At 39.7% G+C, this 57671-nt stretch carries 40 protein-coding genes (1 of these 40 running past the window's edge); 26 read left to right on the plus strand and 14 right to left on the minus strand.

The window, feature by feature from the left end:
* Window positions 1-125: 125 nt before the first annotated feature.
* The 11 genes from FNW02_RS17910 to FNW02_RS17960 all read left to right on the plus strand — a co-directional run bounded on the left by FNW02_RS17910 (window position 126) and on the right by FNW02_RS17960 (window position 20445).
* Window positions 126-332 (plus strand): hypothetical protein, encoded by a 207-nt coding sequence (locus FNW02_RS17910; protein ID WP_191758868.1) that lies wholly within the window; start codon window positions 126-128, stop codon window positions 330-332.
* Window positions 333-3014: 2682 nt separating this feature from the next.
* Complete coding sequence (locus FNW02_RS17915) at window positions 3015-3188, plus strand: hypothetical protein (protein ID WP_191758869.1); 174 nt, start codon at window positions 3015-3017, stop codon at window positions 3186-3188.
* Between the two features lie 315 nt (window positions 3189-3503).
* Window positions 3504-5363: an albusnodin/ikarugamycin family macrolactam cyclase gene (locus tag FNW02_RS17920; RefSeq protein ID WP_191758870.1), complete on the plus strand. Its 1860-nt coding sequence runs from the start codon at window positions 3504-3506 to the stop codon at window positions 5361-5363.
* 139 nt (window positions 5364-5502) lie between these two features.
* Window positions 5503-5778 carry a PqqD family protein gene (locus FNW02_RS17925; RefSeq protein ID WP_191758871.1) on the plus strand — a complete coding sequence of 92 codons (276 nt, stop codon included), beginning with the start codon at window positions 5503-5505 and terminating at the stop codon, window positions 5776-5778.
* A 107-nt stretch (window positions 5779-5885) separates the two neighbouring features.
* Window positions 5886-6305: a lasso peptide biosynthesis B2 protein gene (locus FNW02_RS17930; protein ID WP_191758872.1), complete on the plus strand. Its 420-nt coding sequence runs from the start codon at window positions 5886-5888 to the stop codon at window positions 6303-6305.
* A gap of 405 nt (window positions 6306-6710) precedes the next feature.
* Window positions 6711-8423: an ABC transporter ATP-binding protein gene (locus tag FNW02_RS17935; protein ID WP_225225734.1), complete on the plus strand. Its 1713-nt coding sequence runs from the start codon at window positions 6711-6713 to the stop codon at window positions 8421-8423.
* 368 nt (window positions 8424-8791) lie between these two features.
* A complete protein-coding gene (locus FNW02_RS17940; protein ID WP_191758874.1) occupies window positions 8792-10300 on the plus strand; it encodes an efflux RND transporter periplasmic adaptor subunit in 1509 nt (502 codons plus the stop codon).
* Between the two features lie 151 nt (window positions 10301-10451).
* Entirely contained in the window at window positions 10452-11624 is a 1173-nt protein-coding gene (locus FNW02_RS17945; RefSeq protein ID WP_191758875.1) for an ABC transporter permease, read from the plus strand.
* 54 nt (window positions 11625-11678) lie between these two features.
* Complete coding sequence (locus tag FNW02_RS17950) at window positions 11679-13721, plus strand: TolC family protein (protein WP_191758876.1); 2043 nt, start codon at window positions 11679-11681, stop codon at window positions 13719-13721.
* Between the two features lie 607 nt (window positions 13722-14328).
* Entirely contained in the window at window positions 14329-19647 is a 5319-nt protein-coding gene (locus FNW02_RS17955) for a translocation/assembly module TamB domain-containing protein (protein WP_191758877.1), read from the plus strand.
* Window positions 19648-20109: 462 nt separating this feature from the next.
* On the plus strand, window positions 20110-20445 hold the full coding sequence (locus FNW02_RS17960; RefSeq protein WP_191758878.1) for an EamA family transporter: 336 nt from the start codon (window positions 20110-20112) through the stop codon (window positions 20443-20445).
* 152 nt (window positions 20446-20597) lie between these two features.
* Here FNW02_RS17960 and FNW02_RS17965 read toward each other — a convergent pair whose 3' ends face one another.
* The 4 genes from FNW02_RS17965 to FNW02_RS17980 all read right to left on the minus strand — a co-directional run bounded on the left by FNW02_RS17965 (window position 20598) and on the right by FNW02_RS17980 (window position 26396).
* Entirely contained in the window at window positions 20598-21383 is a 786-nt protein-coding gene (locus FNW02_RS17965) for a glycosyltransferase (protein ID WP_191758879.1), read from the minus strand.
* Window positions 21384-21608: 225 nt separating this feature from the next.
* Entirely contained in the window at window positions 21609-22616 is a 1008-nt protein-coding gene (locus tag FNW02_RS17970; protein WP_225225735.1) for a polysaccharide deacetylase family protein, read from the minus strand.
* A 1496-nt stretch (window positions 22617-24112) separates the two neighbouring features.
* Window positions 24113-24415 carry an RNA recognition motif domain-containing protein gene (locus tag FNW02_RS17975; RefSeq protein ID WP_162399082.1) on the minus strand — a complete coding sequence of 101 codons (303 nt, stop codon included), beginning with the start codon at window positions 24413-24415 and terminating at the stop codon, window positions 24113-24115.
* 892 nt (window positions 24416-25307) lie between these two features.
* Window positions 25308-26396, minus strand: a complete 1089-nt coding sequence (locus FNW02_RS17980; RefSeq protein ID WP_191758880.1) for an aromatic ring-hydroxylating dioxygenase subunit alpha — start codon at window positions 26394-26396, stop codon at window positions 25308-25310.
* A gap of 350 nt (window positions 26397-26746) precedes the next feature.
* Between FNW02_RS17980 and FNW02_RS17985 the strand changes: the two genes are divergently transcribed.
* Entirely contained in the window at window positions 26747-27175 is a 429-nt protein-coding gene (locus FNW02_RS17985) for a MerR family DNA-binding protein (protein WP_191758881.1), read from the plus strand.
* A gap of 156 nt (window positions 27176-27331) precedes the next feature.
* Here FNW02_RS17985 and FNW02_RS17990 read toward each other — a convergent pair whose 3' ends face one another.
* Genes FNW02_RS17990 through FNW02_RS18000 form a run of 3 tightly spaced genes read right to left on the minus strand, consistent with a single transcriptional unit; the run spans window position 27332 to window position 32042 of the window.
* Window positions 27332-29053: a CHAT domain-containing protein gene (locus FNW02_RS17990; protein WP_191758882.1), complete on the minus strand. Its 1722-nt coding sequence runs from the start codon at window positions 29051-29053 to the stop codon at window positions 27332-27334.
* Window positions 29054-29078: 25 nt separating this feature from the next.
* Entirely contained in the window at window positions 29079-30548 is a 1470-nt protein-coding gene (locus FNW02_RS17995; protein ID WP_191758883.1) for a DUF1822 family protein, read from the minus strand.
* A gap of 15 nt (window positions 30549-30563) precedes the next feature.
* Window positions 30564-32042 carry an RNA polymerase sigma factor gene (locus tag FNW02_RS18000; RefSeq protein WP_191758884.1) on the minus strand — a complete coding sequence of 493 codons (1479 nt, stop codon included), beginning with the start codon at window positions 32040-32042 and terminating at the stop codon, window positions 30564-30566.
* A 326-nt stretch (window positions 32043-32368) separates the two neighbouring features.
* On the opposite strand from FNW02_RS18000, the gene FNW02_RS18005 reads away from it, so the two are divergent.
* From FNW02_RS18005 to FNW02_RS18020, 3 genes are all read left to right on the plus strand, one after another.
* The gene (locus tag FNW02_RS18005; RefSeq protein ID WP_191758885.1) at window positions 32369-32764 is read left to right on the plus strand and encodes a hypothetical protein; all 396 of its coding nucleotides are present in this window, start codon (window positions 32369-32371) and stop codon (window positions 32762-32764) included.
* A 255-nt stretch (window positions 32765-33019) separates the two neighbouring features.
* Window positions 33020-33676: a hypothetical protein gene (locus FNW02_RS18010; protein ID WP_191758886.1), complete on the plus strand. Its 657-nt coding sequence runs from the start codon at window positions 33020-33022 to the stop codon at window positions 33674-33676.
* Between the two features lie 1263 nt (window positions 33677-34939).
* Complete coding sequence (locus FNW02_RS18020) at window positions 34940-35389, plus strand: hypothetical protein (RefSeq protein WP_191758888.1); 450 nt, start codon at window positions 34940-34942, stop codon at window positions 35387-35389.
* Between the two features lie 170 nt (window positions 35390-35559).
* Here FNW02_RS18020 and FNW02_RS18025 read toward each other — a convergent pair whose 3' ends face one another.
* The 3 genes from FNW02_RS18025 to FNW02_RS18035 all read right to left on the minus strand — a co-directional run bounded on the left by FNW02_RS18025 (window position 35560) and on the right by FNW02_RS18035 (window position 38625).
* Window positions 35560-35787 carry a hypothetical protein gene (locus FNW02_RS18025; protein WP_191758889.1) on the minus strand — a complete coding sequence of 76 codons (228 nt, stop codon included), beginning with the start codon at window positions 35785-35787 and terminating at the stop codon, window positions 35560-35562.
* Window positions 35788-35803: 16 nt separating this feature from the next.
* Window positions 35804-38176, minus strand: coding sequence for a heavy metal translocating P-type ATPase (locus tag FNW02_RS18030; RefSeq protein WP_191758890.1), 2373 nt, complete (start codon window positions 38174-38176; stop codon window positions 35804-35806).
* 254 nt (window positions 38177-38430) lie between these two features.
* Window positions 38431-38625, minus strand: coding sequence for a heavy-metal-associated domain-containing protein (locus FNW02_RS18035; protein ID WP_191758891.1), 195 nt, complete (start codon window positions 38623-38625; stop codon window positions 38431-38433).
* Between the two features lie 469 nt (window positions 38626-39094).
* Here FNW02_RS18035 and FNW02_RS18040 point away from each other — a divergent pair, with 469 nt between their 5' ends.
* Together FNW02_RS18040 and FNW02_RS18045 are read left to right on the plus strand one after the other, a co-directional pair.
* The gene (locus FNW02_RS18040) at window positions 39095-40837 is read left to right on the plus strand and encodes an ABC transporter ATP-binding protein (RefSeq protein ID WP_191758892.1); all 1743 of its coding nucleotides are present in this window, start codon (window positions 39095-39097) and stop codon (window positions 40835-40837) included.
* Window positions 40838-40912: 75 nt separating this feature from the next.
* Entirely contained in the window at window positions 40913-42700 is a 1788-nt protein-coding gene (locus tag FNW02_RS18045) for an ABC transporter ATP-binding protein (protein ID WP_191758893.1), read from the plus strand.
* 301 nt (window positions 42701-43001) lie between these two features.
* Here FNW02_RS18045 and FNW02_RS18050 read toward each other — a convergent pair whose 3' ends face one another.
* Entirely contained in the window at window positions 43002-43205 is a 204-nt protein-coding gene (locus FNW02_RS18050; RefSeq protein ID WP_191758894.1) for a plasmid partition protein ParG, read from the minus strand.
* A gap of 380 nt (window positions 43206-43585) precedes the next feature.
* Between FNW02_RS18050 and FNW02_RS39940 the strand changes: the two genes are divergently transcribed.
* The 8 genes from FNW02_RS39940 (at window position 43586) to FNW02_RS18090 (ending at window position 53136) form a co-directional block, all read left to right on the plus strand.
* Complete coding sequence (locus tag FNW02_RS39940; RefSeq protein WP_191758895.1) at window positions 43586-44650, plus strand: Rieske 2Fe-2S domain-containing protein; 1065 nt, start codon at window positions 43586-43588, stop codon at window positions 44648-44650.
* Window positions 44651-44886: 236 nt separating this feature from the next.
* A complete protein-coding gene (locus FNW02_RS18060) occupies window positions 44887-45951 on the plus strand; it encodes an aromatic ring-hydroxylating dioxygenase subunit alpha (RefSeq protein ID WP_225225738.1) in 1065 nt (354 codons plus the stop codon).
* A gap of 175 nt (window positions 45952-46126) precedes the next feature.
* Entirely contained in the window at window positions 46127-47131 is a 1005-nt protein-coding gene (gene hemF / locus FNW02_RS18065; protein ID WP_191758896.1) for an oxygen-dependent coproporphyrinogen oxidase, read from the plus strand.
* Between the two features lie 371 nt (window positions 47132-47502).
* The gene (locus FNW02_RS18070; protein WP_191758897.1) at window positions 47503-48126 is read left to right on the plus strand and encodes an L-2-amino-thiazoline-4-carboxylic acid hydrolase; all 624 of its coding nucleotides are present in this window, start codon (window positions 47503-47505) and stop codon (window positions 48124-48126) included.
* A 136-nt stretch (window positions 48127-48262) separates the two neighbouring features.
* Window positions 48263-49681, plus strand: a complete 1419-nt coding sequence (locus FNW02_RS18075) for an FAD-binding protein (protein ID WP_191758898.1) — start codon at window positions 48263-48265, stop codon at window positions 49679-49681.
* A gap of 243 nt (window positions 49682-49924) precedes the next feature.
* On the plus strand, window positions 49925-51139 hold the full coding sequence (locus FNW02_RS18080; RefSeq protein ID WP_191758899.1) for an ABC exporter membrane fusion protein: 1215 nt from the start codon (window positions 49925-49927) through the stop codon (window positions 51137-51139).
* Window positions 51140-51210: 71 nt separating this feature from the next.
* Complete coding sequence (gene devC / locus FNW02_RS18085) at window positions 51211-52368, plus strand: ABC transporter permease DevC (protein WP_191758900.1); 1158 nt, start codon at window positions 51211-51213, stop codon at window positions 52366-52368.
* A 36-nt stretch (window positions 52369-52404) separates the two neighbouring features.
* Window positions 52405-53136 carry a DevA family ABC transporter ATP-binding protein gene (locus FNW02_RS18090; protein ID WP_191758901.1) on the plus strand — a complete coding sequence of 244 codons (732 nt, stop codon included), beginning with the start codon at window positions 52405-52407 and terminating at the stop codon, window positions 53134-53136.
* 43 nt (window positions 53137-53179) lie between these two features.
* On the opposite strand, the gene FNW02_RS38755 is transcribed toward FNW02_RS18090, so the two are convergent.
* Complete coding sequence (locus tag FNW02_RS38755) at window positions 53180-54367, minus strand: TonB family protein (RefSeq protein ID WP_225225739.1); 1188 nt, start codon at window positions 54365-54367, stop codon at window positions 53180-53182.
* 176 nt (window positions 54368-54543) lie between these two features.
* On the opposite strand from FNW02_RS38755, the gene FNW02_RS18105 reads away from it, so the two are divergent.
* Complete coding sequence (locus FNW02_RS18105) at window positions 54544-56103, plus strand: GMC family oxidoreductase (protein WP_191758904.1); 1560 nt, start codon at window positions 54544-54546, stop codon at window positions 56101-56103.
* Between the two features lie 210 nt (window positions 56104-56313).
* Here FNW02_RS18105 and FNW02_RS18110 read toward each other — a convergent pair whose 3' ends face one another.
* Both FNW02_RS18110 and FNW02_RS18115 read right to left on the minus strand, forming a co-directional pair.
* Window positions 56314-57219 (minus strand): DUF4349 domain-containing protein, encoded by a 906-nt coding sequence (locus tag FNW02_RS18110; RefSeq protein ID WP_191758905.1) that lies wholly within the window; start codon window positions 57217-57219, stop codon window positions 56314-56316.
* A gap of 153 nt (window positions 57220-57372) precedes the next feature.
* A protein-coding gene (locus FNW02_RS18115; protein WP_191758906.1) for a heavy metal translocating P-type ATPase crosses the window boundary here: on the minus strand, window positions 57373-57671 show its 3' portion. 1684 nt of this gene lie beyond the right edge of the window; 299 of the gene's 1983 nt are visible here — the last part of the coding sequence; the start codon falls outside the window, past its right edge; it ends in the stop codon at window positions 57373-57375.

A 57671-nucleotide genomic window follows, 5' to 3' on the forward strand; every position in this document is an offset into this window, starting at 1 on the left:
GATAAAATAGCCGTTTATAGTCTCAAAAGCCTACTTTTTTCGTGGCTTTGATGACGCGATCGCAGTTTCTCTCTAATCCGTCAAAACCTTTCCTCATAAGCATTTAGGATTCGCGGACAAGTCTAATGTACAACAGAATTAATCGCCACCCTATCTGCTTGATAGGAGTACTTAAATCTGGCTCATCATCGACCAACAGAATCATAACTACTTTAATTTGGGTCTGGGCTATAGCCAAAGGAGATATCCGTTGCTATACCCAGACTTTTACCATCAAAAGAATCGCATTTAAAGAAAACAAATCTTATATGGTAGTGGCGATCGCCTTCTGAATCCCCCCTTGCTCCTTATATTTTTCTTAAAACTTTCTCTTAGGAGGTATTCAAAATTCAGATGTTGAAATTTTCAACCCTGTTAAATAAAAAGCCCCCAGTTAGTACCGGGGGTATGTATGGTCTATTACCATCAACATCTATTCCCATAAACAAGAATGGCATCTCTAAGGCTTTGGTGCATCTATTAAATGCAATTATTGCATAAATATAATTCTTTTTTTGCAATTGTACCAAATTGTCATTCTGAGCAAAGAGTTCGCGCAGCGTTCTATAGGAAAGAATCTCACCAGATACTTTCCTACGGAACGCTACACATAGCTTGCTTGTCTAGTAAGGCTGCACTGCGTTTCGTACCCTGCAAGAACCAAGGCGAACAGTATGACAAAATAGTAAATTTGAGAACTTGCTATGTATTAAACAGAATCCTGGCGGCGAATTACGCCTGCTCATTTCTCCCATGAATGCAGAAGCTTACAGAGCGAGAAGCTTTGGTAAGTAAACTGTTGGACAGTTATAGTAATTTGATCAGCTTTCCAGCTAGTAAGATATACATGCTGATAATAACAACGCTCAAGCTAGAACTGATGAAAAATAGCTAGTAAATAAACAAACGGCAATAGATTAAAGAAAAGGTCGAGCTAAGCGCTTAGGCTCCAGAGATTCTAGTTATTAATGCAGACATCACAGCTTAATTTAGACATAATCTGACAATTCACCTATATATAGGCTGTTTCTAAAAATCCTGAAGACTGAGACAAAATTAATTGATAAATAATAAAAAAAGGCTTGACTTAGTCAAGCCTCTATATATACCAAGCATTTACTACACCATGATTAATTTAGACTTAGTCTTACTTTAGTTCATCTTCCTATAGGCTGTGTCCAAATATTTTAAAAACTGATATGTAATCACTTGGTTACATATTAAAAAAAAGGTTTGGCTGTGGGCCAAACCTCGATAATTGCTGTGCTTAACAACATACTAAATTAATTTAATTTCACTCTGCTTATAGTTCATCTTCCTATAGGCTGTGTCTAAATATGCTAACAAATGGTAGAAAATTATAGCAATTATGTCGGATTTGTTAAAATCAAAAAGCTCAGATTTCCAACTTCTTTAAAAAGTCGGAAATTTTGTTGTTGACGAGATAGATGTACCTAATAAAAAAGACCCTGGGTATTATTCCAGGGTGCACACACGTTTTTCAGGCATTAACAGGCTGAATCTTAACTTGACAAAATAGTTATTTCCACTACCTATAGAATGATACAAATATCTACATATATATGGTATGAAAGCGTCTGGGTTAGGCGGTATATCCATGAAAAAGCTCATGTAAATCATAAACTTTTACCTATAGTGTGTTTTGATACCAACTTATCCATTTTTCTGAAAGTTTATCTACCTCTGGTAGGTGTTTTAATATTCTACAAATTAATAAATAACTACCTGATTATCAAGAGTTGCAGTCAGAGATTGTAGAACTAGCATTTTAATTATATATTTTGCTTATTATTGCTCATAAAAAAGGCGTGGCTAAAAGCCACACCCCCATATATACCAAGTGTTTACCATATATATAATTTAGATTTTCTCCTACTTTAGTTCATCTACCTATAGAGTGGTTCCAAATATATTATCAGCTGTTAAAGACATATTGAGGAGTCAAACTAATTACGAATTGACTAACAATATTCTAAAATCACTACGATGCTAAAGTTGAGCTACGCCGAGCTTGAGGTGGCGTAGCTTTTTTAGCCACCGTAGGCTTAGTTTGTATAATTTATTTGCTTAAAAAAGAAAAGCGTGGTTTACCACCAAGCTCCAGACAATAGTAGAATAAATTAGCACAATTAGTTATTTTAGTTTTTTAATATATCTGCCATTAGATAGTATGCAAATATTTTCAAAGCTAGGAATTCATAAGTCAGTCATATCAGTCATAAAAAAGGCTTAGCTGAGAGCTAAACCTCCATAGAAAGCAGTTATTCGACACACCAGGATTAATTTATATCTACTCTTACTTTTGGTCATCTTCCTCTAGGATGTGTCTAAGATTTATCAAATTTGATAGCAGATCAACCATTCAAAAGGACAAGTAATTAAACTACCTTTAGAGAGATTAATAGTCAAAAATATGAAATAAAAGATAAAATTTTTACTAAGTGAAATTTCACCTGAGTTTTGAGCCTTAGAATACTTGTACGTGTAAGAGCGATCATATTATTACACCCAATTCAGTAATCTCATACTACTTGTCTTAGATAATAAAATGATACAGGTAGATATTCCTCAAATTTTTTTGCTATTTTTGGAATATTTTGCATAGAGTCTTCGTTATAAGAAATAGAAACTGCTCATCGAGTTCACAAGCAGACGAGAATATCTGACTATGAGCAACCGTTTGATCTTGGCTCTAACCCCTACACTTAACCTTTCACTTATTTTTTTACAGTTTTCAAATCTGAGTAATGGTACGTGTGAAAAAGGTTTGAGGCACTATGCGGTTGCACTCTGTCTCTAGTATGAAGCGAAAGATCCCAACGTCCGGTGTTGAAGTAAGAATTAAACTTCGATGTCCAAATACGTCTGATTTTGTATTAGTTTTATGGAGCAGTTCAGATAAGGTTTGATTAGACTGACTTACTTATCAACTGAATCATTTGGAGGTTTTTCAAATGACAACTCTAAATTCAACAAAAAAAGAGTACTCTCAGCCTGAAATTATCGAGATAGGCGATGCAGTTAAAGCAACGTTAGGTTGGCGTGGATGGAGACGCGATCATCGGCATCATCGCCGCCGTCGTCGTCATGGTGGTGGTCATGGCGGTCATGGTGGTCATGGCGGTTAGCATTAAAATAGAATAACCTTTCCCAAGCCAATTTGTTAATCTTTCCTTCGATTTAGCTACTTAATTAGCTGACCATAACTTGTCAAATAATAGGGTGAAGTTAACAACTGTTAATTATAGCTTTGCTTCACCCTTTTTTTAAATAATTTGAATTCTGTAAACTTTGATATTACCAACTAAAGACTATCCTAGTATGGTAATAACTTATATGTTTTTATTTAACTGAAACTTTATCAGCTTTTGAACAAATGTTGTCTATTTGCTATTTCCATCAGTGTGATTTTATCAAATTACTATCTAATTAAAATAAAAGAAATGAAACACTGGTTTTGTGGTTTTGTAACCCAAGATAATAATTCTCTAACAAAGCTTCCCAAACCACTTAGTGGAAAGTTACTTTGGAGAGGGAAAAATTACTTATGGATCTGTGGAAATTGGAAAAAAGAACAGGTAATAACAGTTTCCGAATACTTAACTCAGATGGCTATAGTTGGTAGTTGCCTTGCATCTCATGAAACTGTGATTAAGTTATTTCAAAAAGCTGTCAAAGAAGGCGAGTATAGCCAACTCATGAAATTGCCAGGTAACTATAACTTAATTATTCAAGATAACATTGATACATATATATTTGTTGATGCTGCTGGTATAAAATCTGCATTTTATGCAGTCTATAATTCTGTTATCGTTTACTCTTCATTGGGAATAGCTATACAAGAACTGCTAAAAAGTGAATTAGATCAGTCTTGGCTTGCGACTTTCTTAACAGGTATGGGGACATTAAGCCTAGTACAAAAACGTACTCCTTTCTGTGATGTGCAGCCTATCCCTGCTGGCCACTATTTACATATTTCATCTGGAAAACTGAGATGTAATCGCTATTGGTATAAGCCTCAAGAATATAAAGCTTTTCCTGATGCAGCTCAAGATTTGCGCGAACAGTTACTAACTGCTGTTGAAGGTAGAGTTTACTTATACGGTAATATATCTAGCGATTTGAGCGGTGGCTTTGACTCAACAACTTTGGCTTTAATAGCTGCAAGATACCTAGCAAGTCAGGATAAACAATTAATGACAATAACTGAGAAAACTTTTAGTGCTACTCAATCTTCAGATGTCAAATATGCTCAGCAAGCAGCTAGTCTGTATCCTAATATTAACGCTGTGATGATAGAGGAACATGAACTTCCTAGCGAATATAGTGGCTTAGAATCAGTTCCTTTAATAGATGCACCAGATCCATTAGTTCTGGATATGACAAGAACCAATTATGTTATGAAAATTATCAAGTCAACAGGCTCTCAGCTTCATCTGAACGGAGAAGGTGGAGATGTTGTACTTTCATCAACTTATTGTTATTGTGTAAATTTGTTAAAACGAGTACAAGTAGTTACTTTTTTACAACACATTTATGGATGGTCTAGGTTGGAAAATTGTTCAACATTTTCTTTAATTAGAGATTTTATAAATTTGAGTTTTGGTTCTTATCGTAGTTGGTTATTTCAAGAAATAAAAAAAATTCAAGTCAATAATTATTTACATAAAACAACTAATAATTTGCTTACGACTGAGCAATTTATAGGCTGGGATTCTATTCCTGAGTTTATGAGTTGGCATACAAATAAAGTAGTAGATATAGTTTTGGAAGAACTATACAAATGGGTAATAATAGCAGCACCTTTTGCTAATACTCCTGGTGAACATCAGACTATAGCTGATATTCAATCAATGGGGTTTACTATTAAAGCCGAACAGCAAATAGCTGATATTTATGACATCATTTTAGAATCTCCTTACCTTGATTCTTTGGTGATTAATGCTTGTCTGTATGCAAAACCGGAGGAGAGGACAAGTCCCTTTGCTTATAAACCACTTTTAATTAAAGCATTTCAGAAAGATTTTCCACAGAATATTTTTATACGTAATACCAAAGGAGACTATACAGCAGATGAGTTTGCCGATCTCCGAAAAAATAGAACTATTATCAAAGAAGTATTAAACACGTCTATTTTAGCTGACATGGGGCTAATAGATATAAACAAAATACAGACTGCTACACAATCTTTTAGTATGGGCTTCTTAGCTGGTTTGCCACTTTTTAATCACACACTAGCACTTGAGATATGGTTACGCAGTTTTGTGCAAAAAAAGAATAGCTTCTGGTTGCAAGAAGATTAGTTTAAGCATAATAAATTACAGTCATTTTTTCAATGCGATGGAACTTTGGAGATTTTGTAGATGATGTAATTGTTGTTTATTTAACACTTTATTAAAACTAGGCATATTTTAAGATTTAAATTGCTCAGAGGTAAAGTCAATGAAAGAAATTATTATTCCCAATCATATTTATGCAACTTTTTTTGAAGAAAGTGCAGTATTGTTAGATTCTAAAAAAAATATTTATTACATGTTTAATGATAGTGCAGCTGACTTTTGGAAATTGCTGATAAAATCAGGTTCTCTAGAAGAGACTTTAAAAGAGCTTACAGGTTTATATGAATGTTCTCCAGATATGATTATAAAAGACATGGAGTTTTTAGTAGAACGCCTTATAAAATCTGGACTAATAGAAACACAAATGAATAAAATTTGAAATAAGAGATATCTCTATGTGATTCAAGATTCACTGGTGACTAGTCAACCTGTATATTTCAAAGTTAAAGTAACTTACCTGATAATTTTCACATTGAGGGGGATGTTATGGATGATAGAATGTCGTTAAATACTCTTGACATAAGTTTGAGCTGGCATGAACGTTTAATAGGTTCATTCATTGTTGTTGTTGCATATATAGCTGTACGTTGGTTGAGTATTTATAGAATTTCTAAAATTCTTAGTATTCTAAAGAAAAACTGCTCTCGCGAAGTCACAAATGATGAAGCTGATATTATATGGTTAGCAGTACGTGAATCGAGTTTTTTGCTATTAGGAAGAGTAGCATGTCTAGAATTTTCTTTGGCATTTGTGCTCTTAGCTCTAACTAAAGGTTTATCATCAACCTGGTGTGTAGGCGTAACTACTGAACCTGTCCAAGCTCACGCATGGGTAGAAATTAATGGTCTACCATTCCGAGAGGTGGACAATTTTGAATACCGTTTTAGAAAATTGCTTGCTGTATAAAAAGCAATTATAAAAGGATGCTTTGGTCAAAATTAGGAGGTATTTATATCATCAGAATGTATAATTTGTTGTAGTTAAGAGATGAAGAGAGTGCTTACATCGCAATTCTCATAAATTATCTTGTTATAAATAAATATAAAGTAATCGTAATAGCATTCTTATTTTGATGTATTTCTCAACAAATTTAGTTAAAAGTATTAAAGAATATTTATCTGTCTTGAGAGTTATATAAATTGAAAATTTTTTTCTATGCTTAGAGAATGAATGTCTTGCGAAGACATCCAAGAAAGGATTTAATTAATGACGAGTTTTAGAAGTTGGCTTGAGCCTGTACGCGAGTACACTAAAGCTTTATTTCGTGCTTTAAGATTATTATGGACAGCGGCTCCAAGGGAGACTGTCTTTATGGCTATTGCTATTTTGTTGCAGGGTCTTGTTCCAGCATTAAGTATCTGGATTAGCAAGTTAGTGGTAGATACAGTAGCAGCAGCTTTAACTCAAAACGAAAACTTAGAGCAAGTATCAGTTGTTATTTTGGTGGCTGGATGGATTGGAGCTTTACTTTTGGAGTTACTTTTAAATCCTTGGGTAGAAGCGGCTCAGGGAAATATTAATGATAAGCTAACGGCTCATATTAGCTTACTGTTAATGCGTAAAGCTGATACTTTTGCTGATTTGAGTCGTTTTGAAGACTCTGAGTTTTATGATGAGCTACAACTTCTGCAAAAAGAAGTTAGCTATCAACCACTGAACTTACTTCAGAATTTGTCTGGGGGAACTCAGTCTTTGATCACTTTGGTAGCTATGATAGTTCTACTGATTCCTTTAGGGTTATGGATTCCGCTTGTAATTGCGATCGCAGCCATACCTCAAGTAGTTGTTTCCTTTCAGTATGAAAAGCAAATTTGGCTAACTTTGTTTGAAAATAGTCCACAAGCTCGGCGGATGCAGTACTGTACATCAGTGATGCTTACAGATACTCACGCTAAAGAAGTACGGCTGTTTAAACTAGGTTCATTCTTTATTAGTATGTACCTGCGAGCATTCCAATCTTTATATCAATCTATGCGTCATCTGCGAGTTAAACAAGCTCTTTGGACGAGTAGTTTAGCTGTTATGAGTACTCTAGGGAATGGTTTTGCTTTTTACTGGGTAGTGCAGCAAGCTTTCAAAAGACAGATAAGTCCAGGAAGTGTACTTTTGTTCATCGAATCGTTGGCTCAACTGCAACGTAATCTGGAAGAATTTGTCAAGGCTTTCCTTGAACTCTACGAAACTATGCTGTATATGCAACAGTTCTTCAATTTTCTTGATAGCACGCTACCAATGAAACCGTGTGTACCAGGAAAGCTAGTACCAAATCCGATTCGCTCTGGTATTACTTTTGAGAAAGTTCATTTTAGATACCCAGATAATCGCTTAGCTTTGAGAGATATTTCCTTTACACTTTACCCTAATCAAACTGTAGCCATAGTTGGAGAAAATGGAGCTGGCAAAAGCACTTTAGTGAAACTACTTGCTAGGCTATACGATCCCACAGAAGGCGTTATTTTAGTCGATGGGATAGATTTGAGAGAATTAAATTTAGATGAGTGGCGACAGCAGATTGCGGCAGTATTTCAAGACTTTGGTCGCTACGCTATTACACTGGGGGAAAATATTGCTTTAGGAAATCTCAAAGCTTTAGAGCAACCAGAACTTCTCAAACATGCAATTGCAAAAGCCGGTATAGTTGAGTTAGTTGAAAAGTTTTCGACAAAAGAAAATACTCCTTTAGGTAAACAATTCGGCGGTACAGAACTATCTGGTGGTGAGTGGCAAAAGTTAGCTTTGTGCCGAGCTTTTGTCAGGAAAGCTCAAATACTAATACTTGATGAGCCTACTGCTGCACTTGATCCTCGCAGCGAGTATGAGATCTATCATCACTTTGTTGAGTTAGCTGAAGGTAAGACTACTCTTTTGATCACCCATCGACTAGCCTCTATACGTATGGCTGACCGAATTTTAGTTTTAAAAGCTGGTCGTTTAATCGAAGAAGGTACTCACCAAGAACTTTTACAGCGCCAAGGCGAGTATGCCACGCTTTGGAGTATGCAAGCAAAACAGTACAGTGCTTAATCTTTTTTAAGATTTATCAATCTGATGAGAATAATTTAATACTTTATAGACCTATTGTTAGCTCTCTTTTATGACTTTGGGGTGAGAAAAAATAAGTTTTCTAGACTAAAAATTAAAGGCGAGCATCTCAATGCAAGGAAGAAATACCAGGCGATTAAAAATCGCGCACCAGTTACTCATGGGAAGCCAGTGTTGACTTATTCACTCCTAGCGTTCCTCTAGGGTAGCAATGGTGTGAAAACACCCAAAACCGCATTAGCTTGGCTATACAAACTAAACTCGTTTTTGCGGGTTTAAAGCAGCCAATATATTTTATTATAAGAGGATTAAGTTATTACAAAAGTTTGCAACTTAAACGGATTGAAGTTTTGACTATAGAGCAGCAAATTAAAAGTAAAAACCGATTCAAAATCGGCACTCGATGGTTAACTTTGTTAGGAATTTTTGCCTTGTCCAGTGTTGGCGGTTTACTATTTTACCTTTCAAGTTTAGATCAGAATTCTGCCGAAGTTACAGCACCGATAATTACTGCAAATAGAGCTAATGTTGAAATTAAAATTAATGAAACTGGTATTGTGGAGCTGGGGAGTCAACAAAGCTTAAAATCTCCCGGAGAAGTTGCAGTAGAACGGGTACTAGTAAAAGTAGGCGATCGCGTCGTATCTGGTCAGCAATTACTAATTCTTCGTAACACACAAGAACAAACTAGCCTTGCCGAACAAGAGTCGTTAATTCGTCAACAAGAATTTACATTATTACGCAATCACCAAAGAGTTAAAGAAGCAGAAAAAAGGCTTGCAACTGCTTATAAACAAGTTCAGGAACGTGTTAAACAACAAAAATTGGAGATTCAAAAACAGCAACTTAGCTTAGCACGCAGCCGCCAGAAAATTGAGGAAGCAAAACAAAGGCTCGCCGCCGATCAAAAGGAACTCCAAAATCTCGAAGTTTTAGCAGCAAAAGGTTTTATTCCTGGTAATGAACTCCAACAGCAGCAAGCGAAATTTCGTGAGGCTCAAGCTAATCTCAGAGATGCAGAGTTAGAAGCCCGTACCCAAATGAACGAACTTCAGCGCCTCACTCTGGAACAACAACGCCCCTCAGAACAGCAAAATAACGTTTTAACAGCTTTGTCAGAACTGCGAGAAGCTCAGTCACAAGTCAATACCTCAAGCCAAGAACTCCAACGTCTGCAAGTAGAACGACAAAGAATCAAAAAACAACTGCAAAATAACATTATAAATGCACCTATTTCAGGTAAAGTTCTTGATATTAAAGTCAAAAATGGCGATGGAATTAAGTTTGGTGATGTTTTACTCACACTAGGCAATCCCACACAAGAAGAGGTGAAACTCCAGCTAGGAACCCTTGATGCTGCTAAAGTTCGAGTTAATCAATTAGCTCGTGTTAAAGTTATCGGCCCCAACCCGCAAACATTTTCTGGACGAGTGCGGAGTGTGCATCCTGTAGCAATTTCCACTGCTGAGGGATTAGTACCTGGCCAATCACCTCAAGCTAAAGTGCCTGTAACTGTGCAGTTAGACAAACCAAGTCAGACTTTAATTCCTGGTAGTCAAGTTAGTGTGGAAATCGTTGTACAGCAGCAGCAAAATGTAATAGCTTTGCAACTAGAAGCAATTCAACGTTCTGAAGCCCAGCCTTATGTTTGGGTACGTGACAATCAAGGCAAAGCTCAGAAGCAGAATGTGACTTTAGGAATAGAGGGAGCAACTACTGTAGAGGTAAAATCTGGCTTAAAACCAGGCGATAAAGTCATACTACCCCCACCTGAAACGGAACTAGAACCAGGAACGCCAATTATAGAAGGTTCATTAATTGATCAATCTACCGATTCTGCTCCAAAGGATTCTAAATAATTCGTAATTGGCGTATGTCGCCCTTACTTATACTTATTCAATTAATGATTGCAACAAATCCTTTAGTAGAAACGTTGCATTGCAATGTCTCTACATGGTCTATCTGTCACATTCGTTTTTTAAGTTGGTATTAACTTTATTGCTCGCTAATATGAGCCTTGCTTTTCAAGACCTCGTAACTCTCACTTTTAAATCATTACTCAGTAATCGGTTGCGTTCTGCCTTAACTACTCTTGGTGTGTTTATGGGTGTGGCGGCGGTAAATGCAACTCTTCAAGTGAGTAGTATTAGTCGTGCTGTAATTGCTAGACAATTAGCAGAGCGAGAAGCGCCCCAAGTTTCTGTTTTTATCTTAGAAACAAAAGGTAGAGAACCACAGTTGGAGGATATGGAATTTCTCCGCAAGCGAGTAAAAAATGTTCAAGTAATTAGTGCTTACAATTATGTAGTTTCTGAGCAAGTCGTCTTTCAAAATCGTATAGGCAAGGCGTTGATACTGGCTGTCTCTCAAAACTACTTGCTCACTTCTGGGAGGAAATTGTTAAAAGGGCGTTTTTTTAATAGCGCTGATTTTGTTAACTATCGACCAGTCGCAGTAATTGATAAATTTCTAGAAGATAAAATATTTATTGGTAAAAATCCTATTGGACAACTTGTATTTACTTCAGGAAGGTTATTTTTAGTCGTTGGGGTTATGGAAAGCAAATTAAGTTTTGGGGAACAACCTCAAGGTACTTTATTAATCCCAATTTCAACTTATAGCGCTATGACAGGTAGCCAAGGTATTGATGCAATCTCAATGCGTCCTCGCAAACTGAAAGATCTAAAAAGTATGGAAAAGCAAGCAACGCAATTATTAAAACAACGTCTTGCAGGCTCAGATATTTATGCATCAAATAATGTAGAGGATATTATTCAGCAACAAGAGACTTTGGAACTCGCTACGCGGGGACTAATTGTTGTAGGAATAATTTCGCTACTGATTGCTGGTGTTGGTATTGCCAATATCACAATAGCTGCTGTGATTGAGCGTACCGCAGAGATCGGTTTAAGACGAGCTATTGGCGCAACTAAACTGGAGATATTACAGCAATTTATTTTGGAAGCGGTAATTTTAAGTTTAGTGGGTGGAATAACCGCGATCGCATTCGTACATGGTTTGACATTGGTAATCGCTGATACATTTAGTTTGCCATATCAATTTGAGAGCCGAACAGCCGCCTTGTCTTTGGGTTCAGCTTTGCTGGTAGGGATGGGTGCTTGTTTTTTTCCCGCTATACGTGCTAGCCAACTCGATCCAGTCAAAGCTCTACGTGAATCATAATTCTCATATTACGTAAAACTTAAAAATCACCAGGAAATAATGCATTTTAAAAATATGCAAAAGCAGCCTGAGAAAAACACTCAATCCCCAAAAGGTCGGTCTTTTATTTCGGTTTTATACTGGAATCTTAACTGTATTGGGGTGTTCACTACAATTTTAAGTATAGTTGTTATACCTATCTTTATTTCTCAACCACAATTAACTTTAAGAAAGCCGCAGAAGGTTAAGTTAACAGTTAAACGAGAAATTGATCATCTCAATAATAAAAGTACTAAAAGCCAAAACGACAAACTACAGCCCATTTCTCTCAATACAAGTATACCACTTATAAATGTTTTTGATATTAAGGAAAAACTTTTACTCACTTATTCTAAATTTCCATTAATATTAGAAGAAGAATTAAAATTATCTTTAAATTCTGGTTTGAATAATCAACTAGAACAGGATTTAAATTTTTTTTTAAAACAACAACCTACTTTACAAAATTTTGTAGAAGTTAAAAGTACAAACATCATACCTTTTCTATTAAAAGATAAAGAATTATTTAATTGGTATTATGTTGAAAATATTTTTACAGAAAAGTTTTTCTTACTTGATAAAATAAGTAAACAAAGCTTTTTCACATCAAACAATACTAAGCAATTCTTATCACCCTTATTACAACTAACTCCAAAATATCAAGAACAACCAAATGTTACAGCTATTGAAGTAAAAGATTCAACTCAAATTGAGAGAAAAAAACAAGTTAGCCAAGTGCCAGATATCCAAAAAATTCAACTATCACTTTCTGATGTTGTCTTCTTAGTTTTGGAAAATAATATCCAAATTAAAAACGCTTATTTAGAAAGAATCGCTCAAAAACAAGATTTAGTAGTAGAAGAAGGTAAATTTGTTCCGAATCTGACCCCAAATTTAGTATTATCAACAAATCAACAAGGTTCACTTTCAACAAATGTTGGTGCTAATGTAGTAGTAAAAATCCCCACTGGAGGAGAATTAGGTTTTGGATTGTCAAGTGACGCTCAAACTCTTGGCTTGAATAGCTCAAATAGGGATAGAGATGATAATATATCTCAACAAAATTTACAGCTAACTTTTCGCCAACCTTTATTAAGAGGTGGAGGAATTGAAGTTAATAGAGCTTCAATTGAAATTGCTCGGCTCAATGAAAAAAGTAATATTCAAGGTTTAAAATCTACACTTGTTAATACCATTACAGAATCTATTTTAGCGTACCGTGAATTACTGCGAGCACAAGAAAGATTAAAAAATGAGCAGATATCTCTACAAAATGCTCAAGAATCATTAAAAGTTACGCAAGTTTTAATCGAAGCTGGAAGAATAGCACCTGTTGATATTATCCAAAACCAAACAGATATAGCTAATCGGCGAGTGAGTTTATTAGCTGCTGAGAATGAGCTAGATTCAAGAAAACTAGCTCTTTTATCGATTCTTGGTATTGATAAAAATTTGAATATAGAAGCCGGCGTAATTCCCAAGGTAGTTTCTATTTCTCTAGACTTTAATCAACTTAGACAAATTGCATTGTCTAATCAACCTAATTATTTACAAACACAGCTAGCTTTGGAAAGAAATAAATACGAACTGTTGCTAGCAGAAGACAATAGCCGTTGGAATTTGAGTTTGGATGCTAGTTTAATCAAACAAACAAATGAATCAGCAGATGGCAGAGTTGGGTTAAGTTTAAGCCGCACATTAGGGGATTTAACTATCCAACAAAGAATTGAGCGATCGCGTGTTAATTTAAAACAAGCAGAAAATAATTTAAAAGATGCAAATTCCCGTTTAGATATTCAATTACAAGACAGAATCAGAGATGTTAATTTAAGCTTTTCACGAGTCCAACTTGCTCAACAAGCTAGACAATTATCTGAAAGACAACTGAATATTGAACAACAAAAACAGAAATTGGGTAGAGGAGCAGGACTTTTTGAGATAATTAGGCTCCAAAATGAATTGGCAGAGGTAAGAAATACTGAACTAGATGCAATTATTAATTATCTCAACGCTTTAACCAACCTCGATCAACTTCTTGGTACTACATTACAAACTTGGCAAATTAGGATTCAAAATTAGGTGTCACTGAGTATAAGTATGGATTAAGATCACGCAAAGGCGCAGCGAAAAGTTCTGTAGGCGGGTTTCCCGCCGTAGGAAACTTTTAAAGACAGAGGCACAGAGAATAAGAGTGTGAGATATTAAATTTTTGGCGTTGCACAAACAAAGTATGAAATTGACGTAGAGATCTAAAACTCCTCATCCTCTCTGCGCCTCTGCGCCTCTGCGTGAGATAAAAATATGCAACGCTAGATTTGTTGAATATTTTCACATGAAATCTATCTAAAGATACAATTTTTGTAAACAAAAGATAGTTGCTGGTAATACACCTGGTGTGAGAAAAGACATATAAACATACTTAGCTCGACACTAAAGAAAGCAAAATTTATCAAACCAATATTTGGATGACTAGAAACTTTAAAATAGATAGATGCAATTAATACTCTAAATCAGAGAGTCTTCATTAAGTACAATACTCTAGGCGAAATTTTTAAATACAAAAATACTGAGTAAAGTTTATTACTTAATAAAAGCTAAATTTTGAAGCTATAGCTTGTGGCTTGCTGATGCAACTGCAATTAGCCTGTCTCCCGCCTAACTCCAAAAAACGATACTGGTAATAATAATGACGCGTCCCAATTCAGAAAACGATCAGCAACCATCTAATCATCGTCTCAAGCTCCTTCTTTTAGGACGTATCGGTCTTGTTGGAGGTGTCGTTTTACTCACAGGAATTGCAGTCGCTACTTGGTGGGCGAGAAATTATATATACAAAGATTTAGCACCATTAGTAGAGCAAAATCTTGAGCAATTGCTTGGACGTCCTATAAAAGTTGGGCAAGTTGAACGTTTTTCGCTCTCTAGTTTAAGATTTGGCTCTTTATCTATACCAGCAACTCCCACAGACCCAGACCAGGTGACAGTCAAAGCCGTAGATGTGCAGTTTTCACCTTTACAACTTCTCTTCACTCGAACACTAGCATTAGATGTCACATTAGTTCAGCCCGATGTATATATCCAACAGGATAAAGATGGTCGCTGGGTTACAGCCGAAATTAAGACTGGAGAGGGTACAGGTGTTATTCAAACTGAGTTGCAGACACTCCGACTGCAAAATGGAAATGTGGAGTTAGTACCAGCCCCAGCACCAACCAAACCGAAAGGCTCAGTAGTATTAAATCAAGTTGGCGGTGCTGCTCGATTTTTACCTCAGAATAAGGGAATTGATTACAACATAAATGCTCAACTCACCAGGGGAGGAGCAGTTAAAATCTCTGGCGACACACAACCAACAACACAAGAAACGAACCTCAAGCTTTTAGCACAAAATCTACAAGCATCTGATGTCAGTCGATTAATTGAGTTGCCAATTGTCTTGCAAGCAGGGCGCGTAGATGCTGACTTAGGGGTGCAAATTCCACCCAAGCAGTCAGAAATAGCGATTACGGGAACGGCTACAGCTAATCAGGTCACTGCCCAAATTCAAAATATTCCTCAACAGTTTTCTAATGCCAATGGAAGATTGAATTTTCAGGGTCAGACAATTGCTTTAGAGAATCTGAGTACGAACTTTGGCAAAGTTCCACTGTTAGCGAATGGAGCAATTAATACTCAAACAGGTTTTAACCTCTCTGCTCAAATAAAATCAGTTAGCGCTAAAAATCTTTTAGATACGTTCAAGGTAAATTCGCCAGTCCCAGCTAGTGGAGAAGTGCGAGCAGATATAAAAGTGCAGGGGCCGCTTCAACAGCCAGTTCTCAGTGGCACGGCAAGTAATATAAAACCGATTCAAGTTGACCGTGTGCAATTCAACGCTGTAAATACTGATTTCCGCTTGAGTACATCTAAAACTGCATCACAAATTACCGTTGATAATCTTAAATTAGTCCCAGCCGCAGGCGGTCAAATCACAGGAGAAGGTCAAGCGACATTGGGATCTAACGGTGAGGTAACATTTAATGTTCAAGCTGAAGATATATCAGGGGATATACTTGCACGTAACTACGGCTTGACGCCACCGATCGCAGTTGGAAATATCTCGGCAAAAGCAGAGGTTTCTGGCTCGCTTGGCAAACAACCATTGGAATTAGAGATTTCGAGTATTCAAGCGAACCCACCAGCTGGGGGGCAAATTGTCGGGAGTGGTCAAATTCAATTAGCACCCCAAGGTAGAGTATCATTTGATGCTCAAGCTAAAAATTTACCAGGGGATGCCATCGCAAAAACGAACAACAATTCATCCTCTATCACTATTGGCACTGTATCAGCAAATGCCAAAGTTTCTGGCTTTCTAGGCAACCTACGAGCAGTTGCACAGGTACAAGCACCTGACGCCACATATCCCACAACAGGACAAATTGTTGCGACTCAACAAGGGCAAAATATCCGATTTCCCAGTGCTGTGTTGAATGTAGCAGGTAATACAATCAGGGCTAGGGGTCAGGTTGCCCAACAACGCTGGCAGGCTTTTGTCAGTGCCCAACAGATTCAGTTAAGTCGCTTTCAGCAGATACCAGCTCAGTTTCAAGGTGTCTTAAATAATGTGGCATTGAATTTATCAGGAAGTACCGCTTCATTTCAACCCTCAACGATTCAAGCCACAGGACAAGCAAATCTGAGTGTGGCAGGAGGTAGGGTAAATCTCAGAAATCTTAACCTTGATGATGGTCGCTGGCGAGGGCTTGTCAATGTTTCCCAAGTTCAACTCAATCGTTTTTCACCACAACTACAAGGACGGCTCAATAGCAATATCCAGTTAGCAGGCACAATAGAATCTTTTCAGCTTGCAGATATTCGAGCCGACGCACAAATCCGTGTTTCCGAAGGGTTAGCACTGTTGTCACAACCGCTTACAGCTCAAGTTCAGTGGGATGGTAGACAAATTATTGTCCAACGCGCGACTACATCAGGATTGAGCGCTAATGGTGCGATCGCAGTTCAGTTAGATGATACACCTCAAATCTCTAGTTTTAATCTGAATGTGTTAGCGCAGAATTTCAACCTGCAAAATACTGGCTTTCAAGTTCCTGGAGATTTAGCAATAGCGGGGCTACTTGATTTTAATGGGAAAATTACAGGCACTCCTGATGTTCCGAAAGCTACTGGCGATATTCGATTGCGGAATTTTAATGTTAGTAATTTAGCATTTGACCCACTTTTAACTGGAAACGTGAATTTTCAAGGGGGACAAGGAGCAAGTCTGCAACTTGCGGGTAATCAAGACAGAATAGCGCTTAACCTTGGTGCAGATTATCGTCCAACCTCATTTTTACTCCGACGCGACGGGGGAGTTACCACAGGCAGAACTGAGGGCGATAACTTGCTCATCAACGCGCAACAGTTTCCCATAGCTCTTGTTTCGGGCTTCATACCCAACAATACTTTGAAACCTCTTGGTGGGCAACTATCGGGAAATTTAGTCGTTAATCTTAACAACTATGCGGTTGACGGAGATATTGCGATCGCTGCGCCTCGCGTTGCTAGAGTCATAGCAGATGAATTTCGAGGTAACATCAATTATGCCAATGGTGCTGCTAACTTGACTAATGGTCAATTGCGGATAGGAGACAGCAGCATCGCCCTGAATGGCAGTCTACAAACAGGGAATGATCCTCAATTTCAAGTCCAAGCAAATTTTGACCAAATCAGAATTCAGAGACTCCTGCAAGCATTTAATATTTTCGACTTTCAAGATTTGGGTGGAGGGTTACAACCTCCAGATTTAGCTGGAGCAGAGGTACTCAACACCACCGCTATCAATTTGCCTGATGCCGATTTGGAAACACAGTTAGAATATTTCTCAAAAGTTCAAGCATTAATAGCAAAACAACAGCGGGTAGAAGCAAAACAAACACCATCTTTACCAACCCTTGCAGAATTAACGGGTGCTTTGAGTGGAGCAATTCAAGCCACAGGCTCGTTAAAAACTGGGTTAAATGTTGGCTTTAATTTTCAAGGTGCTAACTGGCAATGGGGTGACTACTCGGTTGATGAAGTTGTTGCTAGAGGCACTTTTGCGGATGGTATCGTCACACTGTCGCCGTTGCGTGTGGGATTAAATCAAGGACTGGTGGCTTTTTCAGGACAGTTAGGAACTGAGCAACTATCTGGACAGTTGAGCGTAGCCAGTTTACCTCTATCACTTTTAGACCCATTTATCGAAAGATACCCTGTAGATATTACTGGACAGGTGAATGCGATCGCCAACTTAGGAGGTAGTTTAGAAGATCCCAGAGTCAATGGGGAAGTAGCGCTGGCGAATGCAACTTTGAATAAGCAACCTGTGCAAACAGGACAGGTGAACTTTGACTACAACAATGCTCGCTTGAATTTTGACAGTACTTTGTTGGTGACAGGGACACAGCCAGTAACAATTACAGGTAGTGTCCCTGCTGCGTTGCCTTTTGCCACAGTGCAGCCAGATAGCAATCAAATTAGTATCAACGCCAGTGTGAACAATGAAGGATTAGCACTGTTAAACTTGTTTACTAACAATCAAGTCTCTTGGGTAGACGGTCAAGGACAAGTAGATTTAAATGTTCAAGGTACATTAAACCAGCCCATTATTACTGGGAATGCCACAGTTAATAATGCTACTTTTCGCGCTCAAGCTGTATCCGAGCCTTTAACAAATGTGACAGGAAAACTGCAATTTAATGGCAGTACGCTGAACGCCGAAGGTATTCAAGGCATTTATAATCAAGGGCAAGTGACTGCATCAGGTGTTCTCCCGATTTTTGCAGCTCAGCCAGCCATATCGAATCCACTTACAGTATCAATAGAAAAAGAACTAGATTTTCAGGTTCCAGGATTGTATGAAGGCGGTGTCACTGGTGGTGTCGTAATCCGGGGAACTGCACTAAAACCTCAAATTGGTGGAGAGATTCAACTAAGTGATGGTCAAGTTATCATTGGCAACTCTACTACTGGCTCACAACCAACTACAACAGAGACTAGCAGTAATGCCGCAATTACAGGAGATGATAACGCTAATACAACAACTACAAAAGCCAGTAACGCTAATCCAACAGCTACAGCTCGACCCAACTTACCTATAGAGTTTACAGATTTACGGCTGATTCTAGGCGACGATGTTCGCGTTACTAGTCAGCCTTTACTGGGCTTTGTACCTGGAGGAGCGACGTTTAGCCAGCCCATACTCAACTTTCAAGCAAAAGGCGACCTAACTGTTAATGGTACTTTAGCGAAGCCCCTTCCTGAAGGAGTCATTCGTCTGACAGGAGGACGACTCAGCTTATTTACAACTGAGTTCACCTTAGCGCGGGGCTACGAACAAACTGCACGGTTTACTCCTAGTCAAGGACTTGATCCTATTCTGGATGTCCGGCTTGTCTCAATTGTCCCTGAAGCTTCGGCGACAAGCAGTCGAATTTTGGAATCACCTCTTTCTGCTGAAATCAGCGATGTTTCTGCTACTAATTTTGGTACTTTACGTACTGTGCGCGTTGAAGCAAGCGTTAACGGCCCAGCCAGTGAATTGAGCGAAAATCTAGAACTGACGAGTGAACCTAGTCGTAGTAGAGGAGAAATCGTTGCTTTATTGGGTGGCTCTATCCTTGGTTCTTTCAGTCAAACAGGAGATGCAACACAAGGGCTGACTAATTTAGCTGGCTCTACTATTTTAGGTGGTCTGCAAGGAAGTATCACTGCGATCGGGCAAGCTATTGGTTTTAGCGAATTTCGGATATTTCCTACTCCTGTAACTAATCAAGCATCAAGGAGATCTTCGGTTCTCGATTTGTCAGCAGAGGGTGTGTTTAATATTAATAGGAATTTCTCTGTATCTTTATCACGACCTCTTTCTACTAATGAGTCTTTTCGTTACAATCTGCTTTATCGACTCAATGATGAAATTCTGATGCGAGGTTCAACTGATTTAGGAGATGTAAATCAATTTTTATTTGAGTATGAAACCCGATTTTAATATAAACGTTGTATTGCAGTTTTTAGAGACATTGCAATGCAACGTCTCTAACTTTTGTGGACAATACTCACACGGCGATATGTAATCTAATCATTTAAATCAAAGTTCGTAGTAAGCGGCTTTGACCCTTTAAATCCTTGCACAGAGCGCTGAATCGCTCAATAAAAGCAAAATTTTTATCTGACATTTACTAATCATGTTTCTTGAAGTAGATCATGATGTTGTTAGTTTTCCAAAGCACTTGCATCTTCTGTTTATGATGCTGTAAAATGCAACAAGTTAAAAACGCATTTAGTAAGTCTACTGTTTTGACAACATAGATATTTCTAAAGATAATAAATCTTATAGGGTTTCCTAGTCGGCTGAGGTACAAATTTATCGGTGTTTATCTTTGGTTAATTACTTCTTCTGTATACCTCACTCAAGCGAAAACCGTTATAAACTAAATAAAGGAATAATAAAGTGAATTCTTATTTTGCATTACTAACCTCAATTATCATTGGTATTGGAGGACAACTTAGTCTTAAAGCAGGGGCTTTGCAAAGTTTTGGCAGCAAAGTAAACTTATTTTTACAGCCCTATGTTCTAGTTGGACTAGTTTCTTATTTTGTTGCTGCTTTGTTTTATATATATGCTCTGAAAAAAATTCCAATTTCGGTAGCTTATCCCACTGTTGCTATCAGCTATGCTGTTGTGTCTTTTTTAGCTCACTTACTCTGGGGAGAACCTTTTGGAGTTAAACAGGTTATTGCCCTATTGTTAATTGGTCTTGGTATATTCACATTAAACCATAGTTAATTATCATCAATTATTACTAACCTTGGTACGTTAATAGTAATTAAAACAAAAAACCCATTTTCCCGGTATGGGGGAATTTGGGTTTATTATTCTGCTATAACTTGCAGGTATTTATAAGAAGCGATCGCATTTCATTCCCTGTGTAATTTGAATTATCTCAATGGACGAACCGACCGTAAATTGTAGGTTTTCCATGTAAACAGGAGATTTTTTGACAACAGCCTCAGTGTTTGAGCGATGGTTTTAAGTACTTTCATTTTGCTAGCAGTCGGCTTTTGGTCATATCTCAAAACCATTGGAATCTCAGCAACTTTGGGCTTAAGTACTTTTGCTTTCAGTAGCAAATCTACCATACAGGCAAACCCTTTCTCTGTGAATAAATTGTTGCCATAATAGTCAAACAGACCAATGAGTAAAGAACGATTGTACATCCGATAACCACAAGTATAATCCTTTACACCAGGTATAGGAGCCGCAATTCTAAACAGCCAACTAGCTCCATAACTTGTCAAAATTCTCAATGGCGATAAGCCTATGACTTTAGCACCTTTTTGATATCTGGATGCTATTGCAATATCATAGCCACCACCCACCATGATGTCATACATTTTCATTAATAGTTCTGGTGGTTGGGTGTTGTCACAGTCCATAGCGGCTAGAAAATCGCCTTCTTCAGATACTTCTAAAAAGGTTGTGAAACCTGTTTTTATAGCTTGACCTAAACCAGCATTTTTTACATGCTGTACTAATTTAAGTGATATACCAAGTGATTGCGATTCATCCAAAGCAGTTTTAGCAGTTGCATCAGTACTACCATCATCAACAAGAATCAATTTTATGTCTATGTTGGAGATGCTCTGCAATAACTGAAACCTTTTGAATAAAGGAGCAATTGATTCTTGCTCATTGTAAGCAGGTAAGAGAATAAAAAGTCCCATAAGTTCCTCGTTTAAATTTTGAAACCTGTTACTCAAATATTGAAATTTGAGTAATGACGTTAGCTATTTTTAGAACTAAGCTTGAATGACTTAAGACCTATAGCGGTTGCACTATATATTGGTCTAATTAATATCATCTGCTTGAGTTATCAGAAGATTATTCAATACTTAATAGGGATATCCACACTTTATATCTACGCGTCTATTCGACTCGTTTTCAGATATTTACACAGATTGACGAACTCTAGTTAGGGATGCCGCATGTTGTCCAACAGTCAAAACATTGAACTGATTGGATAGAAGCTTTAGTGCTTTGCGTAACATTGCTAGCTTCTTGTAAGTAGGGAGGTTCATACTAGGGAAAAATGATAGTTCTGGCACATCCTCTTGAGTCAAAAAGTCTGTAGGATGCAGTAGTAAAGATGGCTGAGTGCCTGTAACTTTGCATAGCCAGAGGGCGATTCGGAAGTAAAGCAACGCCAAACCTGGAGAAAATACACCCAGATACATTAAGTAGCTGAAGTGAATTGGCATCTTAAAAATCGGCATTGTGGTGACAGGAATCTCAGTCAGCTTATATTTACCCATGCACCATTGGTAAGGTTTGAGGGTTTGTAAACCGTCTTTGAAGCTGCCAAATAAAGCTTTGCGTTTGGCGCGTTCTTCCTTGCTCAGCTTACAGGTCATCATGAAGTAAGCCCGTGCTATCGGCCCCAAAAATGTCGGAAAAATAGAAGCATCATATTGGTATTCCTGTCGTGCTAGGACTTGCAATACCGTGGGAGACAGACTGTATCCAGGGCTTCGGAAGCCAATGGGGCGTTGACCAGTGGCTTGCTGGATGTGCTTTTCGGCCAGTGCTAGCTCTTGTTCAACTTCATCTTCTGAGTACCGATTTAGCCAGATATTATGGTGAAAGGAGTGGTTAGCAATTTCATGACCATCAGCAGCGATCGCTTGTAATGCCTGATGGTTCTTTTTAAGAGCTGCATCCTGCCCCACAACGAATACTGTGATTGTCAAATTCAATTGCTTGAAAATATCCAAGAACCGGGGTACTACGATGTCCAGGTAAGAGGGCAAAGTTTCCCAACCAAGATCACCATGATCTTTCATATAAGACCAGAGATTATCCAAATCCATAGAAAGACTGGCTATCGGTTTGTTCCCAAGTGAATTGGTTTTCACCATTTGCTTAGAAATTTGGTCGTGCAAATATACACTGTTTGCCATTGTAATTAAGTACAGGTTAGTACTAATTGTTATTGAATAATTTGATAGATATTGGAGATTAGATTGACAAAGCGAATTCTATCTTTGGGTTAAATACCCAAATGTCATTCACAAAGTCAGCCCCATTCAAGAGTCTACATAAAGACACACATCTATTCCTTATAGATGTGCGTTGGATCAGTTGAAAGGCAACTATACAGCTACCTACCTCCTTACCAATCAGATAGATGATGTAGCATTTTTGGTGCAACAAAATAAATTTTAAGGCGCTTAATCTAAAGCACTCTTTAACTAAGGAAGGTACGTTCGGTTAGATGCTAACTTAATTTTTACTTCCTTAGCTGTACTTAGTTTAGATGCAAACTTTGCATCCTTGTATTTTTTATAAAAGTCAATTTTAACAATACATAAATTTCGCTGATAAAGCAATACCTTTTACAGTAATTATACGCTATTTTTTTAACACTTATGATGCAGATATCACATGCAAGCAACAAAATATATGATGTTTCTGTTGGATTGTGTAAAATTTTCTTGTTGAATTGTGTAAAATTTTCTTGTTGGAATGTATACAATTTTATTGGAAACTTTAATTTTACTCCTATCTTTACACTTTCCTAAAATTTGCTATCAATAAGACCAATTATTTCAGATGAACGTTGATAGCTATTGGTATAAGTTTTTCCTTACCAACCCTTTACAATGCAGTTATTTACTTGACAAGGTTAGACCTTTTTCAACAATCTTGCGGCGACAAAGAAGCTTGGAGTAATCCACAAGATGATTGCTCCTGTTACTTTGGAAAGAGAATCAGCTTTTAGCGCAATCCAAGCAGCTTTACCAAAAATATTACTTACCATCAGAGGTGAGCAAACTAATAACCCAAGCTCCGAGCTATTGACTAACGCGTACTTGTCACCTGGCCATTCGTGCGATGCCTGCGGCGGGCTACGCCTACGCTCAGGACGAGTAAGTGTTTGTGCGTGACTTTGGCCTAATCGAAATTGTCAGTGTTGAAATCCGGTCTAAAGTATGACAATTGACTTAATTGATAAATACTTCATAAAAAGCAAATGCAAAAATACATACTTCGCTTTTCAGTAAAAACACTTTATAAGTTACCGGATGAATCGACTCAAGCAAACACGAGGGACACCAATAAACCTAGATAAAATGTAATTTAGATCACAATGTTTAATGTACAGGTTCCAAGGTACATCTTGGCGCTGAGAATTCTTTTTTCACCAATGACAATTGAAACTGTCATAATCAGCGATATCCTGCCCAGAACCAAAGTTCAGGGTTAATAGCTCAAGTCCACTCGCGCACTGGATTTTTAATTGAGTCCTGTTTAGATGACTCCAATTATCTTGACTGATGACTGATGACTGGTAAAAAGCTACCTTATAGAAAAATGGCACTAAGATAACCCGTAAGTTACTCACTTCAACGGGCTTGCTTTTATCTTAGTGCCATTCAGATTTAGTCTATTTAGTTTAGTAGCGGTTACGGAAGTTGCTACCACCACCTCGATTACCACCAAAGGAACCTCTGTCTTCCTTGGGTTTAGCTTTATTCACTTTGAGGTCACGACCCATCCACTCTGCACCATCAAGAGCTTCAATGGCAGCTGTTTCTTCAGCTTCCGTACCCATTTCTACAAAAGCAAACCCACGGGGACGCCCTGTCTCGCGATCAGTAGGTAGCTGAACTCGCTTTACAGAACCGTGTTCTGCAAAAACAGAGGTGAGGTCTTCTTGTGTGACCTCGTAGGATAGATTACCTACATAAATTGACATACATTGTCTCCAAAGTCAGAAGTGTGTAGAGATTTAGATTTCGGAGAAAAGTCTGTAAATACCAAAAGGTAAAAGCCTGTCAATACTAAAAACAAACGCTGCCACCGAATTTCATTCTCATCTACTACGTTAGCACAGCATTCAGTTTATTACGCACTGCAATATAAAAGCACTATACGAAAAAGTGCTACCAAAATTTTACCAGGCATTAATAATTTTATACCAAAATTGATAGCGTGTTGGATGAATCGGCCAGATGTAGCAGAGAAATGATTATTATTAGCTTGCTTGGTGTTGGTTTTGGGGTTTATCAGTGGTCAACCCCCTGATCACTGAGAAAACAAAAATTATTCAGTGTTTTCTGTATAAGATATCCTAGCATTAGTTAAGTATTAATCGTAGCGATCGCAGTAGAAACCGACGTTGCTAATTGATGGGATGAATTTTGTTTCGCGCAAAGGCGCAAAGGCGCAAAGGCACGAAAAATTAATGAGAAGTATAGTATAGGTATACTTTGTCATTCTGACGCTTTGCAAAGCATCATCAGAGAGTATCTTCATTTACGTTAATTTAGAGCTAAAAATGACGTCTTTTAGCAATGAACTGGATAAAATTGAGTCAAAATTGCAATCATAATATTTAGTAAATGTACGGTTATTTGCAGGATAATAGTTAAGATTTACTAATCTAGAAGACTAGGAAAACTGAGATATCAAAATAATTCGTGTCAATTTATACTATTTTCAATTTGTATAGTAGTTATACTCTTTATTAGGTTCTACCTGGGAATTAAGAAGTGGCTTTGCCACTTCTTTTTATAGGAATGGTAGTTCGGCAACAAATAAGTTAAAAGTTAAAGTAGTTTTGTTTGACTTTTAACTTTTATTAATTATTAGTCATTAGTCCTTTCATCTCGCCATCTGTCGCGGTTTTGCATACTCTCCACATCTTGCGATCGCGCTAACTGCCAACTTTTCCACATTAGAGGTTTCTGTCTTTCAAGATGGTTGATAAACTGGATTATTGACCGATCTGCCTTAATAGGGGTTTTCAAATCAAACTGAATTGTTTGGAAAAGCTTGGTATCACCCTTGATAAATTTTTTACCTAAAATTTTAGCTAACCACAGTACAAAGTGATTGTATAAACGACCGAGAATTCCCCGACGTTTCTTAATCATTAACAGTGTCATAATTTCAGCTTTACCCTCTTCTATAAGGCGTAGTGAGATCATAAAATGTAAATGCAGAAAATCAGGGCCAAACGTTACCATACCAGTGCTACCATACCAATAACAAATACTGTAGGTAATAGCATTTTTGTAAAATCGACTGATCAGCTTGATAAAAAATGAATCTCCGCTGATGGGTGTAATGTTGTTGAAGATAATAGCATTCTGATTTAGTTCATATTTTTCAAAATCAATTTTTAAGGGTAGCTTGTGAACTGAATTGAAGTGTTGAGCATCGATTACATTAATCATTACTACATTGGGATGACAGTTCGTCACTAAGCGAGAAGCAAAAGTGACATCACACTCCTTTTGTTCCAACTCTGGAATATAGGGTAAGGGTAGTTGTGGAATTTCTCCAGTCCAAATCCAAATTGTCTCGTACTTCTCTGCGGTAGGCCAAACTTTTAACTTCGTAGAAAGCGGCTCATCCAAACAAGGAATATCAACGCATATCCCTTCAGCGTCAAACTTCCAGTGATGGAAAAAACAGCGTAGTTCATTACCCTCGACTTTGCCTTCTGCAAGGTGTGCGCCCATGTGCGGACAGTAAGCATCAAAAATAATTACTCTTCTATCCTCACCACGGTAAATCACCAATTCTCTACCTAAAATTGTGATAGGTTTTACCTCACCTTCCCGCAGATTTTTAGATGGTATTACCCAATACCATCCTTCAACAAAACGCTCTAGATTATTAAAAGTTTTAGGTTTACGATTTGAGCTAACATTCTGCGAGTTTACATTCATTTTTTAGGATTTTGCATAAACTGAAGCGGTTGATCTAGAAGTAACATATCAATTTCAAATAAACAGTTAGTTTCATTACTGTGAAGGGCGATCGCTCAACTGATTGAGAATCTTTAAAATATGAAATATTTAATACATACTGAAACCAGCGTCAAAATATTGCTAGCTTAAGAAAAGCAAATAGAAGCTGATATGTCCTAATAAATGGAGATTTGAACAATCAACACTTAGTAAAATCGCTAATTAGATAAAGATTGCGATTACTGATATTAATATTTGGCTAATACCTATGAAAAGTAATGATTTGATGAAATATGTAATAATCATTACAAGAGTTGGAGTGATCTGCTGTGTTAACTCAAGATAAAAAACTACTTTTAATCGGTCAGGTAACAGATTTGAGCGGAGTCCCCATTAGGACAATTCGCTATTACGAGAGTTTAGGTTTACTCAAGTCATCAGGACGAACAGAGGGAGGCTTTCGGCAATTTTCATTTGATGTACTTACTCGTCTAGCCTTCATTAAAAGAGCGCAAAACCTTGGTCTTAGCTTAGAAGAGATTAAAGCGATTCTTCAGGTCTATGACCAAGGACAGCCTCCCTGTGGTGACATCAAAGAAAAACTAGAAGATAAGGTTTTGCAGATTGATCATCAAATTGATCAGTTGTTAACCTTACGGTCTGAAATAAAAGGGTTACTTTCAGGCTGGCAAAATACGGGTAGCCAGCAGCATGAAGGTACAATTTGTCCCATTATCCAAAATAGGGCTGAGTTGTGAGTGCTGAGTGCTGAGTACTGAAAAATAGAAAACAAGAAAGAACAGGACTTATGCAAAATTATAAAAAGCGTAGTCCTGACTACCAAGTTTAATTTGTTCTTACTATATGTACTATGGAAACCGACAAAATACAAGAGCATTCAATACTTAATAATTTTACCATTTAATAACTTTCCATTTTGTGCCTGTATTCGGCCAGTCTCTGTGAGAAGCTACATTAACATCTAGCTTGTGTGTAAAACAATTCAACCATCCTGAACTCTGTTTTGGTTCAAAATTTTCCAGGCCGATAGTTCCTTGCTCATTGACATCAATTCTCCATGCTGTCCCAGAATGCTGGTGTGGAAGGCTAGCAACTAATTCAACATTTTTGTCTCCTATACGAGCTAAGTATCTTCCTTTATTGACCCCTTGATTTTCTAATTTAATAACTCCTTTACTCCAATCAATTACATCCAATTTCCATTTTGTACCCCTATGATTTGGTATGGAATCGACTAATGTAACATCTCCGTCTGTTGTTACACCATCTAGGAAACTAGGGCCTCCCTCGTGTCCTAGACATAGAAGTGAAATGACATCACCATCTTGCAAATCAACATCCCTTAGCGGTGAGGGTAGTATTTGCGGCAGCAGAGTGATCGCTAATACAGCTGCTACGATCGCTACCAGAAGCCATGTTCGCCAACGAGACCTCGTGTGTTGGGTAGAGTTAATTGGTGAAAATTGCGATACGGGACGGTTAATCTTGTCACGCATTTCTTCCCAAGTCGGCGGTACTGCATAAGGATTTTGAAAAATTACTGGCAACCAAGTCGCGCCTGGTATCTCCTGAAATTCTTCCAGCCGTATTCGCGCTTGCCGAACCGAGGTATACAAAGATTGCCCATTGGCAAAATTCTGGAGAAACACTCGTAAAAATAATTGTGCAACTTGGTCTGGTACGGACTCTCGCATGACAATAACGACTGGAATATGGGAACTGGTCAGCAGCAGCTGCGCTAGTCCCAAACCGTCGCAAGAATTGAAAATTGCTAGTTTTAAGCCGCGACGCACAGCTTCCTGCAAAGCATGTCTAAAATTTCTAATCTCTAGGTACTGGCTTTCATTAATATAAATCCGTCCTCTTTCACCTTGTGTCTCGCTGTGACCTGCAAAAAAGAAGATGTCCCAGCCTTCTTCTCTATGCAGTTTTTGGATAATTTCTTGTGGACTGGGTTGCAACAAAAATTTCGGGTCAGTATCTCTTAAACGTTTGATTTCGTACTCGTCCTGCTCGATATCAATATCGTCACTGTCTCCTAAAACCGCCAGGATTCTGACTTGGTTGTTGTAATTTGTTTGCGTCACTTCTGGGGTTTCGGTTCCTAGGGGACTAAAGGCGATTTCGACATTGGGATTTCTCTCTATCAAATCCCATACATGCCAAGGCAGCTTCCACAATGTGCGGTTGTCTGTTTTGATAATTACTCGAACTTCATCGGGAGTATTAGCTAACAGCACCACCAATGTCTCTCTAATTTCTCTCCATCCTCGTGATGAATTTTGCAGCCAATCTCTCATCCTCTCTTCCAATCTTTCAAAGAATAAGCGGCAGGCACTAGCACCCTCGTCAGTAGAGCGGTGGGTTGGTAGGGATTCAAACTGCCAGATATTATCCGTATCGCTCTGTCGTTGCCGAGGATTTTGGTAACGCCCTCTCAAATCGCGAAATACCTCATACCAACTTCTATACAAATCTTCAATTTCTGGGTTAGCAGGTAGCCTGGCATCTTTGTCAGCTAATAGATGTCTGTTATCCTCAAAGGTCTGTAGGTTTATATCAAACCCTTGCTCGAAGCTACCGTTGATAATCTTCAAAACAGCTAACCAGCCCATAACTACTTACAAGTTATTGTTAAATTTAGGTGACAAAATTCTCGGTCACACTAGCATTATCCCCTGTAACTCTGATGCAAAAACGGGTTCCGGGTGGGAGACTAAAACATAGTTGAAGCAATTTATCCTTACCTCGGCTTTGGGCGTTACTTCTGGCTGTGACTTCTTGGAGCGTTTCGCCGAATTCTGTGAGAACAGTGAGTTTCAAGCCAGGAGGTAGTTTGCCACCGCTACATGGCTGCACTTGCAGAAAAACACCGATTCTCTCGTCAGCTTTTGGCATGATGGCAACAACTAAGGCGACGGTGTTACCTCCCAATTGCATCCCTAAGTCAATTAGTCTAGCTTTTTTAATACCAGCTTGGGGATTTCCTGGGTCTACCTTTCCCAAGCTCAAGGCGGCTTGCCAACGAGTTTCTTCATCCCGCGCTGCTTGCAGCAACTCGGTCAAAGCTTTGATAGCATCTGGATTCCCAGCACCAATTTCCCCTAAGACACCGGCTGCTTGGTAACGAATTTCCTCGGGTTGATTGGGTTGCAGCAGACGAATTACAGAAGCGATCACGTTTGGGGAAGTACGCTCAACTTCTTTCTGACCACGAATTGGTATTGGTTCTGGTGAGGCGAAGATGTCTTCAAATGTCTGCCAACCGTCTTCAACTAGATTTCGTCCCGATTCAACTATATGCCGCAACCACTGCCTTAACTCCACTGGCTTCTTGCTAGGTGCTGCTGCGTGTGATACGACCTGAACATACGGATTCGCCACCCGCCGGTTGTATAGTGTTTGCCTCCATTCATCCGATGCCAACAGCGATCCCCATATTGCAAAAGGAACTTCCAGTCGGGGAGAATAGGGAGTTTTCTGGCTCAGTTGCTCTAATAACCTGTGTGCTTGTGTTGGTGATAAAGTAGGCAAGGGTTTAATTGCTGCCTTGTGATCGCTGCCTAGTTCCCGTGCCACCCACATCACATTTAACTCTTCAATCAACTCTCCTCGCTTCAGCGAATAGGTGCGGCTAATGCTGTTATATTGTCCTGCCTGCTTCAACTTCTTGTGAGTAGCGTATCCCCAAACGCGCAACCAGCAGTCATCAGGATTCACTTGTACTGCTAGGTAATAATCTGCTGCCCATTGGGGAATATCTACCCATTCAGCTGGCACTTCATACTCGTTGATGTCCATCCCCTCGTTTGGAATCAGTATAATTCGGGTTTCACCTAGCTGAATCGCTGTGCCATTCACCACCTCCCAAAAACTGGATAAATCATCTCGGCTTGGCCATACCTCTGGCTGGTCTTCTACACCCGATTCTGCTTTGAGCCAAGCTAAAAAGGCATCCAGAGTCAAGCGGTTCTTGAATGCAGTCCAGCGAGCTACGTCATAAGAATATTCCTGCTGTGATGATCCTGTTTGCTCAAGCTCTTGAGGTGAAAGTTCTAGCCATACTTGGTTTGGATAAAGGGTTGTGAGTGCTGATAAAATATTTGACATTTTTGTTTCTCCACGCTAAACGAAATCAGGATCGGGAAAATTAGCAATCAGTCTTTGTACAAGGGTTACAATTTTGTCAGTTCGTGGATTTAGTAAATCTGGGAGAATATTTAAGCGGTTTTGAATCCATTCCTTGATAGCTGTTGCTAATTCTTCCCTGCCTGTTACCACTTTGTTACTTACTTCCAATTCACAAAGTTGTAACTGACGGGCGATCGCTGCTTCATCCATTTGCCTAAAATAGCGTAAGTGCAGTATATTTCGGCGTTGGTCATCAAGCTGCTCCCATGCAGTCCGAAACACCGATTGAAAAATCAAACTTTTGTAATACTTTTTCAGGCACTCCTTCAGTGGGGACTGCATTTCATTAAGACTTTCTGAGTCAGGGGTAACACCTAGCTTTTCTTGCGCCCATTGAGCCACTTGCTTGAGCAGTTGCTGCATCGCTTGATTGTAGCGGTTACGAACCGTTGTATAATAAATTTCAAAAATGGGGGCAATCGAGCGATAGTCTAGAGCAAAACCGTAGATCAATAGCAGGCAGTTATCAGTGTCTGAGTCTATCCGTGTCAATAATTCTGTCAAAATAGCCGTTAGTGCAAAGGCGGGTTCCTGAATTTCAATTTGCTCCCACTGAGATTCAGATGCACCATTGAGAATCATCTCAGATAAGACAGCAGAATCTTCATTCCCTCCTGTAGGGGAATCGAGGGAGATAAGGTGTTTGGTTTGATACGTTCTTAACGCCTGAATGCATTCATTGAGCCAAGCTTGAATCTTCGCCTGATTAGCTTTGCCCAGAGCAGCTACTTGAGGAGACTGTACCAACTTGTTATATAAATTTGCCATCATATGCAACTGTTCATCTGTTGGTGCTGGGAGGGAGCGGCCACCAGTTACTCGTTGGGGAGCATAAATTTCCTTGAAACTGTCCCAGGCTAACAGATAGCAGCTTAGTTGCGGTTGTTTATACCCTTGATTTTGCAGAGCTTCTTGTAGATATGTCCGAGTACTATACCTCAATAACCCCCAATCCGAACGCCTCTTCTGCATTCCTAAATTGCGAACAATCTCATCCTTAATTTTGCCCTCCATTTTTATATAGGCATAGTTTTCTAAGGGAAGCTGAGAGTTAAAGTTGCTAAAAAAAATGTCTGGAGTGCTAGAGAACAACCAAGCTATCTGCCAGATATCATGCTGGTCGTATTTGAGTTGAGTGTAATGCTGAAAATTGTTCAACTCTCTATAAACTTTATTGGCAGCCCGATAGCCGAGTTTTTCCAAGTAAGCCGACATATGCCTGAGCGCCAGTGGCTCACAGTCAAAAGTGTTCACAAACAACCGCGCCCAAAATTCTGCATCCGCATTAGGTTCTGTCTGATACAGAGTTTTGATGTTTGTTTCTAATTCACGGTCAGATACCCAGTAGACATTCCATAGCCCATTGCTGTCTTTTAGCCTGGGATGTGTGGAAAACTTCCAGATAATTGTCATGCACCCCTCTCTTCTGAATTTTTAACAGCTGCGGTGAGCCGCCTACTTCTCTTTTTATATCGGTTCAACGCACGAGGTTTGTTGCTGACTTTTGGATAGTTTACATAAATATTGCTAGTGGCGATCGCCTGTTGTTAGGATGCCGGTCTGACCCAGAGTTCAACGATTTGCTAATCAGCTACGGCTTTTCCTTTGCGAATCGAGCGATCGCTTGTTACTAATAACTTAGACGTAACGAATTGTAAATGAAAATGTACAAGTTCTTGAAGCTTACCTGAATACTCAAATAGAAGATCGCAAGTTCATCGCAGGAGATTGCATAACTTATGAATAGATATACTATATTTCAACGTCTTACAAAGCTTAGTACACAAGTTATATTTGCCTCAACACTCCTAGCAACAACCGCTCCAGCAAGCTCTGCTGCAATTATAGACTGTGGCACTATTAGATGTAGTATATATTTTACGCGTAGCGAAACACGCACTATAGCAGCTGGTGGAGGAGGGGTCGCTGGTGTACTCGCTCTTGCTGGATCGGCAGGCCCTTACTTAGCAGCATCAGCTGGCGTTCTTACTAGTGTGGCAGCAGTAGCACAAAACGAGAACAGGTGCTTACGAGTTGTTTATCTTAAGGAATCAGTCAGAAGACATATACCCACTACCGCTACTCCTATCATTACTGGCTTATACCGTGACAGTTCTCGTTTTTGTAGAGACTAGCAAACCTAAACTGGTGGCGATCGCCTGTTGTTAGGATGCCGATCTGACCTAGAGTTCAACGATTTGCTAATTAGCTAAGGCTTTTTTCCTTGTGTATCGAGCGATCGCTTGTTACTAATAACTGAAATGTAAATAATTGTAACTAAAAATGAACAAGTCCTTGAAGTCTACCTGATACCCAGATAGAAGCTCACGAATTTATCACTTCAGTATTGTCCAGTAGTAAGTAGCTCGTTAAAAAGATAGGAGTTAAAAATGAGTGACAATTTCTCACGCCGTCAGATCATAAAGGCGGCTGGCGGATTAATAGTCGGTGCTGCCTCCGCAGGAAGTGTTCCACTGATTAGCAATTTGATTGCTGGCTTTACTTTAATTGAGCCAGCACACGCACAAGCACGACCACCACGCGATTGTGACGGTTTCGTAAGAAGCAGGTTTCCAGTGACTACTCCATCTGGTAGACCGTTTCGTCTCAAATGTCTAGGTACTGGTAGTGGTGATTACAGATTTCTAAACGGTGTAACAAGAGGAGGCAACGTTAATTTAGTTCTCAATACACAATATTATTCAGGCACAGCCTGGGGTGCAGATGAATACCGCGATTCATCTGGACTATACATTTACACTTTCAAATGCAGAGGTAACGATCAAGGCTCTGGTACGGTATCGTGGCTAAACGGTAAAACGTTAGATCGTGAAGTCGATTTAGTTAGGAATACAAGCCCATCAGGCGCTAAGTGGGCTGCGTACAACCGTCCTGGTACTGATGAATGGAAGTTTTATTGTCTGGGCGATCGCTCTGGCCCAAGATGGCTAAACGGTATAACTTTTAGGACGGATCGTGATAATAATGTTGATCTAGCAGATGGTTGTAGTTTTCCCTATACAGGTACTACCTGGCGACGGCAATAAACTTGTTACATTAGAATTACGATAGTTGTTGTGCAACTCATTATCATATTATTTTTGGATAAATCCTGTCTTTTGTTTTTCTGGAATAATTTATTCTTTGGAAGTCCCGTATTCTCGAAAGGACGCTGCCAGCATGGGAATTAAAACTTATTATTAACCCTACTTGCGAGTTATTAATTTTAGGTGCAAAGCGTCCGAAGAGTCGTGAGAGCGCTGGCTTTAAAGAAGAATTCAGAATCCAGGAGTCAGAATCAATTAGTGGCGGGTCTGAATCCCCCACTAATTGAAGACCGCTAAATTGAAGATTTAGCGGGGGTTTTAAACCCATTTATTCATCTACCAGTCGTACAGAATTCAATTTCTTATTCTGACTCATGACTCCTGAATTCTGTTTTGATAATGGTTATGTAATCTGTTTTAAAGCTTGCTAAATACTGTCTGGAAGTTATAAGGTGGATTTTTGAAAAGATAGAGGCGATCGCGTTTAAAAGTAAATAAATACTTAAAAAAATGGTTGTGCTTCTAGTTATATTTGTTGGTTTGAGTATTTTCTGTTTTGGCCGATCGCTTTATTTCTTTGTATTTGAGCCATATCATATCACTTTAATTTGTAATCGAATTAACAAGTACCCAGGTAGGTGTTTTATTTTTAGAAAAAACTTACTAAATTCCAAACTGAATAAATTTTCACTTTTAGATTTACAATAAGCTAAGGTTAAACAATATGATACTGTTATTTCTTCTTCGGGTTTGACTGTAAAAACTTATGAGGTTTTACTTATAGTTGGTCAAGGTCGAAATACTTCAGCTATAACGCTAAAAAGGGCATTCTCAAAAAATTATGAAAAAGTAATAAGAATAGCTGCTCAAATTAATAATTTCATTTTTAATACTGAACTAAAATCTTTAGAGGTCAATTCAAATTTAGAGAACAGAGTTTTTCGGGGAGTACTTATGGCTATTATAGGTGTTGTTAATACTTTTATTTTGTTTACTATGTTTGCAAATTAAACTCAAGTAGTGCATTAGGAAATTAAAGAAGAGTTTGCCAAAGTGGAACGATCTAGTCGGCAGCAGCTTGTCAGCATCCACTGTTGTCCTGTTGATGGTAAAAGCCCCACAGCTTTAATTCATCTCATCAATAGCTTATTTAAATGGATAGTAAGACAGGTATTCTGAAGACTTTTGCGACAGACGAAACGCGCAATTCGCCGTTACATACTGCCAGACACGGTTAATTGAAACTCCAGAGGAAAATTCAGAATGGTAGAATTTCTTGGAATTATCTTTTTATTAACGGGTCTTTGGATGATTATCTTCTCTGCACATATGAGAACTCTTACCTGTAACCGAGTTGATAGCAACCAATACATCTGTGAAATACTGGAATCAGGTTTGCTGTGGTCAAAAGTGATTCCACTTGGTAAGCTTATTAGCGCTGAGGTTGAAACGAAAACTACTGGTTATTACTCACCTTCTAATGTGTTTAATACATTCTACGGAGTAATACTCTTTGCCTCTAGGCGCAATTTTCCATTTACGCTCAATCACACTATAAGTAGTAAGAAGCAGGAAGCAATTGTGTTTGAGATTAATAGCTTTGTTAGTAATCCCGCACAAAAATGTTTGACAGTAAGGGAAGATAGACGTTTTTCTTATTGTTTCTCAGGCTTGTTAGCGATCGCTGCTGCTTTCCTCTTTTTTATCCTATGAGAATAAAATGACTGCCTACGTCTTTAATTCCTACTTCAATCATAAGCACCTAACGGAATTTCTGCTTGCTCAATTAAAAGCGAAGTAGTCCCCTAGAAGAACTGCGTGTAGTTGCTTGGGAGCAAGCATTCCTTTTGAGACTTAACGGGAAAAGTCAAGTTATAAATGCGTTAGGACTTAGGATTTTCAGGGAGGAGAAACCACCATAACTCTAGTCCAATTAAAGCAAAGCCAAGCATTGCAACACCAACTTTCAACCCCAAAGGCTGCTCGATGCGGCGAAATTGACTGGTTTGCTCTGACGACGAAGCTGACATTTCTGCTAACGCTACGCCTGATGTTCCAGTGAGTAGCACTAAAGCTGTTAGGCTTCCCCAAAGTGTTTTTTTGCTAAACATTTTTTATCCTCTGCAATTATGAAGTAGCTTTTGGTCGAAAGTTACGTAATCTCAGGGCATTGCTGACTACAGAGAGCGAGGAAAGAGCCATCGCTGCTCCGGCGATAATTGGATTGAGCAACCAGCCAAAGATGGGAAATAGAATTCCCGCTGCAATGGGAATGCCGATAACGTTGTAAATAAAAGCAAAGAAGAGATTTTGCTTAATATTGTTGATGGTAGCGCGGCTGAGTTGAATTGCTGTAACGATCGCTTGCAAGTCTCCAGAAATTAGGGTAATGTCGCTAGCAGCAATCGCCACATCTGTTCCCGTACCAATGGCAATTCCCACATCGGCCTGTGCTAGTGCTGGTGCATCATTAATCCCATCACCAACCATCGCGACGATTGAGTGCTGAGTGCTGTTAGCGGTAGCAGGACGTTTAGCCCGTGCTGAGTTAAGAGTAATAAGTTCCCCTCCTGCTCCCCTGCTCCTCTGCTCCCCTGCCCCTCTGCCCCTCTGCTCCCCTTGCAGAGATTGAATAATCGCCGCTTTTTGATCTGGTCGGACTTCGGCAAAGACTTGTTTGATACCAACTTGTTGAGCGATCGCTTCCGCAGTTTTTCGATTATCTCCGGTAAGCATTACTACTTCTAAACATAACTTTTGTAGTGCTTTTACTGCTGTGGCTGATGAAGGTTTGAGAGCGTCGGCAATAGCGATTATTCCTTGTATTTGCCCATCTACAGCAATTAAAATAACTGTTTTGCCAGCAGCCTCCCAGGTGTCTTTATACTCCTGAAGTGCAGCAGTATTAATTCCCAATTCTGTTAACCAGCGCTGTGTGCCAATTTGTACAAAACAGTTAGCAACAATTCCCTGGACGCCACTACCTGCATAAGCCGCAAAATCAGTTACCCCTGGCATTGCTGTTAAACTCACCTGTTGAGTCTGAGCATATTTCACCACCGCTTCCGCCAAGGGATGCTCAGAATTGCGTTCTACGGTTGCTGCCAACTGTAAAAGTTGGATTTCATTATTATCGGCTGTGCCATTGACAGTTACAAAGTCTGTAACTGTGGGTTTGCCTTGAGTCAATGTACCAGTTTTATCTAGAACGATGGTTTGAATTTTGTGCGCCAGTTCTAAGCTTTGAGCGCCCTTAATCAAGATGCCATTTTCTGCACCTTTGCCTGTACCCACCATCACAGAAGTTGGAGTCGCTAAACCCAAAGCACAGGGACAAGCGATAATTAGTACACCCACCGTTGTGATTGTGGCTAGGGTGACGTTGCCCATAAAGATAAACCAAATCACAAAAGTGGCGATCGCGATCGCAATCACAGCTGGTACAAACCATCCTGTAACTTGATCTGCTAAACGTTGAATTGGTGCTTTGGAACCTTGTGCTTGTTGCACTAGTTTGACGATTTGAGCCAAAAACGTATCTTTGCCAACTCGTGTTACCCGAAACTGAAAACTACCAGTTTTGTTAATCGTTGCACCAATCACTTCATCCCCTGGCTGTTTGCTAACTGGCAGACTTTCACCCGTCACCATTGCTTCATCTACCGTCGAAGCGCCGGCAATCACTTCTCCATCTACCGGAATTTTTTCACCAGGACGTACCAAAATCACATCATTAATTCTGACTTCGGCGATGGGAACATCCATTTCTACACCATCACGAATCACTCTGGCATCTCTGGCTTGCAGTCCAATGAGTTTACGGATAGCTTCAGAAGTTTGTCCCTTGGCGCGATTTTCTAACAACCGCCCCACCAGAATTAAAGTAATGACAATAGCAGCAACTTCATAATACACATGAGGCATCAAGCCCTGAGCAATAAAAAATCCAGGGAAAATAGTGACAACTAAAGAATATAGATATGCTGCACTTGTGCCTAAAGCAATCAGCGTGTCCATCGTCGCCGTATGACGCTTAAAAGCTTTCCAGCCATTTCGGTAAAAAGAGCCACCACACCAGAACTGGATAGGTGTTGTTAGCAAAAACTGTACCCAAGGATCATGCAGAAATCCGGGAATCAGGGGCAAGTGTAGCCCAGTCATCATGGGTAATGATCCCACAAACAAGAGAATGCTGATTACACTTCCCACCACTACCTTAAGGGTGAGTTGACGTTGTTCGGCTTGCCTACTTGCTTTTTCAACATCATCTTCTCCAGAGAGTTCTTCCTGGAGTGAGTAAGACGAGTATCCCGCAGCATCAATCGCAGCTTGGATTTTCTCCAAATTGGTTCGCTTGCGATCATAATTGATGGTGGCTTGCTCTGCTCCAAAGTTAACATTGCAGTCAATCACCCCAGAAACCGAGCGAATCGCCTTTTCAATGTTGTTGGCGCAGGAGGCACAACTCATGCCTCGCAGTTTGAGTGTAAGAGTATCCATAACTAGATGAACCGCTGTAACTGGTGTGGATGAAGGAGGTAGGGGGCAAGGGAATTTTAGATTTTGGATTGAACAATCTAAAATTCAAAATGGGGGAGGCAGGGGAGATATATTTTGGAATGCAACAATGAGTTTTTGATACTTGTAAATGCAGCTCGGAACTCTGTAAACGAGTTTTTGAACTGGATAAATCCACCTCGGAACTCCCCTGCCCCCCTACCATCTATTGCGATCTTCAAGAAAAACGAACGAGATTAGGCAGCTGGATAGCCAGCAGCAATCAACGCTTCCTTAACTACTGTTTCTGATGCTTGAGTTTCTACACTGACAAGCTTGGTTGTGGGATCAGCTTGAACGTCAGCGTTGGCATCGACTGCCTGAAGTGCTTTGGTAATGGTGTTTGCACAAGCAGAACAAGCCATGTTGGGAACTGTGAGTTTAAGAGTCATAGATTTACGGGATAAAATAAACAACCGCGCCAAACCAAGCTGGATGACTGGGGCGCATCTTTGAAAAAGTTAAAGGAGCAGGGACAGTCTTCCCCGCGGCTTCTGGTTTCTGCCTGAGAGCTCCCTTGAATTTATCCTAGACTCTCTATCCGACTGGAGAGTCTAGAGATTTTTAAAAGTTTTTTACAAAGTTTCAAAACCGAGATTAACTACCCAGCAAATTAGTTTGTAGTAAGGACTTTAGTCCTTGCTTTTTTAAGCACTAAAGTGCTTACTACGAACATCTCAAAACTTTTGCAACAGATCACTACGCAGGATTATGTTTTGGCTTATAGCTAAATAATGGCTTGAGTGTTGGAAACAAAAACTTCAATGAGCCATTCAGCATTAATCTTAAAGTAGGGGATTTTGCGAAAACACAGGGGGAATTTCATTGGTTCCGCAACCAGAATTCCAGGAAAATTCGTCGATGCAGCCAATCCAGCGTGTATTGGGGAGTTTGAATACTTACCGATGGACTTCGCTGGGAGCATTGGTTAGTTTGTTACTCTTGACGGTTGCTAACGCGGCTACCCCCCAACTATTTCGCTGGGGAATTGATCAAGGCATTGTCAAACAAAATTTACAAATTGTACTTTATAGCGCTGGCTGGATGGTAGTCGCGGCGATCGCCCGCGGTTTATTTAACTTTGGACAAAGCTATTGGGCAGAAGCAGCATCTCAAGGTGTTGCCTATAACCTGCGAAACAAGATTTTCAGCAAGATTCAAAATCTCAGTTTTAGCTATCATGACCAAGCACAGACCTCCCAACTGCTAACCCGCGTTACCAGCGACATTGAGCAGATCCGCACTTTTGTTGGTACTAGTCTGATTCAAGTAATCGGTGCAGTTGTAACATTGGTAAGTATTGCGGTGATTTTGCTGGTGATGAATTGGGAACTGGCGCTGATTACGCTGACGGTAGTGCCCCTATCAGGATGGTTGATGGCGCGATTCATTACCCAAAATAATGGATTATTCCGGCAAGTCCAAGAGCAACTGAGTGACTTGAATGCCGTATTACAAGAAAACTTGCTGGGGATAAGGGTGGTGAAAGCCTTCGTGCGGGAGTCTGCCGAAACGAGGCGTTACACAACCATGAATGATGCCTTAGTCAAGGCAAATATGAAGACGATTAGCGCCATTCGCAATACATTTCCGTTTATTTTTTTGCTGAGTAATTTGGTGACGCTGGCAGTTTTTGGCTATGGGGGGGCGCAGGTAATTGGGGATAGATTCTCCATTGGTGAACTTGTGGCGTTTAACTCTTACCTAGCGTTGATTCTCCAACCAATTTTGTTGATTGGATTTGCTGCACCGGCGATCGCTCAGGCGGCTGCTTCTGCTGAACGAGTCTACGAAGTGGTGGATGCAGAAGTTGAAATTCGCGATCGGCCCGATGCTGTCCCATTTACAAGTTGCGGAGGTCGAATCACCTTTGAAAACGTTTCCTTTCGCTATCCTGGCTCAACAACTGAGACTCTCAAAGACGTTTCCTTTGAAACAAAACCCAACGAGCTAATCGCCATCCTGGGAATGACCGGTTCTGGAAAAAGCACAATTATGAACCTGATTCCCCGCTTTTACGATGTCACCAAGGGAGCGGTTCGCATTGATGGCTGCGATATCCGAGATTTCACATTAAAAAGTCTGAGATCTTGCATTGGCATTGTGTTTCAAGAAACCACACTGTTCTCTGGCACTATCCGTGAGAATATTGTTTATGCAAAACCCAATGCAAGCCTAGAAGAAGTGATTGAGGTTGCTAAAACTGCACAAATTCACGATTTCATCACCAGTTTACCTGATGGCTACGAGACGATTGTGGGTGAACGCGGCATTGGTTTGTCTGGTGGACAAAAGCAACGGATTGCGATCGCCCGCACCTTACTAACTGACTACGGCATTCTGATTTTGGATGACAGCACCTCAGCTGTGGATGCCAAAACTGCTGCTCAAATTCAAGCAGCGCTAGATCGTTTAATGTGCCAAAAAGCTTGCACAACCTTTGTAGTAGCTCAGCGCATTAGCACTGTGCAGAATGCCGATCGCATTTTTCTTATGGATAAAGGACGATTGGTAGCACAAGGTACTCATGAAGAATTAATGCAAACAAGCCCGCTCTACGGTGTGATTTTGGAATCTCAAGTCAAGCAAAAGGTGAAAAAATGATCCCATAGGATAAGTAGTACTATTTAACATTCCTGTATTTAATCTAAAATCCAAAATCTAAAATCCAAAATTGGTATGAGAGGCACTGTTCCTATTGTTGCATCCGAGCAAAAGCCGAGTCAGCAACTCTCCACACTACGGCGCTTTTTGCAATACCTGCGACCATATCGCAAAGAAATTCCTATCGCCCTCATATTAGTAATGACCGGTGCTGCAACCCAGGCAATTGGGCCATTTTTACTCGGCTGGTCGGTTGATAACTTGATTGCAAAGGGGAACTTGTCGGGACTACTCCAGCTATTAGGGCTACTGGGACTAATCTACGGGCTTGGTATTTGGGCAATCCGGGGTCAGATTATTCGAGTTGGCTGGATTATGCAACGATTGCTGGCTCAATTGAGGCAAGACATTTTTACTAAAATTCAGAGTCTACCGCTGAGCTTTTTTGATCGCAGCGAAGCGGGTGATTTAATGAGCCGCTTGCTGAATGATGTTAGTACTGTGAATCAGGCTTTTGGACAAACTGTTGCTCAAATGCTGGGCAACACTTTCAGTTTGGTGGGCATTGTCATTGCTATGCTCTCAATTAACCTGCAACTTGGTTTGTTGAGCAACTTAGTTGTGCCACTAATGATTTTTACCACAGGCTTGTTTGCGCGTTGGGCAAGAGCTAGATTTCGCGTCACCCGACAGACAATTGGTGAACTTTCCGCCAAGTTGGAAGAAGATATTGGCAGTGTCCGAGAAGCACAGGCATTTAATCGGGTACATCTCAACATCGAAGAATTCAAAATTCTCAACGCCGCAAATCGTGATGCTAACGTCCAAGCAGTGGCAATTACTGCTGCATTTTTGCCATCAATCGATTTTCTCAACACCCTAGCAACCGCAGGTGTGCTGGCGTATGGTGGCTATCTTGCCGTCACCGGAGGGGCAACAGTAGGTGTTGTGACATCTTTCTTGCTTTATGTTCAGCTGTTCTTCCGTCCCATCCAGATTCTCAGCCAGTTTTACACTCAAGCTCAGTCTGCTTTTGCCGGATTAGAGCGGATATTCCTACTGCTTGATGAACCATCGCAACTCAACGATGCACCCGATGCTACTGAAATGCCACCTATTCAGGGTGAGGTGACATTTGAGGATGTCAAGTTTGGCTATAACCCAAATCAACTAGTTCTCAAAGGAGTGAATTTGCACGCCCAACCAGGAGAGATGATTGCATTGGTGGGAGCGACTGGATCTGGAAAAACTACGATTATTAACCTGATTTTGCGCTTTTATGATGTGTCTGGCGGTGCGGTGAAAATTGATGGAATTGATGTACGTAGCGTCACTCAAGCAAGTCTCCGGCGTCAAATTGGCATCGTCCTACAGGATAATATTTTGTTCAGCGGTACTGTAGCTGAAAATATTGCTTTTGGCTCTCCTTATGCCACCCAAGCCGATATTGAAGCAGCGGCTCAGATGGCGAATGTACATGAGTTTGTTACTTCATTGCCACAGGGTTACACAACTAAATTAGGTGAACGGGGATCACCCCTGAGCCAGGGACAGCGCCAACTCATTAGCATTGCCCGTGCAGTGTTAATCAACCCCCGAATTCTCATTCTTGATGAAGCAACTAGTAGCATCGATACCCGTACAGAGGCACTAGTGCAAAGTGCGATCGCCCGCTTACTCCAAGGTCGAACCAGCTTCGTGATTGCCCACCGCCTCAGCACCGTTACCCAAGCAAATCAAGTATTGGTAATTCAGCAGGGACAAATCATCGAGCAGGGAACCCACACAGAACTCATCAGTAAACAGGGTGTCTACGCGAATCTCTATGCCCTCCAGCTGGGCGCAGCAACCACATCTGTTTGAGGAAGGGTACAAGGGTCAAGGGTCAAGAGTTAGGAGGCAGAGGGGCAGAGGGGAAAGACTTACTGCAAATTCTCCCTGCTCCCAATCTCCAGTCCCCAGTCCCCCCTGGTATTGGGTTTCGGGAAATGAATCGTACGAAATCTATTAATTTTGATGGCTACTTTCAAGTTTATAAACATAGCTTTTACTAAAATTACATACTTATTACAATTACTTATATTTTATTCCTCCCATTGCTGCCGTAATTGGGACACTGTGGTGTTGGCTTGCTTCTGGGCGGTTTAGTTGTTCCCCCGTTATGCTACCCTTCACTCTTTTTGCTTTTGGATGAATGGACATTTTTCTGTGAAGTCGGCAGATCCAGATCATTTTTAGCTAACCAATCTTCAATCAATTCAGCTGTAACGTCAGACATATTCAATCCCTTGAAAAAGCAAGCTGTTTTAAACCTGTCTTTTGTTTCAGGTGATAGGTAAACCCTAATTGAAGCTTCTCCTTGTGCCACACTATACCCCAACTAATGAACTTATTCACTAGTTTATTGGTGCAATGGTTAATAGAGCAAAATTATACATTAGTTGACTAATGCATTGGTACACTGGTATGCTATCACCTATGCCTAAAGAAAGACACACAACAAAGGCAATAGACGCCAGAAAGTGTCAACGTGGGAAATTAAATATCCAATAAGCGAACAAAGCCAAAATTGGCTTATGTTGGCTGAATTCGCCTAAAAATCATACTTCTAGACAAACATGAAACCAGATTATGGCTCATGGTAGTTTTTTGTGATGACTGGGATGAATGTAACGGTTGAACTAAGCAACACACTGGAAACAGTTACTTTAAATTCATCAATTTATCTAGGATAGTAGGAGCTTAGGTGTGCTAAAAAACTTCTGGTATGCATGTGAATTCAGCGCAGCTGTTAGCAATAAGCCCAAGCAAATTGTGATGTTAAATCAAAGATTTGTCCTCTATCGCAATTCTCAAGGGCAAGTCGTAGCATTGAAAAATCAATGTTCTCATCGTGGTGCTGCATTGTCTATGGGTTGGTTAGAAGACGATTGTATCCGTTGTCCTTATCATGGATGGAAATTTCAATCTGATGGACAATGCATTGAAATTCCTTCTAATGAACCCGGAAAACCCATCCCTACAAAAGCTACTATAAACAGCTATTCAGTGCAAGAAAAATATGGTTTTATCTGGCTATTTTATGGAGACTTACTAGAAGAAGAACGCCCACCAATTCCTCCTTTACCAGAATACGAAGACTCGACTATGCATCCCATTTACTTAGAGTATGAGATGAAAGCTAACTACACTCGAGTCATTGAAAACGCTCTTGATCCAGCCCATTTGTATGCAGTTCATGCTAATTCTTTTGGAGCGGGATTTGCACAAGATCCAACAGTAGAAGATTATATTGTTCAAGATGAAGATTGGGGCATCAGTACCAAAATCACATACAAAAATTACACTAAGCCTAAAAATGGTGTATTTAAATCTTTCTTTCGTCCAGCACGCACACAGTTAAATGCAACAACTAGCTTTTATCTCCCTAACATAACTAAAATTGAGAGTGATTTTGGTCGTGGCAAAATGATTAATTACGCTGTCCACATTCCTGTTGATGACAACACGACCATTAGTAAGCGTATTCAGTTTCGCAATTTTTTTACCTACTCTTGGGCAGATAGTTTATTCGTGAAGTTTCACCACAAAGTTGGTTTAGAAGATAGGGTAGTAACTGAGTCCCAATACCCCAAATTCATACCTGATATGTTAACAGAAGTCCATGTTCCAGCTGATGCTTTAACTCTTGCCTATCGCAGGCTTCGCCACAAATATTTATCTCTGGGCTGGGGTTTGAAACTTAATCAGAGCGAATCAAAAAACTCCAACCAAGAGCAAACACGACTTTCTTACGCCTCCTTGAAAAAATAAATTCAAATTTGACGCAAAATCGTTTTTATAAACGTAATTTGTGTATTTCAGGTAAATATAGTGAAGCTGACACTAGAATTTGAAATGAAGGTTTGTTGATAATGGCAATATACCTAAAAGTTAAACACCATACCGGATAAATCTATTTTTAATTTCATGATACGTTTGCTAGTTTTATCTATATCTTTTGCTTCATCCCTGATTTTTCTCTCAAAAAAGAATAGGAGCTAAGTCTGTTGAAAAATTTTTGGTATGCTTGTGAATTTAGCTTTGCAGTTAACAACAAGCCCAAGCAAATTGTGATGTTAAATCAAAGATTTGTCCTCTATCGTAATTCTCAAGGACAAGTAATCGCTTTGAAAGACCAGTGTCCTCATCGCGGCGCGGCTTTTTCTCTAGGCTGGATTGAAGACGACTGTATCCGCTGTCCCTATCATGGATGGAAATTTCAAGCTGATGGGCAATGTGTTGAAATACCTTCTAATGCACCTGGAACACCTATTCCTAAAAGAGCTAGTGTAGACAGCTACCCAGTTCAGGAAAAATATGGTTTTATTTGGTTGTTTTATGGTGATTTGCCAGAAGAAAAACGGCCTTCTTTGCCTATTTTCCCCGAATACATGGTTTCAACTATGCGTCCTGTTTATGACGAGGGTATAGATAATGCTAACTATGCTCGTCTTATGGAAGCTAATCTTGACTTTACCCATGTTATTGCAGTTCATAGGAAATCTTTTGGTCAGCGAATTCCTATAAATAAAACTATTAAGTATAAAGTTGATAAATACGATTGGGGCGCAGTTGCCAAAGTGAATTATGAATCATTAGGTAGCTCAAAAAGTTTTTTGAACTTTTTATTAGGTGGACGCCCAGAGTTGAAGACAAGATTGAGTTTATATTTACCTAATGTGACTTTAGCGGAAATTAGCATAGGTAGAGATGACAGTTTTGATATCAAGTTCGGTATCTTAGTTGCTCATCTTCCTATTGATGATAATACTACTGTTGTCAAACGCGTTTTGTATCGCAACATTTTACCCTTGCCTTTGCTAGATGGTTTTTTTAGAAAGATTGACCACAAACTTGCCCAAGAAGATACGGTAGTAGTTGCAACTTTAAACTCTCAACCAATACCCAAAATATCGGAAGAACTCCACGTTGCTGCTGATGCTTTAGATATTACTTTTCGCAAGTTTCTCCAAAAAGACTTAATGCAATCCTCTAGTTCAAACGTAAATAGCCACTACCCTAGTGAAGAATCTTCAGAAATTTTAACCCTGCGAGAACCAACTTACAAATGAGGTTATTACTTAACGGAAATCGTCTTGTAATTTATTCAAATGGCATTGCGGATACTCTCTAAGCTACCAATATCTGGCAGCAGCGATCGCTAATCAGGAAAGATTTATTCTTGGACGGTTCTTAACTCGACAATCAATAACAAAACAAGACTTAATTAATCGTGAGGAGATAAGCATGACCAATGTCCTAGAAAAATCAGTTAAACAACAGCCAATAATGCGCGGAGTAGCCGATAAAATTTTCAGACAAATGTTTGAAAATACTTGCCAAGCTCTTGAGGCGGTAGATGGTAAAGAACTGCTCGAACAGTCTTGGAATCGTGACAAAAACGGCATTTGGACTGTTGGCAAAAGTAGTGAGGATGCTATATATATTGACCGTGCTTTGCACAATGGTAATGTCTTTGAAAAGGTAGGAGTCAACTATGTAGCAATAGAGGGGGAATTGCCTCCTGGAACGTCTTTTCAGCAATCAGGTGCGGTTGCTACGGCAGTAGCAGACCGAATGACTAGTGACAAAGGGAGCCGCTTTTTCGCTACAGGTTCTAGCTTTGTTATTCATCCTCATAACCCGATGGTACCTACTGCTCATGTCAACTACCGCTATTTTCAGATTAACAATGACAACCAACCTATTTATTGGTGGTTTGGCGGCGGAGCAGACCTAACACCGTCTTACTTTTTTGAAGAAGATGCAGTTCATTTTCATAAGGTACATAAAGAGGTTTGCGATAAGCATGATTCCTCTTATTACCCTCGCTTCAAAAAATGGTGTGACGAATACTTCCACATACCCCATCGTGGTGAAAATAGAGGTATTGGTGGAATTTTCTTTGACCATCTAAATGAAGGCAATTCACAAGAACTTCTTTCTTTGGTAACAAATTGTGCAGAGGCTTTTCTTCCTGCCTATATGCCAATTGTAGACAGACGCAAGGATATGATCTTTACGGAAGAGAACAAGTACTGGCAGCGTCTTGTACGTGGGCGCTATGTGGAATTTATCTTATCATGCGATCGCGGTATCCGTTTCGGTCTAGCAAGCGGTATGGTTAAGCAGCAAAGTGTATTTAATTGTATGCCTCCTGCTGCTAGTTGGGAATATGACGATCAACCTGTTCCTGGTAGTAAGGAAGCAATGCTGAGAGAAGTGCTGAAAAATCCTAGAGATTGGTTATAAATTTCTCAATACTGATAGTTATTCGGGATTTATAGTTACCTTATGCAAATAAAATAAATAGTCATTGCTGAGATGAGAAAAACAAAATTGATGGATGTGAGGCAATCAAAAGCTAAGATTGCGTTGAGTAATCGCTCTGAAAATTACAAACAGCCTTTACAAAAAACAGCAAAAAACTTTCTTCTTGAAAAGACAAGATGGCGCAGAGATATAACAAGTGAACTCGAAATAGACATTGCATTATCCTGTCTTAATGTTTGTAGATATATGCTTGTTTGGATAATTTTGCTGTGCTTTTATGCCAGTAGGTAAAGTTTACAATCCAAGACTATTGATGGTGGGGATGAGTTGAATTCAAGAGAGTAATCAGCATGGAAAAAGATTTAGTTACAGGCAATTTGAGGATGGAAGATATCATCAACATTGATGAATCAAAAGCCATGAAGTTGTTCAGGAATAGATTTATAAGATACAAAAAACTGGTAGAAGAAATAGGAGACGAAGCCGCTTTTGAAAAAATGATGGAAAAATATCCTCAACAACAACAAGCATTGATGGGTACTTTCATTGATAACAATACCCTAGCTCAAGGTTTTAAGAAAGCAGCTCCTTTGCTAGGACTAATGGGCTTTGTTATGGAAATAGTAGATATTTCTCAAAATGGAACAGATGCAGCACTAGAAATTCAAAGGGTTTGTCCAGTTTTGTCTATTGCCAAAGAATATGGTTTTGCTCAGCCATGTCATGTCTTTTGTGAGATGGAACAAGAAGCAACTAAAAGAGCTTTTCCCGGTATAAAGGCTGCAATTCTTAGTAAACAAGCAGAAGGTGATTGTGTTTGTGTATTTAAGTATGAAAGACCTACTAAGAAGGTGATAGCATCAACTACATCAATGCAAAGCGTTTTTACTCAATTATTCAACCGTATTATAAATTTAGTAGGACTGGTTCCTAGTTTGATAAATATTGGTGTAAAGATGCTAAAAATGCGTTGATTAAATTAATTCTAACGCATTTTTTGAAAGGCTGATTTTAGAGTTGTCGCTGATTTTATGAGTTAGTATTTTTTTGACAAGTTCATTTTTTACAAATAACATTTTTCAATAAATTCCCATAACAAAACTCATTTTTATGAACACTATTGTTTCGGATCTAAAGCATCTTATTGACGGTGATGTTAGTAATATAAAAGAAGAATTAGAGGCAGTTTCTCAAGATTTTGGCGGCATTATTCAAAAACAACCTTTAATTGTTGTTCGTCCTCAAAACTCTACTGATGTTGCTAAAGCCATTCAATATGCTGTCGAGCAAGATTTAACTATTTCCTCACGGGCTGCGGGACATTCTTTAAGTGGTCAATCTTTAAATCAAGGTGGAATCCTCTTAGATATGAGGAATCTCAATCAAATTTATGATTTCTGCCCGGATGAACTTTGTTTCACATCTGATGTTGGTGTTACTTGGAAGCAAATTGTTGATACCTCGATACCACACGGCGTGATTCCTCCTGTTCTTACAAATAACTTTGAGGTTACATTAGGGGGAACTCTCTCTGCTGGTGGTTTAGGTTTAAGTTCTTTTCGCTATGGCTCTCAAGCTGATAATTGTCTTGGTCTAGAAGTCGTCACGGGAACAGGAGATATTGTTTGGTGTACGCCAGAAAAAAATAGCGAACTTTTCTATCATGTTCTTTGTGGTTATGGTCAGTTTGGGATTATGACCAAGGTACAAAATAAACTCAGAAAATACCGTCCCTTCACTCGCAGCTATTTTCTTTGCTATGACGACTTAGATTCTCTATTAAATGATGAACGTTTCCTAATATCAGAAGGGCTTGTCGATGGATTAGTATCTTTGTTTTCTCCATGTCTATTAGGATTATCTAGGGCAGGTGAAAATAGAATAAAACCCATAGTTCAGTGGTTTTATAGAATGCAAATTACCTTAGAAGTTGATTCTGAGAATGATATAGATGCAGATAAACTCCTCTCTAATTTAAATTTTTATCGTCACATCTATACTGAAGATCTGACCTTTGATAAGTTCATTCAACCAATAGCACAAGTATCTCATCCTGTAGATAAAGCTAACTCTTGGATAGACGTTCTTTTGCCAGCATCAAAAGTAAAAGAATACATAGATATTGCTCTGCAACGGATACCTTCTTTTATCGACTTTCGGACTATACCTGTAGGCTCATTTTGTCTACTTTCGCGCAATAATAAAATGCCTATGTTTCCTTTACCCGATGAAGATTTGATTGTTGGGTTTGGAATGTATCCGACTGTCCCTAAAGCTCAAGTTAAACCTGTTCTAGAGCAATTAAATTTACTCACTAACCTTGGTTTCCAAATGGGTGGCAAAAGATATATGGCTACTTGGGTAGAATTTGAGCTTCCACAATGGAGGCTCCAATTTGGTGATTACTGGTCTAAAGTCAATGAAATAAAAAGGAAATATGACCCGCATGGGATACTTAATCCTGGTTTTTTTAAGTATGAGCAGGTTGTAAAGACAAATATGAATTGTGCTTATATTAAATCTCATTAAATACTAGATTTTTTTGTCTCACGCAGCGGAAAGTCTGAGCGGAGGTTTCCGACGCTCGCGGACTCGCTAACGCTGCGCTATCCGATGGTCTGTTCACTGCCGAGAGGCGCAAAGCCTTGCGCCTCTCCCTTGTGTCCTCTGGACACAGGGCAACCGTTCTTTTAGAACGGTTGGGCAGTAAGACCGGCATAGCGTTCAGAACTTTCCAAGACAGAGGCGCAGAGTATTAGTAATTGGAGGAATATGTTGCAGGATTCTGAGGAAATTGGTAAACGGTCTTTATTTCCAGCCAATTTTCATTGGTTAGTTGTTTTGGGTATTGCTTGTATGGTAGGGATAGGGGTAGGAGTGTTCTATTTAGCTCGTCTATCAGCTACGGCTAAACGTCCAGTAGTTACTTCACAAGTTAGCCAGCCAGTTACTTCAAAAGTTAATGCACTAGGAAGGTTGGAGCCAGCAGGTGATGTGATTAAGATTTCTGCTCCTACTAATCCTAGCTTTGGTAGTGGTAGCCGTGTGGCTGAATTGTTGGTTGATGAAGGCAAAAAGGTAAGAGCGCAACAAATCATTGCTATCTTGGATAATCGCGATCGCCTGCAAGCTAACTTGGTAGAATCGCAAAAGCAAGTCCAAGTTGCCCAATTTCGTCTTGCTCAAGTAAAAGCAGGGGCAAAACAAGGTGAACTAGCAGCTATACAAGCGACTGTTAGAAATGTACAGGCAAATTTGGATGGTGAAATCCAAAGCCAGCAAGCCACCATCGCTCGTCTGAAAGCAGAGTTGCAGAATGCAGAGATAGAATTTCGCCGCAATCAAACTCTATATAATCAAGGAGCGATCGCAGCTTCAGCGCTAGATACTCGCAAATTAGCTCTAACAACCGCCCAAGAGCAGTTAAATAGTGCCAAAGCAGGCTTAGAACGGACTAAACGCACACTTACTGCACAGATTCAAGAAGCCAAAGCCACCTTAAACAAAACAGCAGAGGTGCGTCCTACAGATGTAGCAACCGCACAAGCAGAGATAGATAGCGCTGTTGCGACAGTTGAGAAGATTCGCGCCGAACTCGAATTGGCATACATCCGCGCACCAAAAGCCGGTCAAATTCTGCGGATTCAAGCTCATCCCGGAGAAACAATCGGTAACGAGGGAATTGTAGAACTTGGTCAAACTGACCAAATGTACGCCGTAGCAGAAATTTACGAAAGTGATATTGCCAAGATTCGCCCAGGCCAAACTGCCAGTATTACCAGTCCCAGCAATGCCTTTGGCGGTGAGTTAAGAGGCACAGTTGATCAAATTGGCTTAACAGTCGCTAAGAAAGATGTGCTGGATAGCGATCCAACAGCAGCAACAGATGCCAGAGTAATTGAGGTCAAAATTCGTTTAGATAAAGCCGCTAGTAAGCAAGTAGCTCGCTTTACAAACCTTCAGGTCAATGTCGAGATTGATTTGTAATTGTCATTTTTCCTTTGTCTTGTGTAAACACAAATGACTAATGACAAAGAACAACTCTTATAACCTTCAATATGTTTAAACGCAATATTCCATTGGCTTGGCTACAACTAATGAAGCAAAGAGGACGTTTTATTGTTGCTCTTTGTGGAATTACCTTTGCTAACTTTCTCATGTTGATGCAGTTAGGCTTTCAGTCGGCTTTATATGATAGTAATACACGCTTTCATGTACTTCTACAAACAGATCTGGTAGTAATTAGCCGCCAAGCTCAAAACTTGGGACTTCTCAGTTCTTTCCCTCGGCGTCGTTTGTTTCAAGCTGCTAATTTGTCAGAGGTTGAGTCAGTTAATCCCCTTTATATCCGCTTAGGAGTTTGGAAAAGTCTCGAAACTAAGCTTGATGAATCAATTCTAATTATAGGCTTTAACCCAGAACAACCTGCATTCAATTTGCCAGAAGTTAATCAAAGTTTGGATCTGATCAAATATCCAAACACACTGTTATTTGATCGTAACGCTAATGGTAAATATCAAGCTGCGATCGCTCAAGTAGCTCAAGGCAAATCTGTAACAACAGAACTGCAAGGACGTAAAGTTACAATTAGCGGATTGTATGAGGTTGGTGCATCTTTTGTTGCTAACGCCAGTGTGATTACTAGTGACCAGAACTTCTTGCGAATTTTTTCGACGCAGCAACCAGGCAAAGTTAATCTTGGTTTAATTAAACTAAAACCTGGTAGTAATCAGAATGCAGTAGTTAAAGAGTTGCAGTCTTATCTACCCGATGATGTGAGAGTTCTTACCCGTCAAGAATTTATTGATTTTGAGAAAAAATATTGGCAAGAAAATGGCGCGATCGGTTTTATTTTCTCTTTGGGTGTCACAATCGGATTTCTAGTTGGTGTGATTATTGTTTATCAAATTATTTATAGCGATGTTATGGATCACATTGCTGAATACGCCACACTCAAAGCAATGGGGTTTCGTAATGTCTACTTGTTGTCTGTTGTATTTCAACAAGCATTGATATTGGCTGTACTTGGTTATATTCCTGGTTGTTTAATTTCTTATGGCATGTATGGCTTAACACGAAATGCAACAAAGTTACCGTTATTTATGACTTTTGAGCGCGTAATTCAAGTTTTGATATTGACGATTATTATGTGTTTAATTTCTGGGGCGATCGCAATGCGAAAGTTAGACTCAGCAGACCCAGCAGATATTTTTTAAAATTCATCATTTAGCTCATGATTTATAAAATTTTTTATGAAAAATAAATCTATTATCTCTATTCAGAATGTTAATCACTTTTTTGGTAAAGGCAGCTTACGCAAACAGATTCTATTTAATATCAACTTAGACATTAACCCAGGTGAAATAGTAATTATGACTGGGCCGTCTGGGTCAGGAAAAACTACTTTGCTGTCGCTGATTGGTGGATTGCGCTCTTGTCAATATGGTAGTTTAAAAGTTATTGGTCAAGAACTCTGCAACGCCGAGCAAAACCAATTAATCAAAACACGGCGGCAAATTGGGTACATTTTCCAGGCGCATAACCTCTTGGAAAGCTTGACAGCGCGGCAAAATGTCGAGATGTCTTTAGAATTGCACGTAGACTCAGAGCGGCTTGTCGATAGACATCGCCTATCTTGGAAAGCAAAACGGGCTAAAGCTGTGCGAATGTTAGAAGCAGTCGGATTAGGAAATCGCGTTGATTACTACCCAGAAAATTTATCTAATGGTCAAAAGCAAAGAGTTGCGATCGCTCGCGCCTTGGTGGCAAATCCTAAAATTGTTCTTGCTGACGAACCAACAGCATCACTTGACAAGAAATCAGGGCGGGATGTGGTGGAACTGATGCAAAGCCTTGCCAAAGAACAAGGCTGCACTATCCTACTCGTTACTCATGACAACCGAATTCTAGATATTGCCCTTCGCGTCATTCATATGGAAGATGGTTATTTATTAGTTAACACTGAGAAGGATAAATCATTGTAGAGACGTTGCATTGCAACGTCTCATTAATTGAATCGGCATAACATTACTTTTGCCCATTACCTTGTAGATCTAATTCGCCATAAACGTTGATAACAAACGTAAATTCAATAGAGATGTTATTCCCTCTATAGGTTGTTGGTAAAGGTATGAAGGGTGCAGCTCGCTTTACAGCGCTGACTGCTGCTTCATCGGTAACGTTAAATCCAGAAGTTCGCGCAATTCGGAGATTGCTCACCTGACCTGAGCGGTTAATAGTAAAATGAAGCACTGACCGCCGAGAAGATTGGGTGACTTCAGGTATCCATTGCTGCCTCACTTGTCGCTGTAATTCTTTTAGGTAAGGCCCCAAATCTGTATCTTGACGAGCATCAACGCCATTAGAATCTGGATTGAAACGGTTGGAATTCGGTGAGGCTGCAAAATAATTACCTCCAAAATCACGACTAGATAAACTAACCGGGCCACCCAAGCGGCTTGCTGCGCCCGATTTTAAAGCTGGCTGGACTTGAGGTTTTCGCGGGGTAGCGCTATTCTCCAACTGCTCAGATGTGGGACTTGGTACAGTTGGTGTGGTGGTAGGAGCAACTGCGAGTTTTCGAGGTGGAATTTTGGCTGGTGTAGCCGCAGGAGTAACTACCGTTGGTGCTGTTGGTGCGGTGGTAGGAGTAACTGCAAGTTTTCGAGGTGGAATTTTGGCTGGTGTAGCCGCAGGAGTAACTACCGTTGGTGCTGTTGGTGCAATGGTAGGAGCAACTGCAAGTTTTCGAGGTGGAATTTTGGCTGGTGTAGTCGCAGGAGTAACTACCGTTGGTGCTGTTGGTGCAATGGTAGGAGCAACTGCAAGTTTTCGAGGTGGAATTTTGGCTGGTGTAGTCGCAGGAGTAACTACCGTTGGTGCTGTTGGTGCGGAGGGGGCCAATTTTGGTGGGAACGCCTTTGCTGGCTTGGGAGCACTTAAGTTATTCGGTCTTGAAACTTGCCCTTTTCCAATAGAATTATTGGCAGCTCGTTTTGAGGTTTTTTTCGGTGTCTTAGTTTCATCAGGAGGAACTTCAACGTACTCAATGGGAATTGCTTGGGAAGACGCTTGCCTTTGCTCAGATGCGACAGACCTTAGCCAATAATTGCCTGCAATAAACAGAATAAAATGCAGGAGGATGGAAGTAAACAAACAAAAGAGTAGTTCTGTTGGTTTATTCCTATCAAGCTGGAATTGATGAGACTTAGCCATGTTATTGTGCTTTCTTGACAGCAAGTCTATCTATATAGTGTAGGTGGTAAAAAGCAAGTATAATTTTCTGGCGATCGCCTACGCCATCGCTAGCTGTATAAACCCCTCAAGGCTTGACAGTCTTATTACGTAGAGCAACACATTTAAGACGTAGCCTTATAGAACAAAGAAACTTTATGTATGACTATGCGATCATGGGTGCTGGTTCAGCCGGTTGTGTGCTGGCTAACCGTTTGACAGCAGACTCAAAAAATACTGTACTACTGCTAGAAGCAGGAAAAGCTGACCATAAGCAAGAAATCCATATTCCTGCTGGTTTCCCAAAACTATTTAAAACTGAGTATGACTGGGCTTATTACACAGAAGAACAACTTTACCTAAATAACCGTAAACTTTACTGGCCAAGAGGAAAAGTTTTAGGCGGTAGTAGCTCTATTAACGCCATGATTTATATTCGAGGAAACTGGCGCGACTATGACCAGTGGCACGATTTAGGTAATCAAGGTTGGAGCGCTCAAGAGGTACTTCCGTACTTCAAAAAAGCTGAAAATCAGGAACATTTTGCTAATGAATATCATGGGATAGGAGGGCCTTTGAATATTAGCAATCTCCGCTGTATTAATTCCCTTTCCCACTCATTTATAGAAGCAGGAAAACAAGCAGGTTTACAACATAACAGCGACTTTAATGCAGCAGCACAGGAAGGAGTTGGATTTTATCAAGTAACTCAAAAAAACGGTAAACGTCACAGTGCTGCTGTTGCATATTTAAACTCGATTTTACATCGAAAAAACCTAACTATTCAAACTAACGCCCAGGCAATCCGCATACTATTTGCCGGAACCCAAGCTATAGGACTAATTTATATTCAAAACGGCATAACCCATGAGATAAAAATTGCCAAAGAAGTAATTTTAAGTGGTGGCGCTATTAATTCACCCCAATTGTTAATGCTTTCGGGAATTGGCCCAGGCGATCGCCTCAAGTCTTTGGGTATCCCAGTGATCATAGATTTACCCGGTGTAGGGCAAAATTTACAAGACCATTTGTCTGTACCCTTAACTTACAAATGTACAAAACCGCTGACTCTGGCTAATGCAGAAAATCTTCAAAATTTTCTCACATATTTATTTTTTAAGAAGGGGCCGTTGACTACAAATGTCGCCGAGGCTGGAGCTTTTTTTAAAACTCGAACTGATTTGTCTCAGCCGGATTTGCAAATTCATTTTGCTCCTACATATTATTTAAATCATGGTTTTACAAAACCCAAAGGACATGGATTTACACTGGGGCCAAGCCTTTTACATCCCCAAAGCAAAGGTAGCATTACTTTACGCTCAAATAATCCATTAGAGCCGCCAGTTATTCAACCCAATTATCTGGCTATTCAATCTGATTTACAAGTTCTAATAGCAGGTGTTAAGCTGTCTCGTAAACTCATAAAAATGCAAGCATTTGATGCATTTCGTGGTGAGGAATTAGTCCCTGGTTCTCAGGTACAACAAGAAGAGGATATCTGCGCTTTCATTCGTAACACTGCGGAAACCTTATATCACCCAGTTGGTACGTGCAAGATGGGTAACGATCCACTAGCAGTGGTAAACTCCCAACTCCAAGTTCATGGAGTACAAGGTCTACGAGTAGTAGATGCATCTATTATGCCTTCTATCGTCAGTGGTAACACTAATGCTCCCACAATCATGATTGGCGAAAAAGCTGCTGACATGATTAAGTAATTCAGAATTTTCGGGTTTTAAGTAGACGTACTCTGTGGGTTGCTACAGACTTTCCCCAAAATCTCAAATCCAAAATGGTATCAAGTTAATTAATAGACTTCTTGCAAAAATGCGAATTAGTGAAAAATGAACCACAGATAACTCATCGGTGTTTATCCATGTTTATTTGTGGTTTAATTTCCAAAACATTGACTTTTGCAAGAGATATAATCAATCAGAATTTGCTGATTCTGATGTTTGTGTCAAACGTGGTGAATGACGCCGCCAACGGGTAAAGCCATAGATACCAGCAGCCAAAATCAACAGATAGGGACTGTATACCATTAACCAAATACCCAATTTGAGTAAGCGAACTGTAAATCCACTAAGGGAGTGAGTAGAGTTGTTCCAAGTTTCTTGAATTTGCTCTCCTAATGCACGCTGTGGACTAGTGCTAGAAATTGCTGCTTCTAAGTTCAGTGTAATAGTTGAATAAGTAACTTGATTTTGTAAGTTTTTCAATTGAGCATCAATTTGCTCTATGGATTGCCGAACATTACTAAGTTCTTGAGCGACATTTAACACATCTCTTACAGAACCGGAGCGATCCATAATTTTTTGTAAATTGGCTTCAGTCTTTTGTAGATTAGTTAACCTGGCTTGTAAATCCACTAAGCGATCGCCTACATCTTCGGCAGTGATATTGCGACTATTTAATGTGCCCAATTTAGCCAGTTCATCTATGGTAGATTCTAATAGATTCTGTGGTACTCGTATTTGTATTAATGCAGTATGACGCGTACTTTCCTTTGTCGGCTGTTGTTCTTTTAACCCGATTAAGTCCCCTTGTTGTTTATTGATAATTTGCGAGACAGTATCGATACTCTTATCTACAGAGTTCACAATCAATGTCATTGCTGCCTTTTTGATCAGTTGGGGACGCGCACGAGGTATCGGTGCAGCGTCAGCCTTTTGAGCGATATTTCCAGTAGTTGATGCAGCTTGTTCAGCTGCAATTGGAGATGATGCCTGATTTGACGGCTGAGGAGCAGAAGCACAACTAGTGAAAATTAACCCTCCCAGTAGCGCACTCACAAATAAAGCTGATTTGCCTGGTAATTGAGTTGAGGCGTGCATAATCTACCCTTAGATGGATGAAGTTAACCTAAGTATCGCCGACGGAAAACTTAAAGCTGGCATTGTTGCAATTTATGTAACCAATACCAAGCAGTAAGCTTGTTTTACACACCTTAAGTTTTAACTTCTACAATTAACCAGCTACTAATTTTTTTATTTCATGACTCTGGTTGCGTTAAAAATTGCTAGTAAAGCTACACCAACATCGGCAAAAACAGCTTCCCACATTGTCGCCACACCTAAAATACCCAATCCAATAAATACACCTTTGATTGCTAAAGCAAAACCAATATTTTGCCAAACAATTTTATGTGTTTTTCTAGCAATTTGTATTGCTTCTGCCACTTTTGACGGTGCATCAGTCATGATCACAATATCAGCAGTTTCTATTGCCGCATCTGAGCCTAATCCACCCATTGCCATACCTATATCGGCTCTAGCAATTACTGGCG

It is taken from the genome of Komarekiella delphini-convector SJRDD-AB1 (genome assembly GCF_014831675.1).
Lineage (GTDB): Bacteria > Cyanobacteriota > Cyanobacteriia > Cyanobacteriales > Nostocaceae > Komarekiella.

Excerpts from the sequence above, each read along its gene's own strand:
- FNW02_RS18105 (WP_191758904.1), top strand. The coding sequence starts at position 54,544 with ATGTATGACTATGCGATCATGGGTGCTGGTTCAGCCGGTTGTGTGCTG.
- FNW02_RS17955 (WP_191758877.1), top strand. The coding sequence starts at position 14,329 with ATGACGCGTCCCAATTCAGAAAACGATCAGCAACCATCTAATCATCGT.
- FNW02_RS17995 (WP_191758883.1), bottom strand. The coding sequence starts at position 30,548 with ATGTCAAATATTTTATCAGCACTCACAACCCTTTATCCAAACCAAGTA.
- FNW02_RS17950 (WP_191758876.1), top strand. The coding sequence starts at position 11,679 with ATGCAAAAGCAGCCTGAGAAAAACACTCAATCCCCAAAAGGTCGGTCT.
- FNW02_RS17965 (WP_191758879.1), bottom strand. The coding sequence starts at position 21,383 with ATGGGACTTTTTATTCTCTTACCTGCTTACAATGAGCAAGAATCAATT.
- FNW02_RS18025 (WP_191758889.1), bottom strand. The coding sequence starts at position 35,787 with ATGTTTAGCAAAAAAACACTTTGGGGAAGCCTAACAGCTTTAGTGCTA.
- devC (WP_191758900.1), top strand. The coding sequence starts at position 51,211 with ATGTTTAAACGCAATATTCCATTGGCTTGGCTACAACTAATGAAGCAA.
- FNW02_RS17990 (WP_191758882.1), bottom strand. The coding sequence starts at position 29,053 with ATGGGCTGGTTAGCTGTTTTGAAGATTATCAACGGTAGCTTCGAGCAA.
- FNW02_RS18005 (WP_191758885.1), top strand. The coding sequence starts at position 32,369 with ATGAATAGATATACTATATTTCAACGTCTTACAAAGCTTAGTACACAA.
- FNW02_RS17910 (WP_191758868.1), top strand. The coding sequence starts at position 126 with ATGTACAACAGAATTAATCGCCACCCTATCTGCTTGATAGGAGTACTT.
- FNW02_RS18045 (WP_191758893.1), top strand. The coding sequence starts at position 40,913 with ATGAGAGGCACTGTTCCTATTGTTGCATCCGAGCAAAAGCCGAGTCAG.
- FNW02_RS17920 (WP_191758870.1), top strand. The coding sequence starts at position 3,504 with ATGAAACACTGGTTTTGTGGTTTTGTAACCCAAGATAATAATTCTCTA.
- FNW02_RS18080 (WP_191758899.1), top strand. The coding sequence starts at position 49,925 with ATGTTGCAGGATTCTGAGGAAATTGGTAAACGGTCTTTATTTCCAGCC.
- FNW02_RS18040 (WP_191758892.1), top strand. The coding sequence starts at position 39,095 with ATGCAGCCAATCCAGCGTGTATTGGGGAGTTTGAATACTTACCGATGG.
- FNW02_RS17975 (WP_162399082.1), bottom strand. The coding sequence starts at position 24,415 with ATGTCAATTTATGTAGGTAATCTATCCTACGAGGTCACACAAGAAGAC.
- FNW02_RS18030 (WP_191758890.1), bottom strand. The coding sequence starts at position 38,176 with ATGGATACTCTTACACTCAAACTGCGAGGCATGAGTTGTGCCTCCTGC.
- FNW02_RS17915 (WP_191758869.1), top strand. The coding sequence starts at position 3,015 with ATGACAACTCTAAATTCAACAAAAAAAGAGTACTCTCAGCCTGAAATT.
- FNW02_RS17935 (WP_225225734.1), top strand. The coding sequence starts at position 6,711 with ATGGCTATTGCTATTTTGTTGCAGGGTCTTGTTCCAGCATTAAGTATC.
- FNW02_RS18020 (WP_191758888.1), top strand. The coding sequence starts at position 34,940 with ATGGTAGAATTTCTTGGAATTATCTTTTTATTAACGGGTCTTTGGATG.
- FNW02_RS17930 (WP_191758872.1), top strand. The coding sequence starts at position 5,886 with ATGGATGATAGAATGTCGTTAAATACTCTTGACATAAGTTTGAGCTGG.
- FNW02_RS17980 (WP_191758880.1), bottom strand. The coding sequence starts at position 26,396 with ATGAATGTAAACTCGCAGAATGTTAGCTCAAATCGTAAACCTAAAACT.
- FNW02_RS18090 (WP_191758901.1), top strand. The coding sequence starts at position 52,405 with ATGAAAAATAAATCTATTATCTCTATTCAGAATGTTAATCACTTTTTT.
- FNW02_RS38755 (WP_225225739.1), bottom strand. The coding sequence starts at position 54,367 with ATGGCTAAGTCTCATCAATTCCAGCTTGATAGGAATAAACCAACAGAA.
- FNW02_RS18075 (WP_191758898.1), top strand. The coding sequence starts at position 48,263 with ATGAACACTATTGTTTCGGATCTAAAGCATCTTATTGACGGTGATGTT.
- FNW02_RS17970 (WP_225225735.1), bottom strand. The coding sequence starts at position 22,616 with ATGGCAAACAGTGTATATTTGCACGACCAAATTTCTAAGCAAATGGTG.
- hemF (WP_191758896.1), top strand. The coding sequence starts at position 46,127 with ATGACCAATGTCCTAGAAAAATCAGTTAAACAACAGCCAATAATGCGC.
- FNW02_RS18000 (WP_191758884.1), bottom strand. The coding sequence starts at position 32,042 with ATGACAATTATCTGGAAGTTTTCCACACATCCCAGGCTAAAAGACAGC.
- FNW02_RS18010 (WP_191758886.1), top strand. The coding sequence starts at position 33,020 with ATGAGTGACAATTTCTCACGCCGTCAGATCATAAAGGCGGCTGGCGGA.
- FNW02_RS18110 (WP_191758905.1), bottom strand. The coding sequence starts at position 57,219 with ATGCACGCCTCAACTCAATTACCAGGCAAATCAGCTTTATTTGTGAGT.
- FNW02_RS17925 (WP_191758871.1), top strand. The coding sequence starts at position 5,503 with ATGAAAGAAATTATTATTCCCAATCATATTTATGCAACTTTTTTTGAA.
- FNW02_RS18070 (WP_191758897.1), top strand. The coding sequence starts at position 47,503 with ATGGAAAAAGATTTAGTTACAGGCAATTTGAGGATGGAAGATATCATC.
- FNW02_RS17945 (WP_191758875.1), top strand. The coding sequence starts at position 10,452 with ATGAGCCTTGCTTTTCAAGACCTCGTAACTCTCACTTTTAAATCATTA.
- FNW02_RS18035 (WP_191758891.1), bottom strand. The coding sequence starts at position 38,625 with ATGACTCTTAAACTCACAGTTCCCAACATGGCTTGTTCTGCTTGTGCA.